This is a genomic window from Ramlibacter sp. WS9 (assembly GCF_003797765.1).
GTDB lineage: Bacteria > Pseudomonadota > Gammaproteobacteria > Burkholderiales > Burkholderiaceae_C > Ramlibacter.
Genome location: NZ_RKMB01000024.1, coordinates 54,489 through 98,440, shown reverse-complemented (window position 1 = coordinate 98,440; position 43,952 = coordinate 54,489). Strand labels below are relative to the sequence as shown.

Annotated in this window: 44 protein-coding genes and 2 tRNA genes (1 of these 46 only partly in view); 22 read left to right on the top strand and 24 right to left on the bottom strand. The window is 65.3% G+C overall.

The features are described from left to right. Together EEB15_RS26365 and EEB15_RS26360 are read left to right on the top strand one after the other, a co-directional pair. Positions 1-1,689: PhoH family protein (locus tag EEB15_RS26365; protein WP_233259630.1), on the top strand; the 1,689-nt coding region annotated here is incomplete at its 5' end. Positions 1,690-1,736: 47 nt separating this feature from the next. Next, the gene (locus tag EEB15_RS26360) at positions 1,737-2,828 is read left to right on the top strand and encodes a toxin-antitoxin system YwqK family antitoxin (RefSeq protein WP_233259629.1); all 1,092 of its coding nucleotides are present in this window, start codon (positions 1,737-1,739) and stop codon (positions 2,826-2,828) included. Positions 2,829-2,837: 9 nt separating this feature from the next. Here the strand turns inward: EEB15_RS26360 and dnaB are convergent, their stop codons facing one another. The 5 genes from dnaB to rpsF all read right to left on the bottom strand — a co-directional run bounded on the left by dnaB (position 2,838) and on the right by rpsF (position 6,971). Further along, positions 2,838-5,297 carry a replicative DNA helicase gene (gene dnaB, locus EEB15_RS26355; RefSeq protein WP_141512934.1) on the bottom strand — a complete coding sequence of 820 codons (2,460 nt, stop codon included), beginning with the start codon at positions 5,295-5,297 and terminating at the stop codon, positions 2,838-2,840. 198 nt (positions 5,298-5,495) lie between these two features. Beyond that, on the bottom strand, positions 5,496-5,948 hold the full coding sequence (rplI, locus tag EEB15_RS26350; RefSeq protein WP_141512933.1) for a 50S ribosomal protein L9: 453 nt from the start codon (positions 5,946-5,948) through the stop codon (positions 5,496-5,498). 12 nt (positions 5,949-5,960) lie between these two features. Continuing rightward, on the bottom strand, positions 5,961-6,242 hold the full coding sequence (gene rpsR, locus EEB15_RS26345) for a 30S ribosomal protein S18 (protein WP_141512932.1): 282 nt from the start codon (positions 6,240-6,242) through the stop codon (positions 5,961-5,963). 61 nt (positions 6,243-6,303) lie between these two features. Further along, the gene (priB, locus tag EEB15_RS26340) at positions 6,304-6,588 is read right to left on the bottom strand and encodes a primosomal replication protein N (RefSeq protein WP_141512931.1); all 285 of its coding nucleotides are present in this window, start codon (positions 6,586-6,588) and stop codon (positions 6,304-6,306) included. A gap of 17 nt (positions 6,589-6,605) precedes the next feature. After that, a complete protein-coding gene (gene rpsF / locus EEB15_RS26335) occupies positions 6,606-6,971 on the bottom strand; it encodes a 30S ribosomal protein S6 (RefSeq protein WP_141512930.1) in 366 nt (121 codons plus the stop codon). Positions 6,972-7,195: 224 nt separating this feature from the next. Between rpsF and EEB15_RS26330 the strand changes: the two genes are divergently transcribed. Further along, on the top strand, positions 7,196-7,609 hold the full coding sequence (locus EEB15_RS26330; RefSeq protein ID WP_141512929.1) for a hypothetical protein: 414 nt from the start codon (positions 7,196-7,198) through the stop codon (positions 7,607-7,609). 65 nt (positions 7,610-7,674) lie between these two features. Here EEB15_RS26330 and EEB15_RS26325 read toward each other — a convergent pair whose 3' ends face one another. The 4 genes from EEB15_RS26325 to EEB15_RS26310 all read right to left on the bottom strand — a co-directional run bounded on the left by EEB15_RS26325 (position 7,675) and on the right by EEB15_RS26310 (position 11,076). Continuing rightward, positions 7,675-9,810: a sodium:solute symporter family protein gene (locus EEB15_RS26325; RefSeq protein WP_141512928.1), complete on the bottom strand. Its 2,136-nt coding sequence runs from the start codon at positions 9,808-9,810 to the stop codon at positions 7,675-7,677. A gap of 2 nt (positions 9,811-9,812) precedes the next feature. Beyond that, complete coding sequence (locus EEB15_RS26320) at positions 9,813-10,070, bottom strand: DUF4212 domain-containing protein (protein WP_141512927.1); 258 nt, start codon at positions 10,068-10,070, stop codon at positions 9,813-9,815. Positions 10,071-10,174: 104 nt separating this feature from the next. Then, on the bottom strand, positions 10,175-10,753 hold the full coding sequence (locus EEB15_RS26315) for a tetratricopeptide repeat protein (RefSeq protein ID WP_233259627.1): 579 nt from the start codon (positions 10,751-10,753) through the stop codon (positions 10,175-10,177). Continuing rightward, positions 10,750-11,076 (bottom strand): hypothetical protein, encoded by a 327-nt coding sequence (locus EEB15_RS26310; RefSeq protein WP_141512926.1) that lies wholly within the window; start codon positions 11,074-11,076, stop codon positions 10,750-10,752. Before EEB15_RS26310 ends, EEB15_RS26315 begins: the two co-directional genes overlap by 4 nt. A 205-nt stretch (positions 11,077-11,281) precedes the next feature. Between EEB15_RS26310 and EEB15_RS26305 the strand changes: the two genes are divergently transcribed. Next, positions 11,282-11,803, top strand: coding sequence for a hypothetical protein (locus EEB15_RS26305; protein WP_141512925.1), 522 nt, complete (start codon positions 11,282-11,284; stop codon positions 11,801-11,803). A gap of 13 nt (positions 11,804-11,816) precedes the next feature. Here the strand turns inward: EEB15_RS26305 and EEB15_RS26300 are convergent, their stop codons facing one another. Beyond that, a complete protein-coding gene (locus EEB15_RS26300; protein ID WP_141512924.1) occupies positions 11,817-13,871 on the bottom strand; it encodes a VC_2705 family sodium/solute symporter in 2,055 nt (684 codons plus the stop codon). A 166-nt stretch (positions 13,872-14,037) separates the two neighbouring features. Beyond that, positions 14,038-16,449 carry a phosphoenolpyruvate synthase gene (gene ppsA, locus EEB15_RS26295; protein ID WP_141512923.1) on the bottom strand — a complete coding sequence of 804 codons (2,412 nt, stop codon included), beginning with the start codon at positions 16,447-16,449 and terminating at the stop codon, positions 14,038-14,040. 195 nt (positions 16,450-16,644) lie between these two features. On the opposite strand from ppsA, the gene EEB15_RS26290 reads away from it, so the two are divergent. The 12 genes from EEB15_RS26290 to hemP all read left to right on the top strand — a co-directional run bounded on the left by EEB15_RS26290 (position 16,645) and on the right by hemP (position 28,582). Then, entirely contained in the window at positions 16,645-17,466 is an 822-nt protein-coding gene (locus tag EEB15_RS26290; protein ID WP_141512922.1) for a pyruvate, water dikinase regulatory protein, read from the top strand. Between the two features lie 181 nt (positions 17,467-17,647). Beyond that, a complete protein-coding gene (gene ahpC / locus EEB15_RS26285) occupies positions 17,648-18,211 on the top strand; it encodes an alkyl hydroperoxide reductase subunit C (RefSeq protein ID WP_141512921.1) in 564 nt (187 codons plus the stop codon). Positions 18,212-18,333: 122 nt separating this feature from the next. Then, complete coding sequence (gene ahpF, locus EEB15_RS26280; protein WP_141512920.1) at positions 18,334-19,881, top strand: alkyl hydroperoxide reductase subunit F; 1,548 nt, start codon at positions 18,334-18,336, stop codon at positions 19,879-19,881. Positions 19,882-19,925: 44 nt separating this feature from the next. Further along, on the top strand, positions 19,926-20,402 hold the full coding sequence (gene bfr, locus EEB15_RS26275; protein ID WP_141512919.1) for a bacterioferritin: 477 nt from the start codon (positions 19,926-19,928) through the stop codon (positions 20,400-20,402). Positions 20,403-20,486: 84 nt separating this feature from the next. Further along, complete coding sequence (locus tag EEB15_RS26270) at positions 20,487-22,961, top strand: PAS domain-containing hybrid sensor histidine kinase/response regulator (protein ID WP_141512918.1); 2,475 nt, start codon at positions 20,487-20,489, stop codon at positions 22,959-22,961. Between the two features lie 216 nt (positions 22,962-23,177). After that, the gene (locus EEB15_RS26265) at positions 23,178-25,358 is read left to right on the top strand and encodes a TonB-dependent siderophore receptor (protein ID WP_141512943.1); all 2,181 of its coding nucleotides are present in this window, start codon (positions 23,178-23,180) and stop codon (positions 25,356-25,358) included. A 27-nt stretch (positions 25,359-25,385) separates the two neighbouring features. Then, on the top strand, positions 25,386-26,066 hold the full coding sequence (locus EEB15_RS26260; protein WP_141512917.1) for a Fe2+-dependent dioxygenase: 681 nt from the start codon (positions 25,386-25,388) through the stop codon (positions 26,064-26,066). 129 nt (positions 26,067-26,195) lie between these two features. Continuing rightward, a complete protein-coding gene (locus EEB15_RS26255; RefSeq protein WP_141512916.1) occupies positions 26,196-26,441 on the top strand; it encodes a bacterioferritin-associated ferredoxin in 246 nt (81 codons plus the stop codon). Positions 26,442-26,510: 69 nt separating this feature from the next. Then, on the top strand, positions 26,511-27,173 hold the full coding sequence (locus EEB15_RS26250; protein WP_141512915.1) for an energy transducer TonB: 663 nt from the start codon (positions 26,511-26,513) through the stop codon (positions 27,171-27,173). A gap of 8 nt (positions 27,174-27,181) precedes the next feature. Then, positions 27,182-27,895, top strand: a complete 714-nt coding sequence (locus EEB15_RS26245; RefSeq protein WP_141512914.1) for a MotA/TolQ/ExbB proton channel family protein — start codon at positions 27,182-27,184, stop codon at positions 27,893-27,895. A 91-nt stretch (positions 27,896-27,986) separates the two neighbouring features. Continuing rightward, positions 27,987-28,400, top strand: coding sequence for a biopolymer transporter ExbD (locus tag EEB15_RS26240; RefSeq protein WP_141512913.1), 414 nt, complete (start codon positions 27,987-27,989; stop codon positions 28,398-28,400). Continuing rightward, positions 28,397-28,582 (top strand): hemin uptake protein HemP, encoded by a 186-nt coding sequence (gene hemP / locus EEB15_RS26235; RefSeq protein WP_141512912.1) that lies wholly within the window; start codon positions 28,397-28,399, stop codon positions 28,580-28,582. Before EEB15_RS26240 ends, hemP begins: the two co-directional genes overlap by 4 nt. Positions 28,583-28,586: 4 nt before the next feature. Here hemP and EEB15_RS26230 read toward each other — a convergent pair whose 3' ends face one another. Beyond that, positions 28,587-28,994 carry a heme-binding protein gene (locus tag EEB15_RS26230; RefSeq protein ID WP_141512911.1) on the bottom strand — a complete coding sequence of 136 codons (408 nt, stop codon included), beginning with the start codon at positions 28,992-28,994 and terminating at the stop codon, positions 28,587-28,589. Positions 28,995-29,143: 149 nt separating this feature from the next. Here EEB15_RS26230 and EEB15_RS26225 point away from each other — a divergent pair, with 149 nt between their 5' ends. After that, entirely contained in the window at positions 29,144-29,842 is a 699-nt protein-coding gene (locus EEB15_RS26225; protein ID WP_141512910.1) for a Bax inhibitor-1/YccA family protein, read from the top strand. Positions 29,843-29,982: 140 nt separating this feature from the next. After that, complete coding sequence (locus tag EEB15_RS26220) at positions 29,983-30,831, top strand: SDR family oxidoreductase (protein ID WP_141512909.1); 849 nt, start codon at positions 29,983-29,985, stop codon at positions 30,829-30,831. Here EEB15_RS26220 and EEB15_RS26215 read toward each other — a convergent pair. After that, a complete protein-coding gene (locus tag EEB15_RS26215; protein ID WP_141512908.1) occupies positions 30,754-31,785 on the bottom strand; it encodes an AraC family transcriptional regulator in 1,032 nt (343 codons plus the stop codon). The two genes, EEB15_RS26220 and EEB15_RS26215, sit on opposite strands and share 78 nt — an antisense overlap. 2 nt (positions 31,786-31,787) lie before the next feature. Beyond that, the gene (rlmD, locus tag EEB15_RS26210) at positions 31,788-33,203 is read right to left on the bottom strand and encodes a 23S rRNA (uracil(1939)-C(5))-methyltransferase RlmD (protein ID WP_141512907.1); all 1,416 of its coding nucleotides are present in this window, start codon (positions 33,201-33,203) and stop codon (positions 31,788-31,790) included. 51 nt (positions 33,204-33,254) lie between these two features. Between rlmD and EEB15_RS26205 the strand changes: the two genes are divergently transcribed. After that, the gene (locus tag EEB15_RS26205) at positions 33,255-33,686 is read left to right on the top strand and encodes a VOC family protein (protein WP_141512906.1); all 432 of its coding nucleotides are present in this window, start codon (positions 33,255-33,257) and stop codon (positions 33,684-33,686) included. Between the two features lie 14 nt (positions 33,687-33,700). Here EEB15_RS26205 and EEB15_RS26200 read toward each other — a convergent pair whose 3' ends face one another. Genes EEB15_RS26200 through surE form a run of 5 tightly spaced genes read right to left on the bottom strand, consistent with a single transcriptional unit; the run spans position 33,701 to position 37,959 of the window. Then, positions 33,701-34,486: a 3'-5' exonuclease gene (locus EEB15_RS26200; protein ID WP_141512905.1), complete on the bottom strand. Its 786-nt coding sequence runs from the start codon at positions 34,484-34,486 to the stop codon at positions 33,701-33,703. 17 nt (positions 34,487-34,503) lie between these two features. Next, positions 34,504-35,514 (bottom strand): RNA polymerase sigma factor RpoS, encoded by a 1,011-nt coding sequence (gene rpoS, locus EEB15_RS26195; RefSeq protein ID WP_141512904.1) that lies wholly within the window; start codon positions 35,512-35,514, stop codon positions 34,504-34,506. 2 nt (positions 35,515-35,516) lie between these two features. Next, positions 35,517-36,407 (bottom strand): peptidoglycan DD-metalloendopeptidase family protein, encoded by an 891-nt coding sequence (locus EEB15_RS26190; protein ID WP_141512903.1) that lies wholly within the window; start codon positions 36,405-36,407, stop codon positions 35,517-35,519. 14 nt (positions 36,408-36,421) lie between these two features. Beyond that, positions 36,422-37,192 carry a protein-L-isoaspartate(D-aspartate) O-methyltransferase gene (locus EEB15_RS26185; protein WP_141512902.1) on the bottom strand — a complete coding sequence of 257 codons (771 nt, stop codon included), beginning with the start codon at positions 37,190-37,192 and terminating at the stop codon, positions 36,422-36,424. Beyond that, positions 37,192-37,959 (bottom strand): 5'/3'-nucleotidase SurE, encoded by a 768-nt coding sequence (surE, locus tag EEB15_RS26180; RefSeq protein ID WP_141512901.1) that lies wholly within the window; start codon positions 37,957-37,959, stop codon positions 37,192-37,194. The genes EEB15_RS26185 and surE overlap by 1 nt, the downstream gene beginning before the upstream one ends. Positions 37,960-38,066: 107 nt before the next feature. Between surE and EEB15_RS26175 the strand changes: the two genes are divergently transcribed. Then, a complete protein-coding gene (locus EEB15_RS26175) occupies positions 38,067-39,041 on the top strand; it encodes an NADPH:quinone oxidoreductase family protein (protein ID WP_141512900.1) in 975 nt (324 codons plus the stop codon). A 27-nt stretch (positions 39,042-39,068) separates the two neighbouring features. Then, positions 39,069-39,144 (top strand) — tRNA-His (locus EEB15_RS26170). Positions 39,145-39,224: 80 nt separating this feature from the next. On the opposite strand, the gene EEB15_RS26165 is transcribed toward EEB15_RS26170, so the two are convergent. From EEB15_RS26165 to EEB15_RS26145, 5 genes are all read right to left on the bottom strand, one after another. Beyond that, positions 39,225-41,156 carry a SurA N-terminal domain-containing protein gene (locus tag EEB15_RS26165; protein ID WP_141512899.1) on the bottom strand — a complete coding sequence of 644 codons (1,932 nt, stop codon included), beginning with the start codon at positions 41,154-41,156 and terminating at the stop codon, positions 39,225-39,227. 59 nt (positions 41,157-41,215) lie between these two features. Further along, a tRNA-Val gene (locus EEB15_RS26160) sits at positions 41,216-41,291 on the bottom strand. Between the two features lie 17 nt (positions 41,292-41,308). Continuing rightward, positions 41,309-41,581 (bottom strand): HU family DNA-binding protein, encoded by a 273-nt coding sequence (locus EEB15_RS26155; RefSeq protein WP_141512898.1) that lies wholly within the window; start codon positions 41,579-41,581, stop codon positions 41,309-41,311. Positions 41,582-41,897: 316 nt separating this feature from the next. After that, on the bottom strand, positions 41,898-42,983 hold the full coding sequence (locus tag EEB15_RS26150) for a tartrate dehydrogenase (protein WP_141512897.1): 1,086 nt from the start codon (positions 42,981-42,983) through the stop codon (positions 41,898-41,900). Further along, entirely contained in the window at positions 42,980-43,873 is an 894-nt protein-coding gene (locus EEB15_RS26145) for an alpha/beta fold hydrolase (RefSeq protein WP_141512896.1), read from the bottom strand. The genes EEB15_RS26150 and EEB15_RS26145 overlap by 4 nt, the downstream gene beginning before the upstream one ends. Before the next feature lie 75 nt (positions 43,874-43,948). Here EEB15_RS26145 and EEB15_RS26140 point away from each other — a divergent pair, with 75 nt between their 5' ends. Further along, positions 43,949-43,952 carry the beginning of a LysR family transcriptional regulator gene (locus tag EEB15_RS26140; RefSeq protein ID WP_370283912.1) on the top strand. The gene runs 956 nt beyond the window's last position, so only the first 4 of its 960 coding nucleotides appear in the window; the start codon lies at positions 43,949-43,951; its stop codon lies beyond the right edge, outside the window.

The window sequence follows — 43,952 nt, the reverse complement described above, 5'->3', positions numbered from 1 at the left end:
CTGCCCCCCGCCCCCACCAAGCGCGCCGCCCTGCTCCCGCCGGAAGCCTACGACGCTCCGGCCCGCTCCTCGCACAAGGCACCGCGAAAAACGGAGGCAAGCCTCGCTGAAAGCCCGCTGGCCGAGAAGCCCCAGGTCGCCCTGGACTTCGATCCCCGGGGTGGCGGCGAGGCGCATCCCGAAGCGCTGAAGGCGCCCGCGGACGAATATTTCGAGCATGCCGACCCGGTAGTGCCGGCGGCCCGCAAGCGCGTGACGCCGGAGCCTGTGCAGCGCCCTGCGCGCAAAGCGAAGTCGTCCGGCCCGTCCAAGCTGTTCGTGCTGGACACCAACGTGCTGATGCACGACCCGATGAGCCTGTTCCGCTTCGAAGAGCACGACATCTTCCTGCCGATGATCGTGCTGGAGGAACTGGACGGCCACAAGAAAGGGATGACGGAGGTTGCGCGCAATGCCCGCCAGGCCAGCCGCACGCTGGACGCTTTGGCCGGCCAAAACGGGGCGGACATTGCCCATGGCCTGAAGCTGGACACCACCGGCCATCGCGAAGCCGGCGGCTGCCTGTTCTTCCAGACCAAACCGCTCGAAAGCAGCCTGCCGCTGGGCCTGCCGCCCGGCAAGGCGGACAACCAGATCCTCGGTGTCGTTGCTGCCCTGCGCGAACAGCATGCACCGCGCGATGTGGTGCTGGTGTCCAAGGACATCAACATGCGCGTCAAGGCCCGCGCGCTGGGCCTGGCCACCGACGACTACCAGAACGACAAGACACTCGACGATCTCGAGCTGCTGTATTCGGGCGCGATGGCCCTGCCCCCGGACTTCTGGACCAAGCACGGCAAGACCATCGAGAGCTGGCAAAGCGGCCAGCACACCTACTACCGCATCACCGGCCCGGTCGTGCCCAGCCTGTTGATCAACCAGTTCGTCTATTTCGAGTCGCCCGGCGAGCCGAGCCTGTACGCCCGCGTCACCGAGATCCGCGCGAAGACGGCCGTGCTCAAGACGCTCAAGGACTATGGCCATTTGAAGAACTCGGTCTGGGGCGTGACCACGCGCAATCGCGAACAGAACTTCGCGATGAACCTGCTGATGGACCCGGAGATCGACTTCGTCACGCTCACCGGCACGGCCGGTACCGGCAAGACGCTCATGGCGCTCGCCTCGGGACTCACGCAGGTGCTGGACGACCGCCGCTACACCGAGATCATCATGACCCGCGCCACCGTGAGCGTGGGCGAGGACATCGGCTTCCTGCCCGGCACCGAAGAAGAAAAGATGGGCCCGTGGATGGGCGCGCTGGACGACAACCTCGAAGTGCTGGCCAAGACCGAGACCAGCGCCGGTGAATGGGGCCGCGCGGCCACCAACGAGTTGATCCGCAGCCGCATCAAGATCAAGAGCATGAATTTCATGCGCGGCCGCACGTTCCTGAACAAGTACGTCATCATCGACGAAGCGCAGAACCTGACGCCCAAGCAGATGAAGACCCTGATCACGCGCGCCGGCCCGGGCACCAAGATCATCTGTATGGGCAACCTCGCGCAGATCGACACGCCCTACCTCACCGAAGGCTCGTCGGGCCTGACGTTTGCCGTCGACAAGTTCAAGGGCTGGCCGCACAGCGGGCACATCACCTTGGCGCGTGGCGAGCGGTCGCGGTTGGCGGATTTCGCGAGCGAGGTTCTCTGAAGCACGCGGCCTGGCTGCTGCTGGCGGCCTGCGGGGCAGCCCAGGCCGTGTTCGATTGCGATATCGGCGGCCAGCACGTCAACCCTGCCAACGGCTCCACCACGGCCGGCAAGACGGGCCTCATGCGGTGCAAGGACCGCGACAGCGGTCTGCTCCAGCGCGAGCAGGAACTTCGCGCAGGCCAGTTCATGGGCCTGGTGCGCTTTTACGAGAACGGTCGTCTGCAGAAGGAACACAGCGTCAACACCCAGGGCAACATGCAGGGCCGCGCTCGCGAGTTCGGCCCGGATGGCAAAGTGCTTTTCGAAGGCGAGTACGAGAACGGCAGCCTGCGCGGCCTGGCGCGCCGCTTTCATCCCAATGGGCAGCTGCGCAGGGTGTCCTTTCACGCAGCCGATGGTGATCGCGAGCCCCAGGCCGCGGCCGAATTCACCACGCAGGGGCGGCTCGGCGACCTGCGCTGCGGCGCCAAGGCGCAGCTCGCGCCTGCGTTCGACGACGCGCGTTCCTGCGGCTTTGGTGGTGCGCCCTCAAGCGCGGAGCTGTTCCACGAACGCGGCCACATGCAGGCGCGGGGTACATGGCTGCAGGGGCAGCGCATCCGCTTCGACCGGCTGGACGAACAGGGTCAGATTCGCCAATCCGAAGAGGTGGACGGCCCACGCCGCATCGAACGCGAGTTCGGCGCCAACGGAGTCAAGCGTCGTGAGCGGGAGCGCGTCGTGACGGGCCGCGAGATACGCAGCGAGCGGCTGCAAGAGTTTTCCGAGCGCGGCAGCCTTGCGCGCGAACAGAAGTGGGCCGAAGGGCGGATGGTTTCGGACAACCAGTTCTATCTCAACGGGCAGCCGCGCCGGAGCACCGAGTGGAGCTGGAACGACCGCATTGCCACTATCTCCGAGAAGGAGTTCCACGACGACGGCGGCACGGCCACCACGAGTCGCTGGACCGAACAGCGGGGCCAGCGTACGCCGGTAGGCAGCCACCTGCGGTTCAATACGGCACGCCGCCAGGTCGGCGAACGCATCTACGACCAGAACGGCCGCCTTACGCGTGAGCGCGCGTGGGACGACGCTGGAAACCTGGTGCGTGACGACGAGGTGTTTGAGGACGGCTCACGCAAGGCTTTCAGCCGCTAGCCGCTCGCTCTAGAAATCGCTGCTGCCGCCCGAGGCCAGCGACTCGAACCGTGTCAGCTCCTTCATGAACGCGAGCTTCACCGTCCCGGTGGGGCCGTTACGCTGCTTGCTGATGATGATCTCGGCGACGCCGGGCTCCTTGGAGTCCTTGTTGTAGTAGTCGTCGCGGTAGATGAACATGATCACGTCGGCGTCCTGCTCGATGGCGCCGGATTCGCGCAGGTCGCTCATCATGGGCCGCTTGTCGGTGCGCGACTCCACGCCGCGCGACAGCTGAGACAGCGCGATCACGGGGCACTGCAATTCCTTCGCGAGCATCTTGAGGCCCCGCGAGATTTCGCCCACGGCCGTGGCGCGGTTCTCGTCGTTCATGCTGGCCGACGTGCTCATGAGCTGCAGGTAGTCGACCACGATCAGGCCGAGCTTGCCGCACTGGCGCGCGAGGCGGCGCGCGTTGGCGCGCAGCTCGCTCGTGGTGAGGCCGGGTGTCTCGTCGATGTGCAGTGAGATGTTGCGCAGCTTCTCGACGGCTTCGGTGAGGCGCGGCCATTCCGAATCCGTGAGCTTGCCGGTTCGCAGGTGCATCTGGTCGATGCGGCCGATCGAGCCGACGATACGCACCGCCAGCTGCGAGGCCCCCATTTCCATGGAGAACACCGCCACCGGCAGGCCTTCGTTCAGCGCAACGTGTTCGGCGATATTGATCGCCAGGGCGGTGTTGTGTGTGACGACATCATCGTCGGTGATGTAGAGGCGATCGGGGTGGCTGACCGAAATGCATTGGCAAGCGGCCTGCCGGCTTGGAACGATCGATTTGATGGTCAGCCGCTTCTGGCGAGTCCACGCCTCGGGAGCGCGGGCCTGCTTTTCAGAAAGCAGGAAGAGTTCGCGAGGCTGTGGGTGAGAGATGTGGCAGACATAAGCCGGCAGACCCGCGACGCGAATGCCGGCGACATTCGTGAAATGAGGTTGCTTGGGCGCGATGGAGCACCAGCCACCCAGCGAACGAACCAGTTCCGCGATATCGTTTGCCAACTGCCGGCTCGATGTCGACAAGCGGGCGCTGCCCCATCGCTCGATCCAGCCGTCGGTGTCCATCAGCCCACGCAAGAGATCGAGGCGGGCGCCCCTGGATGCTTCGAGGTACAGGCGTGGAATGAACTTGCGATCGCTGGGCAAGCCGGACAGACGCAAGGCTTCCAGTGCGGTGCGCAGTGGATTCGGCTGCATCCCGGCAAAGCCCGACGCGTGCCCCCGATCCTGCCGGACGATGCGGTAGTCATATCTCCCCGCATGGGTCACTTCCATCCCGTCGCCAGCACGGCTGCGCATCAGTTCAACAATTTCCGGCGAAGCAGTCGAGAAGCGCACGCTGCCGGTGCCCGTCAGATTCCCATCGCCAAGCAGGGCTCCCAATACCCAGGGATCAACCGGCAGCGGATCGACGTGGCCGAAGTCACCCGTGGCGCGGTCGATCCAGATGCGATCCTGGTAGCGCTTCCGGCCCAGCAATTCAATCAGCTTCGCTGTGTCCAGCACCCGGGGCGCATCCCAATGGCGGCAAGAGACCTTCCAAAGATGTTCCGCACAGCATTCGGCAGAACGGCCGTCGGAAAAGGTGATGCGGTAGACCTCGCGTGTGCCTTGCGGAAAGACGCCGGTAACGATGGAAGCGCGACCATCGGCCGAGGCGACCGCATCGCCCACTTCGAGGTCGCCCATGGCCTTCCAGCCTCCAAGAGTCCGCACCTTCGCATCGATCGGCTGGGCTTTGCCCATGGAGGGCCGCGCCGCCAGCACGATCATGTCGCCGGCCTGCATGCCTGAAGTCATGCGGTCCAGGTCGTAGAAGCCGCTCGGCACACCCGTGATGTCGTTCGGGTTGTCGGCCATCTCCTGGACCCGGTCCAGCAGTTGCACCACCAGCGAATCCATGCCCTGGAAGCCCTGCTTCATCCGCGAGCCTTCCTCGCCGATGTTGAAGATCTTCTGCTCGGCTTCGTCGAGGATCTTGTCGACGGCCTTGCCCTGCGTGTTGAAGGCCGCCGTGGCGATCTCGTCGCTGGCGCTCACCAGCTTGCGCAGGATGGATCGCTCGCGCACGATCTCCGCATAGCGGCGGATGTTGCTCGCGCTGGGCACGTATTGCGCGAGGGAGTTCAGGTACGCAAGGCCACCCACTTCCTCTGCCTTGCCGAGGCCCTGCAGTTGCTCATAGACCGTGATGACGTCAGCCGGCTTGGTGGCATTGATCAGGCCGCCGATGGAGGCGTAAATGAGGCGATGCTCGTAGCGGTAGAAGTCGCCGTCGGTGAGCAGGTCGCCCACCCGGTCCCAGGCGTTGTTGTCCAGGAGCAGGCCTCCCAGGACGCTGGATTCGGCTTCAACGGAATGAGGCGGAATGCGCAGCTGCGCGATCTGGTGGTCGCGGGAGAATTCGTCGTCGAGGGAGGTAAGTACTGCGGACATCGGCGGCTCGGAAGGATGGATGATGCTACGGCGGCGTCTTGTGGACGTCCAGCACAAAGGCTGGGCAAAACCGTCAGGAGAAGCTGTGGATTTCCTGGGCAACACTGTGGATAGCCGGTGGACCAGCCGGTATAACCACAGACCCAATGAAAAAGCCGCCCGCGGGCGGCTTTTTCTTGCGCAAAGCGCTGTGCTGTATTAAGCCGTTTCGCCGTACACGGTGACGTTGATGTCGACCACGACGTCCGTGTGCAGGGCCACGGAGACAGTGCTGTCGCCGACGGTCTTGATCGGGCCATTGGGCATGCGAACCTGGGCCTTGGCGACCTTGTAGCCTTGCTTGGCCAGTTCTTCGGCGACGTCGAAGTTGGTGACCGAGCCGAACAGGCGGCCGTCAACGCCGGCCTTCTGCGTCAGCTTGATGGTCGTGCCGGCGAGCTTCTCGCCTTGCGCTTGCATCTCGGCCAGCTTGGCAGCCGCTGCCTTCTCGAGTTCGACGCGCTTGGCTTCGAATTCGGCCTTGTTGGCTTCGGTGGCGCGGCGGGCGAGCTTTTGGGGAATCAGGAAGTTGCGGGCGTAGCCGTCTTTGACCTTGACGATCTCACCGAGAGCGCCGACGTTCAGGACTTTGTCGAGCAGGATAACTTGCATGTTCTTGGCCCCTTAGATGCGGTGCTGGTCCGTGTACGGGACCAGGGCCAGGAAGCGAGCGCGCTTGATGGCGGTGTTGAGTTGACGCTGGTAGATCGCGCGGGTGCCGGTCAGGCGGGCCGGGATGATCTTGCCGTTTTCGGCGATGAAGTCGCGCAGGGTGTCGACGTCCTTGTAGTCGATTTCCTCGACGCCGGCGACGGTGAAGCGGCAGAAGCGCTTGCGCTTGAACAGCAGCGACTGGGTGTTGCGCTTCGGACGCTTGTCCTTGTTGAATTTCTTGAACGTGGCCATGTGATCTCCTGATCAGTTGGGGACAGAGCTGAAGGTCTGTCCCGCAAAAAAATTGAACGAATTAAGCTTGAAATGACTGAATGTGGAACACGGGGTGCTTGCCGTTGCGGGGTGTCGCCAGGAATCCTGTGAACTGCCAGTTGCTGCCGATGGACTGCTTGCCGAGCGTCTCGGCCATGCTGCCAAAAGCCACCGCCCTGATCGCCACTTTCACCTGCCTGGGTTGCCCTGCTTCGGTGACTTCCGACTCGTGTTCGAGGCTGAAATCCAGGGCCGGCAACCCGGCGGGGGTGTATCGCATGGCTCCTGCCTGGGCGATACGGGCGCTCAAAACGAGCTGGTTCACTCTCCGGCGTCAGCCGCTTACGACTGGTACTCCGCCTGCTGGGTCTTGCGGGCTTCTTCGCGCTCGACGGTCTTCATCATCGAAGACGGGCCGGTATCGGCCTTCTTGCGCACCACGGTCAGGTGGCGCAGCACGGCGTCGTTGAAGCGGAAAGCGTGTTCCAGTTCGGCCATCACGGGCTGGTCGGCCTCGATGTTCACGCACAGGTAGTGGGCCTTGGCGAGCTTGTTGATCTGGTAGGCCAGCTGGCGGCGGCCCCAGTCTTCAACGCGGTGGATCTTGCCGCCGCCGGCGGTGATCATGCCCTTGTAGCGCTCCAGCATGGCCGGAACCTGTTCGCTCTGGTCCGGGTGGATCAGCAAGATGATTTCGTAATGACGCATAAGACTCCTTGAGGGTTGCGCCGCGCCTTCGCGGCTACGGCTAATAAGCAGCCACCCACAGCGTCAGATGTGGTGTGGCAAGGGAAAGCCCACGATTATAGCCAGAACTGGCTTGCGCGCCCTCCCACGAACCGGCCCGGCCGCATTCATGCGGTGGGTAGAGCCTTTCCGGTTACCGGGTTCCCGGTTTCCACAGCAAGCGGCACTTTTGCGATGATCTGCCGATGAAACCGATGTCGGATGACGGGCTCCCCTCGAGGCTGGCCGATGGCATAGGCCGGGCCGGGTTTCGCAAGTGGTACGAGCGCGAACTGCTCTCGTGCCATGCCTACATGCTGCTGTGCTTCCTCTCGGTGATTGGCCTGCTGAGCAGCATCGAGGCTTTTCGAGGCGCCTCAACCGAGGACCAGCTGACCAACGTGCTGTTCGTCGTGGTATGCGCCACCATCGGCCTGTGGGCGCTGCGCCGCTACCTGTACCTCCTGATGCGCGCCGAGGGGATCGCCAACCAGGCGAATTGCCCCGATTGCGGGACGTATGGGCGCTTCTCGGTGGTCGCGACCAACCACGGCGGCGCCGAAACGCAGGTTTGCTGCCGCAAGTGCACCCGCAAATGGGTGATCACCGATACCGAATGACGCTCTTCAGGACGTAAAAAGCCCCGGCGCCTGGAGGCCCCGGGGCTGATTCGAAACGCCGACTTCTAGTGCACCAGGCTCTTGGCCGTGCCCTTCAGGCTTGGGTAGCGCACGTGATCCACCAGTTCCTGGATGTGCTTGCTGGGTGCCGGCGTCAGCAAGCTGACGACGATGATCACCGCGATCCCCACCGGCACGCCGAACACGCCTGCCGAGATCGGCAGGATCCCGAACCAGAGGTCAACCGGCGACGTCACGCCAAAGATGCCGCGCAGCCAGGGCTGGTTCATCACCATGTAGTACACCGTGATGCCCAGGCCCGCCACCATGCCAAAGGAGGCACCCATCCGGTTGGCCCGCTTCCAGAAGATGCCCAGGACGAGCACCGGGAAGAACGCCGCGGCGCCAAACGAGAAGGCCGCGGACACCAGGAACAGGATGTCAGCCGGTTTCTGCGCCGCGACAAATGCCGCGCACAGGGCCACCACCAGCAGGAGCATCTTGGAAATGGTCACCCGACGGGCGGTGGACGCATTTGGGTCGATCATCTTGTAGTACAGGTCGTGGCTCAGCGCATTGGCGATCGTCAACAGGAGCCCGTCCGCCGTCGAAAGCGCAGCAGCCAGCCCGCCCGCCGCCACGAGGCCTGAGATCACGTACGGCAAGCCGCCGATCTCCGGGGTGGCCAGCACGATGATGTCGCCGCCGATGCTCATCTCGTTGAGCTGGAGGATGCCGTCCTTGTTGATGTCCGTGATGGACATCAGCGTCGGGTCGACCTTGTTCCAGGATGCGATCCACGCCGGTAGCTGGTCGATCGGCGTGCCGATCAGTACGTGGAACACCTCATACTTTGCCAGCACGGCCAACGCAGGCGCCGTGAAGTAAAGCAGGAAGATGAAGAACAGCGACCAGGTCACCGACTCCCGCGCCTCCTTCACGCTGGGCGTGGTGTAGTAGCGCATCAGGATGTGGGGCAGCGCCGCCGTACCCACCATCAGGCAGAAGATCAGGGCGAGGAAGTTGCGCCGCGAGGTGTCGTAGGTCTTCTGCGCCGCCGCATCACCCTTGGGATCGCCGGCAAACTGGTTGGCGTGGGGTGGCATCCCATTCAACGGTTTGGACTTGGTGTCCGCCGCCGCCTTCGCGCGCGTCCATGCAACCTTGGCTGCAGCCTCGTCCTTGGGCACTGCCGCAAGCTCCTTCTCGGCGGCGGAGACTTGCGACCCCATCGCATTGGCGGCCTTCAGGTCCTCCAGCTTCTTCGTGGCGGCAGCCTTGTCCGCAGCCAGCGCGGGGCCTGGGTTCTTCAGCTTCTCAGCCAGGTCGGCCGAGCGCTTCTTGAAGATCTCGCGGACTTCGAGCTCCTTGGGGTCGTTGGCGAGCAGCTTTTCCTTGGCCGTGACTTTTTCCAGCTGATAGCCGTAAACCGCCTGCGGCACCGGAACGCTGGTCTGCTTCACCGCCAGCCACACCACCGGGATCATGTAGGCCACGATCAGGATGATGTACTGCGCCACCTGCGTCCACGTCACCGCGCGCATGCCGCCAAGGAAGGAGCAAACCAGGATGCCGCCCAGCCCGAGGAAAATGCCTACCTCGAACTGCACGTTGACCATGCGCGCCGTGATCAGGCCAACGCCGTAGATCTGCGCCACGACATAGGTGAACGAACACAGGATGGCCGCAACGATCCCGATGAAACGCGGGACGTGGCCGCCGTAGCGCTCGCCCAGGAAGTCGGGCACGGTGAATTGGCCGAACTTGCGCATGTAGGGCGCCAGGAACAGCGCGACCAGGCAATAGCCGCCAGTCCACCCCATGATGAACGCCAGGCCGTCGTAGCCGCTCAGGTACAGGCCGCCGGCCATGCCGATGAAAGACGCCGCTGACATCCAGTCGGCGCCTGTCGCCATGCCGTTGTACATGGCAGGCACTCTTCGTCCCGCCACGTAGTACTCGGCGGCGTCCGTCGTGCGGCTCATGATGCCGATGCCGGCGTACAGGCCGACCGTGGCCAGAAGGAAGATCATCCCGATCCACTGCCGCGAAAGGCCCATCTGTTCAAAGATGGCGAGAAAGACAAGGAACACCAGGAATCCCCCGGTGTACCACTTGTAAACCTTGTTCAGGTTCTTCTTGAACGCGGCGGTGGCCGCGGCGCCGGACGTGCCGGCCTTGACGTCAAACATTCCAGCCATGATCAGTCCTCCTCTTCAACACCGTACTCGATGTCGAGCTTGCCCATGTACCTGGCGTAGAACCCGATGATCAGTATGTAGATCACCAGGGCGCCCTGGGCGCCCATCCAGAAACTGAATGGCCAGCCGAAGAAGTTGAAACTCAGTTCGCGTGCGTAGTAACTCACCACGAAGGTCACGACGAACCAGATTGCCAGGAGAATCGCCGTGATCCTCAAGGTCTTGCGCCAGTACTCCTGGTGCCTGTCGGTCAATTGCATCGCTCAGCTCCTCAAAAGCGCCCTTGCGGGCTTTTTCGCGACCACTGCGGGCGAACCCGCAACCTGCAACCAGGCCGCGCCCCAGGAATGCCAGCTCAATTGCCTCAGAGCACCGGCGCCGTCACCAGCCCGGTTTCCCGCTCCAATTGAGCTGCCACTTTCGGCTCGAACCCCTTGAGGTGGCGAATGATCTTCACCGCCTCATCGGGCTCCTGCCGGTCGATATGAACCCGGGCCAGCTGGTACCAGCCGTACGGGCTCATCGGTTGCAATCTGGTGTTTTGTTTCAAGGCGGCGACGGCTTCATCGAGGCGCTGCAGCCGGATCAGAACCAGGCCAAGGCCATACCACGCACGATCGAGCTCGGGCCGCAGCTGGGTGGCGCGGCGGAGTGCTTCGAGCGCACGCTCGTACTCCCCAAGCTCTTCGAGCACGAAGCCGAGATTGAACCAGTGGCGGCCTTCGCCTGGGTCCAGCCCCACAAGCTGCTCCAAGCTCTCCATCGCCGACCTGCGGTCGCCGTCCTGCGCCTGCATGTGCGCGAGGCTGGCCAGTGCGTACGGGTCCGCCGGGAACTCGACCATCATCGTGCGGAACACGCGCGCTGCAGCGGTGCGCTGGCCAACAACCAGGAGCGCCATCGCCCTCCACTTCGAACCCCGGTAACGCAGCGCGCGCATCATTTGCACAGTTCCACACCGATCCGCACGCAGATGCTGATCTTGGTGAAGGTGGCCGCGATCCAGACGAAGGAAAGCAGCAGGAAGGCGACGATCGGGACGTGGCGGTCGATCACGGCCCTGGGAGTGATGAGACGCGCTGTGGAGACGAAGGGCCGCGTCATGATCTGCAGCAACTGGTAGAACAGGTTCTGCTCGCGCCTGGCGCCCACCAGCAACCCCAGTACGCCCTGCCCGACCAAAGCCAGCAATGCAATCTCCGAAAGGAGCTTGATGACGCTCACGAAAGTTAGCAAACTGTCCCCCGCGTTGTCTGTGTCCTTCATGGTTCGAACCCGGGCTTACTCGACCCTTACAAAGCTCGCGAGCTTGGATGTAAACCCCCTCAGGGATTACCCGGCAAATCGCCAACGGCCGGGCAAGCCGGGTGTAGCCTCGCGTTGCAAGCTAAACGGATTGAGGTGAAACACCCACTAGCCTTGGCATCCACGAAAACTTACACTGAACTGACAAAAGCAAATGGGAGTGTGCGTGATCCAAAAGAACGTCGTCTATCACAAGTCGGCCAAGGGCATTGAAGCCATCGCCACCCGCCAGCACGGCCTCGGGCCCAAGCTGCGCTCCCTGCTGATCCTGGTCGACGGCAAGAAGACCTTCGACGATCTGGCGCAACTGTCGCAGATGCTGGGCGACACGAACGAGCTGCTGACCCAGCTGTCGGACCAGGGCTTCATCGAGCCCGGCGCGGCGGCCCCTGCTCATCACGTACCGGCTCGGGCTTCCGCGCCCGCCCCGCTCAGTCCGGCCTCCGGCCCTGGGGCGCTTGCGCCCGCCATGACACTGGCCGAAGCGCAGCGCTTCGCCAGCCGGCGTTTGACGGACTTGGTGGGGCCGAACGCCCAAGAGCTGTGCCTTCGGATCGAAGCCGCGCGTAACCTCCGTGATTTTCAGGTGGCGGTTTCGCGGGCCGAGGGGATGCTGCGGCAGGTCCACAGCGCCCACACAGCGGACGAGTTCGCCGCGGCAGTCCATTCCCACATGCCCGCGTCCTGAGCGCGCGAGCCACTCAGTCGGCGCGCAAGGTCATCAGGCTCACGACCAGCGCCACGGCGAAGCCAACCGCCACGCCGAAGACGCCAGCGGACACCGGCACGATATCGAACCACAGCTGGGGTCCGGGCGCCAGCTTGAACAGCGTGCGCACCGCCGCGGCGTTGGAGAGCATGTAGTACACGGTGACGCCCAGGCCGGCCAGCATGCCGGCAACGGCGCCTGCCCGGGTTGCGCCCTTCCAGAATATTCCCAGCACCATGGCCGGCACGAAGGCCGACGCCGCCAGCGAGAACGACGCCGACACCAGCGGCAGGATGTCGGCTGGCTTGAGCGATGCCACCATCGCCGCGACCAGCGCCACCGCCAGCAGCGCGAACTTGGACAGGATCACGCGCTGCTCGGGTGTCACGTGATGGCCGATCTCCTGCGCATAGACGTCCCGCACCATCGCGTTGCTGATCGTGAGCAGCAGGCCGTCGGCCGTCGACAAGGCGGCCGCGAGCCCGCCGGCGGCCACCAGGCCCGAGACGACATAGGGCATGCCGCCGATCTCGGGCGTGGCCAGCATGATGATGTCGGCTCCCAGCCTGATCTCGCCGAACTGCACGATCCCGTCGCCGTTGACGTCCCTCACGGAGATGAGCGACGGATCGACCTTGCCCCATTGCAGGATCCATGACGGAAGCGCGTCGAAAGGGCTGCCCACCAGCGTCTGCATGACCTCGAACTTGACGAGCATCGCGAGGGCCGGCACGCTCAGGTACAGCAAGGCGATGAAGAACAGCGCCCAGCCGACGGAGGAGCGCGCCTCCCTCACGCTAGGCGTGGTGTAAAAGCGGGTCAGCAGGTGCGGCAGGCCCGCCGTGCCCACCATCAGGCAGAACACCAGCGCCAGGAAGTTGCGCCGCGACACGTCGAAGGCTTCCTGCTGCGCAGGCGTGCCTTCGGGATCGCCCGCGAAAGGCTGCGCGTGGGGAGGCAACCCGCCCAGAGGCCGTGAGCGTTCGAGGCTCTCGTGCATCGCGCGTGTCCACAATTCGCGTGCACCGGCCTCATCTCGCGGCAGCGCCGCCAGCTCGCGGTTGGCGGCCACTATGAGGGCCGAATCGGCGTTCTGCGTCTTCAGCTGGCGAATCCGCTGCTGCGCCGCGGCACGTTCGCGCCGGACGGATTCTTCGATGTTGTTCAGGCGGGCTTCGTATTCGGCGGCGCGCCGCTTGTACTCGGCCTGCACCTGCTTTTCCGCCGGCGATTCGATCAACTCCTTCTCGATCTCGGTGATTTTCTGCAACTGCGTGCCGTACACCAGCGGTGCCAACGGGTTGCCCAGCTGCTTGAACGCCAGCCATGACACCGGGATCAGGAACGCGAGCAGCAGGATGATGTACTGCGCGACCTGCGTCCAGGTAATGGCGCGCATGCCGCCCAGGAACGAGCAGAGCAGCACGCCGCCCAGCCCTAGCAGGATGCCGAGCTCGAACTGCACGCCGGTCAGGCGCGAGGCGATCAGGCCGATGCCGTAGATCTGCGCCACCACATAGGTGAAGGAACACAGCATCGCCGAGAACGCCGCGATCAGCCGGGGCCAGCGGCCGCCGTAGCGGTGCGCGAAGTAGTCCGGCACGGTGTAAAGCCCGAGCTGGCGCAGGTAGGGTGCCACCAGCAGCGCCACCAGGCAGAAACCGCCGGTCCACCCCAGCACGTAGGCCAGCCCGCCGGGCTGGCTGCCCGAGCCCGAGAACCCCTGCAGGTAGAGGCCACCCGCCAGGCTGATGAATGAGGCGGCGCTCATCCAGTCCGCCGCCGTGGCCATGCCGTTGTAGAACGGTGGGATGCGCCGCCCGGCGACGTAGTACTCCTCGGCGTCCGTGGTGCGGCCATAGATGCCGATCGCCGCGTAGATCATCACCGTCGAGAACAGGAAGATCGGGCCGAGCCATTGGCGCGACAGGCCGCTGCGCTCGGCCCAGGCCATGACGGCCAGCGCGGCGCACAGGCCCAGCACATAGTACGTCAGGATGCGCGCGAGCCGCCGCTTGTACGCGGCATAGTCACGGTCTTCGGCCATGCGGTTGTTGTCTCAAAGAGCCCCTCGGTGCGCGCATCATCGCACCGGGGGTGCCCGGCGGCCCACAGGGTATCTGCTGAACCGGCCCGTCAGCCCTTAGCCGTCGACGGGCCGCCCCTAGACGGCTGCGCCCCCTGAGGGGGCAGGGCGCAGCCCGTGGGGGCTCCTACTTAGCCAGCTGCTGCCAGGTGGCGATCACGCTGTCCGGGTTGAGCGAGATCGAGGTGATGCCTTCGTCGGCCAGCCACTGGGCGAAGTCAGGGTGGTCGCTGGGGCCCTGGCCGCAGATGCCGACGTACTTGCCCTGGTCCTTGCACGCCTTGATCGCGCGGCTCAGCAGGGCCTTCACGGCCGGATCGCGCTCGTCGAAATCGGCCGCCAGCAGTTCGAGGCCCGAGTCGCGATCCAGGCCCAGCGTCAGCTGGGTCAGGTCGTTCGAGCCGATGGAGAAGCCGTCGAAGAACTTCAGGAACTCGTCGGCCAGGATGGCGTTGCTGGGCACCTCACACATCATGATGATGCGCAGTTCCTTGCCGGGCGCGCCCTCCCCGCGCTTGAGTCCCTGGGCCGCGAGCAGTTGCGTCACGCGGTCGGCCTGGCCGAGCGTGCGCACAAAAGGCACCATCACCTCGACGTTGGTCAGGCCCATGTCGTCACGCACGCGCTTCAGCGCTTCGCACTCCATCGCGAACGCTTCGCGGAAGTCTTCGCTGATGTAGCGCGCCGCGCCGCGGAAACCCAGCATCGGGTTTTCTTCTTCGGGCTCGTAGCGCGAACCGCCGATCAGCTTGCGGTACTCGTTCGACTTGAAGTCCGACAGGCGCACGATCACGGGCTTGGGCCAGAAGGCTGCCGCGATCGTGGCGATGCCTTCCGCCACCTTGTCGACATAGAAGGCGCGCGGCGAGGCATGCCCGCGCGCAACGGACTCCACCGCCTTCTTCAGGTCGGCATCGACGTTCGGATAGTCGAGGATGGCCTTGGGATGGACGCCGATGTTGTTGTTGATGATGAATTCCAGCCGGGCCAGGCCCACGCCGTCATTGGGAAGCTGCGCGAAGTCGAAGGCCAGCTGCGGGTTGCCCACGTTCATGGTCATCTTGACCTTGATCTGGGGCATGACGCCGCGCTTGACTTCACTGACCTCGGTTTCCAGCAGGCCGTCGTAGATGAAGCCGGTGTCGCCCTCGGCGCAGCTCACCGTGACCAGGGTGCCTTCCTTGAGCAGGTCGGTCGCGTCGCCGCAGCCGACCACCGCCGGGATGCCCAGCTCGCGCGCGATGATGGCGGCGTGACACGTACGGCCGCCGCGGTTGGTGACGATCGCGGCGGCGCGCTTCATCACCGGCTCCCAGTTCGGGTCGGTCATATCGGTCACCAGCACGTCGCCGGCCTGCACCTTGTCCATCTCGCTGATGCTGTGCACCAGACGCACCGGGCCGGTGCCGATCTTCTGGCCGATGGCGCGGCCTTCGGCCAGCACGGTGCCCTTGCCCTTCAGCTTGTAGCGCAGTTCGGCTTTGCCCTGCTGCTGGCTCTTCACGGTTTCGGGGCGCGCCTGCAGGATGTAGAGCAGGCCGTCGTTGCCGTCCTTGCCCCACTCGATGTCCATCGGCCGGCCGTAGTGCTTCTCGATCACCAGCGCGTACTGCGCGAGCAGTTCGACGTCGGCATCGGTCAGCGAGTAGCGGTTGCGCTGCTCCAGGGGCACGTCGGTGGTCTTGACCAGCTTGCCCGAGGCGGCTTTTTCTTCGGCGCTCGCGAACACCATCTGGACCAGCTTGGAGCCGAGATTGCGGCGGATCACGGCGCGCTTGCCGGCTTCGAGCATCGGCTTGTGCACGTAGAACTCGTCGGGGTTCACCGCGCCCTGCACCACCGTTTCACCCAGGCCATAGCTGGAGGTGATGAACACCACGTCCTCGAAGCCCGATTCGGTGTCGATCGTGAACATGACCCCGGCCGCGCCCAGGTCGCTGCGGACCATGCGCTGCACACCGGCCGAAAGCGCAACGTCGGCGTGCGCAAAGCCCTTGTGCACGCGGTAGCTGATGGCGCGGTCGTTGTAGAGGGAGGCAAACACCTCCTTCATCTTGTGCAGCACCGTGTCGATGCCGACGACGTTGAGGAAGGTTTCCTGCTGCCCGGCGAAGGAAGCGTCCGGCAGGTCTTCGGCGGTGGCCGACGAACGCACGGCGAAGCTGGCCTTGTCGTTGCCCGCGCACAGCGTGACAAACGCCTCGCGGATTGCCTGTTCCAGGTTGGCCGGAAACGGCTGCGCCTCGACCCAGCCGCGAATCTCGGCGCCCGCTGCGGCGAGTGCACGCACGTCTTCCGTGTCGAGCTCGGTCAGCTTGGCGTTGATGCGAGCGGCCAGCCCGTCGTGGGCCAGGAACTCGCGGAATGCGTGGGCGGTGGTCGCGAAACCCGTGGGCACGCGCACGCCTTGCGGCCCATGCGGAAGACTGGAGATCATTTCGCCGAGCGAGGCGTTCTTACCGCCTACCGCCTCGACATCGGTCATTCTCAGGTTTTCAAACGGTACGACCAGGGCGGTCGCGCTGAAAAGTGCAGACATGGGAAAACTCCAGAAGTTGAAACCGGGTCTGCGCTCCTGAGGAGCGGCACGGCATGCGGGGCCAGAAGGCTTTGTGCTTGTTGGAATGGGCCGGGGCGGTGCATGCGGTGAGGGAATTGGATAATTGGCGTGATTGTAGGCGGGGCCGGCCGGTATGGGCCTTGCAGCAATCTGAAAGCACTACAGGACGCCCGCATGCACACCCGCACAGTTTTCTTCATCTCCGACGGCACCGGCATCACCGCCGAGACCTTCGGCAACGCCATCCTCGCCCAGTTCGAGTTCAAGCCGCGCCACGTGCGCATGCCGTTCATCGACAGTGTCGACAAGGCCCACCAAGTGGTACGGCAGGTCAACCACACGGCCGAGATCGAGGGCCGCAAGCCCATCATCTTCACCACACTGGTCAATGTGGAAATCCTTCGCGTGATCGAAGAAGGCTGCAAAGGCATGTTCCTGGACATGTTCGGCACCTTCGTGCGGCCGCTGGAGATCGAGCTGGGCATGAAGTCTTCGCACCGCATCGGCCGGTTTTCGGACGTGAGCAAGAGCAAGGAATACCACGACCGGATCGAAGCCATCAACTTCAGCCTGGCGCACGACGACGGGCAATCGAACCGGGATTTGGAGCAGGCCGACGTGATCCTGGTGGGCGTGAGCCGCAGCGGCAAGACGCCGACGTCGCTTTACCTGGCCATGCAATACGGTCTGAAGGCAGCGAACTATCCGCTGATTCCGGAAGATTTCGATCGCCAGCAGTTGCCCACCGCGCTGGTGGCGCACCACAAGAAGATCTTCGGGCTGTCGATCCAGCCTGAGCGCCTGGCCGAGATCCGCAATGAGCGGCGCCCCAATTCCAAATACGCGGCGCTGGACAACTGCCGCATGGAAGTGGCGGAAGCCGAGGCGATGATGCGGCGGGCCGGCATTCGCTGGCTCAGCACGACGACCAAGTCGATCGAAGAGATCGCCACGACGATCCTGCAGGAAATCCGGCCCGAGCGGCTGGAGTACTGAAACCTTCACCCTCGTTCACGCCAAACGCCCTGCGACACGCCGTCGGTGGGTCGCTGCAATGCCGATCAATAGCCATACCCAATGACTTGAATAACGTCAATTCATTGGATCAATCGCACTGGCACAGGCAAACTCCCTCTGTCCAACGACACTTTTCAACAATTCAAGAGGAAAACTACTCATGTCCCTGATCAACACTCAGATCCAGCCGTTCAAGACCCAAGCCTTCCACAACGGCAAGTTCATTACCGTGAGCGACGAAAAGCTCAAGGGCAAATGGTCTGTGCTGATCTTCATGCCGGCTGCTTTCACCTTCAACTGCCCCACCGAAGTCGAAGACGCGGCGGACAACTACGCCGAGTTCCAGAAAATGGGCGCCGAGGTCTACATCGTCACCACCGACACGCACTTCTCGCACAAGGTCTGGCATGAAACCTCACCGGCCGTCGGCAAGGCCAGATTTCCCCTGGTGGGCGACCCGACCCACGTGCTGACCAACGCCTTTGGCGTGCACATTCCGGAGGAAGGCCTGGCCCTGCGCGGCACCTTCATCATCAACCCGGAAGGCTTGATCAAGACGGCCGAGATCCACTCCAACGAGATCGCCCGCGACGTGAAGGAAACGCTGCGCAAGCTGAAGGCTGCCCAGTACACCGCCGCCCACCCTGGTGAAGTCTGCCCCGCGAAGTGGAACGAAGGCGCCAAGACCATCGCTCCCTCGCTGGACCTGGTCGGCAAGATCTAACCCACCCCCGAAGCAGCTCACTGCGTGAGCTGCCTCCCCCTCAAGGGGGCGACACCAGCGGCCCGGCGAAGCCGGTTCCGCGGTGTCTCCCGAATTGGAACCGTGCACCCGGAGGAACCGCCATGCTCGACACCAACCTCAAAGCCCAGCTGAGCGCCTACCTGGAACGCATCTCGCAGCCGGTGGAGATTGTCGCTTCACTGGACGACAGCGCCGCCTCGGCCGAGATGTCCGCCCTGCTCAAGGACATCGCCGAAGCCTCACCATTGATGAAAGTCAGCGAGACGCGCGGCGGCCCGCACCGTACGCCTTCGTTCTCGATCAACCGCCCCGGTGAAAACCACGGCCCGCGCTTTGCCGGCCTGCCGATGGGCCATGAATTCACATCCCTCGTGCTGGCCCTGCTGCAGATCGGTGGCTACCCGCCCAAGGTGGATGAAGCAGTTCTCGAGCAGATCCGTTCGCTGGATGGCGAATTCGAGTTCGAGGTCTACGTTTCGCTGACCTGCCACAACTGTCCCGACGTCGTGCAAGCCCTGAACCTGATGGCGATCCAGAACCCGCGCATCAAGACCACCATGGTTGAAGGCGGCATCTTCCAGGACGAGATCCAGGAACGCCAGATCATGGGCGTGCCCACCGTGTTCCTGAACGGCGCCATGTTCGGCAACGGACGGATGAGCCTGGAGGAGATCCTGGCCAAGATCGACACCGGCGGCACTGAGCGCGAAGCCAAGAAGATTTCCGCCAAGGACCCGTTCGACGTGCTCATCGTCGGCGGAGGGCCGGCCGGCGCGGCAGCAGCCGTGTACGCGGCCCGCAAGGGCATCCGCACCGGCGTGGCCTCGGAGCGGTTCGGCGGACAGGTGCTGGACACGCTGGGTATCGAGAACTTCGTGTCAGTCAAGGAAACTGAAGGCCCCAAGTTCGCCCTGGCGCTGGAGGAACACGTTCGCACCTACGACGTGGACATCATGAATCTGCAGCGTGCGAAGTCATTGGCGCCGGTTGACGGGCTGATCGAAGTGCAGCTGGAAAGCGGCGCTTCGCTGAAGTCGCGCAGCGTGATCGTGACCACTGGCGCGCGCTGGCGCAACATCAACGTGCCGGGCGAAAAGGAATACCGGAACAAGGGCGTCGCTTATTGCCCGCACTGTGACGGGCCGCTTTTCAAGGGCAAGCGGGTGGCGGTGATCGGCGGCGGCAACTCCGGCGTTGAAGCAGCGATCGATCTCGCCGGCATCGTGGCGCACGTGACGCTGGTGGAGTTCGACACCAAGCTGCGCGCCGACGCGGTGCTGCAGCGCAAGCTGGCCAGCCTGCCGAACGTGACGACGCTGCTCAACGCCCAAACCACTGAGGTCACCGGCGACGGCCAGCGGGTGAACGGCCTAGCCTACAAGGACCGCGCCACGGGCGAGTCCGCGAACGTGGAACTGGAGGGCGTGTTCGTGCAGATCGGCCTGGTGCCCAACACCGAGTGGCTCAAGGGCACGGTCGAGCTGTCCAGGCACGGCGAGATCATCGTCGATGCCAAAGGGCAGACCTCGCTTCCGGGCGTGTTCGCGGCCGGCGACGTCACCACGGTGCCGTTCAAGCAGATCATCATCGCCGCGGGCGACGGCGCGAAGGCGGCGCTGGGAGCTTTTGACCACCTGATGCGCAACTGATTTGGTGGACAATCCCGCGAGAACAACTCGCGGGAGCTTCCCCCATGCAAGGCGATCCTCAAGTCATCCAGCACCTGCAAGCGCAGCTACGCAACGAACTGACAGCGGTCAACCAGTATTTCCTGCACTACCGCATCCTCAAGCACTGGGGCTTCGACAAGCTGGCGAAGAAGGAATACGAAGAGTCGATCGGCGAGATGAAGCACGCCGATCGATTGATGGAGCGCATCCTCATGCTCGACGGCTTGCCCAACCTGCAGGACCTGGGCAAACTCCTCGTCGGCGAGGACGTGCCCGAGATTCTCGACTGCGACCTGCAAAGCGAGCGCGGCGCGCAAGCCGCCGTCAAGCTGGGCATCGCCCACTGCGAGAGCGTTCGCGATTACGTTTCGCGCGAAATCCTCGAGGACATCCTCAAGGACACCGAGGAACACATCGACTTCCTGGAAACGCAGCTCGACGTGTTGGCGAAAGTGGGCCTTCAGAACTACCTGCAGTCGCAACTGGATCGCGCCAGTTAGGCCTTTCTACCCTCTTAGGTAATTCGCCTAATGCCCGTCTCCGCGGGCCGTGGTGTCATGGCGCTTCCCTTGCAAGGAGCGTGAATGGACCAGGCGCCGGACGTGGCTGCGATGGAGCGGGAGCTCGCCCAGGCCCGCGAAGCGCTGGCCGCGCTGCGGCAGTCGCAGGCGTTGCTGCTGTCCACGCTGGACGCCGCCGGTGACGGCATCCTGACGCTCCAGTATTCGGACGACGCGTTCTTCTACAACATCCGGTTCGTCGAGCTCTGGGGCATCCCCGAGGACAAGCTCAGCGACATGGACACGCAGGCGCTGCTCGACTTCCAGCTGACGAAGGTGAAAGACCCGCAGGCCTGGCTGGATCATGTGCAGCATCGCCGCGCCAACCCGGAAGACGAAGACCATTGCGTGGTCGAACTGAAGGACGGCCGCGCGCTGGAGCGCCACGTGCTGCCGCAGCGCATCGGCGGTCGCTGCGTGGGCAGCGTGATCATCTTTCGCGACATCACCGAGCCCCGGCGCCAGCAGGAGGAACTGCGGCGCGCGCGAGACATCGCCGAGGAAGCCACGCGGATGAAGTCGGACTTCCTGGCCAACATGAGCCACGAGATCCGCACGCCCATGAACGCCATCATCGGCCTGTCGCACCTGGCGCTCAAGACCGGTCTCACGCCGCGGCAGCGCGACTACATCGAGAAAGTGCAGGCTTCGGGGCAGCACCTGCTGGGCATCATCAACGACATCCTGGACTTCTCCAAGGTCGAGGCCGGCAAGCTGGACCTGGAGCACGAGGACTTCGAGCTGGAAAAGCTGCTGGACCACACCGCCAGCCTGGTGAGCGAGAAATGCCATGCCAAAGGGCTGGAGGTCGTCATCGACGTGGCGCCCGACGTGCCGCCGCGGCTGGTGGGCGACTCGCTGCGGCTCGGGCAAATCCTGCTGAACTACGCGAACAACGCCGTCAAGTTCACGCACAAGGGCGAGGTCCTGATCTCCGTGCGCGCGAGTGAACGCACGGGCCACGGCGTCATGCTGCACTTCCGCGTGTGCGACACCGGCATCGGCCTCACCGCGGAGCAGCAAGCCCGCCTGTTCCAGAGCTTCACGCAGGGCGACGCTTCCACCACGCGCAAATTCGGCGGCACCGGCCTGGGCCTGGCGATCTGCAAGCGCCTGGCCGGCTTGATGCACGGCGAGGTGGGCGTCGAAAGCGAATACGGCAAAGGCAGCACGTTCTGGTTCTCCGCAAGGCTGGGCATCGGCCGCGCGAACGAGCGCGGGCAGCTTCCCGCCGTCGACCTGCGCGGCCGCCGTGCGCTGGTGGTGGACGACAACGAGCATGCCCGGGCCGCCATCGCGGCGATGCTGCACGCGATGACGTTCACCACCGCGGAATGCGGTGACGGCGCGCAGGCGGTCGAGGCGGTGCGGCGAGCGGCGGAAGAAGGCCATCCCTACGACATCGTCTACATGGACTGGCGCATGCCCGGCATGGACGGTGTGGAGGCGGCGCGGCGCATTCGCGCGCTGGGCCTCGCGTCTGCGCCCCTGCTGCTGATGGTGACGGCCTACGGCCGTGAGGAGACGCAGAAGGAGGCGGCGCACAGCGGCTTCGCCAGCGTGCTGGTCAAGCCGGTCAGCCCTTCGCTGCTGTTCGACGCAACCGTGAATGCCTTGGGCGCGGCCCGGCAGCCGACGCCCCGGCCCAAGATCAGCGCGGACGATGCCGCGGCCGGAATGGAGGCGGTGCGTGACGCGCGCGTGCTGCTGGTCGAGGACAACGACCTCAACCAGCAGGTGGCGCGCGAGCTGCTGCGGGACGCCGGCCTGCAGGTCGATGTGGCCGAGAACGGAGAGATCGCGCTGCAGATGCTCAGCCATGCCGCCTACGACCTGGTCTTCATGGACATGCAGATGCCGGTGATGGATGGCCTCGAAGCCACGCGCGCCCTGCGGCGGATCGAACGCTTCGCGGCCCTGCCCGTGGTGGCGATGACCGCCAACGCCATGGAACACGACCGGCAGAACTGCCTGGAGTCGGGCATGAACGACTTCCTGGTCAAGCCCATCGACCCACAGGAGCTGCTGTCTGTCGTGACGCGATGGATACCCGCACGCGCCGTAGCACCTCCACCAGCGGCCCGGCAGCCCGGCTTCGACCTGCCGGTGGGCATCGCCGGGCTGGACACGGCGCAGGGCCTGGCCAACATGGCCGGCAAGGAGGGCCTGTACATGGCGATCCTGCGGCGCTACGTCGACGGGCAGCGCACGGTGGGCCAGCAGATCCGGCGCGCGCTGGGCCGGGGCGACCGCGCGACCGCGCATCGCCTCGCGCACACGCTCAAGGGCGTGTCGGCCAACGTGGGCGCGACCCGCATCCAGGAACAGGCGCTTGCCCTGGAACGCGCGATCCGAGACGGCGAGCCGCTGGAGAATCTACAGATGCGGCTGGTCGAACTGGAATTGCCGCTGGACGGCCTGCTGTACTCGCTCGACGGGCAGTTGGGCCGCTCCGACGGGCCGCCTCCGGGCTATCGCGACGTCGCCATGATGTCCTGATTTCTTCAATGCAAATGCGATTGATTCGCATTTGATATAGAATCCCGGCTGAACCTTTCCGGCCAGCCAAACTCCGGCGCCCTTCAGCGCGCCCCCAGCCAGCCTCTTCGTCAACCCATGGCCCGCTTTCATGCGGGCCTACGTTTGGAGGCCATCTTGGCGCACCCCCTTGTCCGTTCCCGTTCCGAACCCGCCCTCTTGCCGCTGGGCGCCCTCATGCTGGCCGCGTCGGTCGGCAGTTGGGCCCAGACTGCGCCTGAGGGCAAGACCCTCGCGCCCATCACCGTCAAGGAGAGGGCCGAAGCGCCCGAAGGCAAGGAAGCCCTGCGCGCCACGACCACCACCATCGGCAAGGGCAAGCAGGAACTGCGCGACATCCCGCAGTCGATCACCGTCGTCACCGAAAAGCTGATCGACGACCGCAACCTCGACACCGTGAAGGACGTGCTGCGCCAGACCTCGGGCGTGACCTTCCAGGCGGCCGAGGGCGGCGAGGAGGACATCCGCCTGCGCGGCTTCTCGCTGGCCGGCACGGGCGACATCTTCCTGGACGGCATGCGCGACCCGGCCTTCTACGACCGCGACACCTTCAACAACGACCGCATCGAAGTGTTGCGCGGCTCGGCCTCCATGCTGTTCGGCCGCGGCTCCACCGGCGGCGCCGTCAACCAGGTGAGCAAGGTGCCGCGCCTGATCACCGAGCATGAAGTCACCACGACGGTGGGCAGCCACAGCTACGGCCGCGTCACCGGCGACTTCAACTTCAAGACGGGCGAGAACGCGGCGCTGCGCCTGAATGCGATGAAGACACGCGCCGACAACAACGGCGCCGGCAGCAGCATCGACAAGCAAGGCCTGGCCGGCACCTTCCGCTGGGGCATAGGCACGGGCGACGAGTTCATGGCCAGCCTGTACTGGCTGGACAACAACAACGGCATGAACTACGGCCTGCCCTGGATCAAGCCGCGCGCCACCGACACTTCGGCCGGCAACACGATCATCGGCAGCCTGGACCCGACCGCGTATTTCGGCATGGCCAGCGACTACAACGCCGGCACGGCCAAGGTCGCCACCTTCAGCCACCTGCACCGCTTCGGCGACGGCAGTGAACTGAAAACCCAGGTGCGCAAAGGCGCCTTCACGCGTGACCAGCGGGCCGGTACGGTGCGCTTCGCCAGCGCCGCCACGACCGACCTATCCAACTTCGGCCCCAATACCGTCTTCACGCGCGGCACACAGCTGAAAATCCAGGACGTGGACACCCTGCACGCGCAGAGCGACCTGAGCGCCAAGTTCAACGCATTGGGCTACAGGCACGAGTTGCAGACCGGGGTGGACTTCGCCCGCGAAGAGAAGACCGTGTACGGCGCGCGCACGGCCGCGCAAGGCGGCGTCACTCTCGTAAAGCCCACCACGCTGGCGGGCACGCCCGACGACGGCGCCTCCATCAACGAAGGCCTGCGCGTGCTGCGGCCCACAAGCGACTTCACGGCCAAGTCCTGGGGCGTGTACGCCCAGGACCTGGTGCAGATCGCGCCGGCCTGGAAGCTGCTGGCCGGCCTGCGCTACGACAGCCTGGACGGCAGCTTCAACAACTACGCCATCCCCGCCGCCGCACCCGGCCCCGTAACCACCACCAGCTTCGGCCAGAAGATTTCCGAGTGGAGCAAGCGTATCGGCGTGCTGTACCAGCCCGACGCGCTGCATTCGTACCACTTCTCCTACGGCACTTCGTTCAACACCTCGGGCGACACGTACTCGTACAACGCGCTGTCAGCCAATACGCCGCCGGAGCAGAGCCAGAACATCGAACTCGGCGCCAAGCTCGACTCGGCCGACAAGAACTGGTCCACCCGCTTCGCCATCTTCCATTCCACCAAGAAGAACGAGCGCAATACCGACCCCGACACCGCCGCTACGCGCCTGCTGCTTTCGGGCAAGCGGCACTCGGCCGGTTTCGAGGCGGACATCAGCGGCCGGCTGACGCCGAAGTGGGAGGTCTACGGCTCCTACACCTGGATGCCGGTGGCCAAGGTCGACGTGGCCGCCTCCACCGCCACCACCGTGGGCAACCGCGTGGGCGATCGCCCGGGCCTGTCGCCCAAGCACAGCGGCACCGTGTGGACCACCTACCAGGTGACGCCGCAGTGGCGCGTGGGCGGCGGCCTGAACTTCCGCGGCGCCCAGTCCCCGGCCGACGTCACGGCGCCCGCCTGGGAGGCACCCGCCTTCGTCACGGCCGACCTGATGGCCGAGTACACGATCAACCAGCAGTTCGCCGTCAAGGCCAACCTGAGCAACCTGACGGACAAGCTCTACGCCGAGTCGCTGTACCGGGGCCACTACATCCCCGGGGCCGGCCGCATGCTGCAAGTCGCGCTGTCCGCCAAGTTCTAGACTTCCCTTCCAAGCAAAGCCGCCGCCATGCTTCTCATTCTTCCGAACCTGCTGGACAACAGCGAACTCTCGCAGGCCCGCGCCCTGCTGGCCACGGCCCCCTGGGCCGACGGCCGCATTGGCGCCGGCTCGCAGGCCGTGCAGGCCAAGAACAATGAGCAGCTGCCGCCCGCCTGCGAGGAGGCGCGCGCCATCGGCGCGCTCGTCTTGCGCGCGCTGGACCGGTCCCCGCAATTCCTTGCTGCGGCCCTGCCGCGCAAGGTCTTTCCGCCGCGCATCAACCGCTATGGCGGCGGCACCAACTACTACGGCAAACACGTCGATGGCGCCATCCGTTTCGCCGAGGGCGGCCTGCGCGTGCGAACGGACATTTCCTGCACTGTGTTCCTGTCCGACCCGGACGACTACGACGGCGGCGAACTGACCGTCTACGAATCCGGCAGCGCGCGCCAGATCAAGCTGCCGGCCGGGCACGCGGTGCTGTACTCAGCGAGCCACGTCCACGAAGTCACGCCGGTCACACGCGGCGCGCGCCTGGCAGCCTTCTTCTGGATCGAGAGCATGGTGCGCGACGACGCCCAGCGGCGCCTCCTGCACGAATTCGACATGGCCCTCACCTCGCTGCGCGAAACCGCGGGCGAGAGCGAGGCCACGGTCACCTTGGTGGGCACGTACCACAACCTGCTGCGCATGTGGGCTGACGCCTGAACGCCTGTTGCTGAGCTGGAATCCCACCCCGAATATCCCCAGGATTCGTCAAGTGATTGCAAATGAGACCGATTCGCATTTACACTTCGATTGTCCCTTCATCAACCGCCAGCCAACCCGCTCCCTGCCATGATCGTCTGTGTCTGCCGCCGAGTTTCCGACCGCGAAATCGCCCGCCATGCGCGTGCCGGCATGAGCTTCGACGACATCCAGTTCGAGCTGGGCGTGGCCACCCAGTGCGGGCAGTGCGAAGACTGCGCCCGCGATGTGGTGGACCAGTGCAGCCGAACCTCCCCGGTCGCTGCCATCCAGCTCGCCTCCCGCATCCAGGAGAGCGCAGCATGGAATTCGTCCCAACCCTTGGCGCAAGCCTGATCCTCGTCGTGGCTTCCTCCTGGTGGGTGTTGCGTGGTTGACTCTTCCACTTCGGTTCCGCACCCTGCCGTGCCCCGCCTCTCCCGCAACTACGTCATTGCCGGCAGCGTCGTGCTGTTTCATGCAGCAGCTCTGTGGGCGCTGCAATCCGGGTTGGTGCGGCGCACGGTGGAGCTGGTCGTGCCCGTCGAGATGCTGAGCGAGCTGATCTCGCCTCCGGCTCCGCAGGTCCAGTCGCCTCCGGCGCCGCAACCGCCGGCACCGGTCAAGCAGCCCACCCCCCAGAAATTGCAGCGCGCGACCGCGCCGGCACCGCAGCCCGTCGCCATTGCCGAAACAGCGCCCGCTCCGGCACCCGATGCCCCCACCGGCGTCGTCTCGCCGCAGCCCCCCGCTCCGCCGATGGCAGTCGCTGCTGCCGGGCCGCCTGCACCGCCCGCCCCGCCGAAGATCGAACTGCCGTCCAGCAGCGCGGACTACCTGCAGAACCCCAAGCCGGTCTACCCCCCGCTGTCCAAACGCCTCGGTGAGCAGGGCAAGGTCATGGTGCGCGTGCTCATCGCCGCCGACGGCACCGTCCAGTCCGCCACGCTGGCGCAATCCAGCGGCTACACCCGGCTCGACGAGTCGGCGCTGGCTGCGGTGCTGAAGTGGCGCTTCGTCCCCGGCAAGCGCGGCGGCGTCGCCGAAGCGATGTGGCACCAGATTCCCGTCAATTTCGTCCTGGAGTAAGCAAGAACATGAACAACTCATTCGGCCTCGTCAACCTCTGGAACCAAGGCGATTTCATCACCCGCGCCGTGGCCGTCCTGCTACTGGGGATGTCCCTGGCTTCCTGGATGGTCATCATCGTCAAGGCTCTCGACCTGCGCAAATACGCCGTGCAGTCGCGCCGTATCGAAAGCTTCTGGCACGCGGCCGATTTCGCCGACGGCCTGAGCAAGCTGGGCACCGATCCTGCCAACCCGATCCGCGCGCTCGCGCTCGAAGGCCGCGAAGCGGCGGCGCACCACAACGCCCAACCGCAGTTGCATGACTCGCTGGGCGCCAGCGAATGGCTCACGCGCTCGCTGCGCAACTCGATCGATGAATCGACTTCGCGCCTGCAAGCCGGCCTGGCCGTGCTGGCCTCGGTCGGGTCCACCGCCCCCTTCGTCGGCCTGTTCGGCACCGTATGGGGCATCTATCACGCGCTGATCGCGATCAGCGCGGCGGGCCAGGCCACGATCGACAAGGTGGCGGGGCCCATCGGTGAATCGCTGGTCATGACGGCACTGGGCCTGGCGGTGGCGATCCCGGCCGTGCTGGGCTACAACGCCCTGGTGCGCGGCAACAAGTCCGTGCTGCACAAGCTGAACCGCTTCGCCTACGACCTCCACTCGTACTTCGTCACCGGCGCGCGCGTGTCTGCCCGCGGCCAAGCCAACGTTGTGGCGATGAAGAAAGGCGCCTAAAGCATGTTGACCCCTACGTTTGCGGCTGCGCCGCTGCACTGCCCCTCGAGGGGGCCCAGGTCTCCTTCGGGCGGCCGGGCGGAGATCTGATATGGCCTTCGGAACCCAAGACGATACCGACGACGTGATGAACGAGATCAACATGACGCCGCTGGTGGACGTCATGCTGGTGCTGCTGATCATCTTCATCATCACCGTGCCGGTCATGAAGCACGCGGTCAACATCGACCTGCCGCGCGCCAGCAACCAGGCGCAGGACGCCAAACCCGAGACCGTGCGGCTGTCGGTGGACGCCGACGGCCAGTACTTCTGGAACGACAGCCGGATAGTCGACGCCGACCTGGAGCGCATGCTCAAGGTGGAAGCCGCGCGCCAGCCCCAGCCTGAACTGCACATCCGCGGCGACCGCGCAGTGCGCTATGAACGCGTGGCACAGGCGATGGCCGCTGCCCAGCAATCGGGTCTGCGCAAGATCGGCTTCATCACCGAGCCCAAGCCGCAATGAACCCGGACCGGCCCCGCGTGGCGCCGCCGCCGGCATTCGTGCCGCGTGAGCCGGCTCGCCCGCAACCGGTGCTCGAAAGCAGCGATTTGCTGCGGGGGGCGCGCCTGGTGGAAATTCGCCACAACGGCGAGGTCTACCGCCTGCAGGCCACGCGCCTGGGCAAGCTGATCCTTACGAAGTAACTGGCTAGAGGCCGATGGCCGCGATGCCTGCGCGCGCCACCTGCGCGTCTTCGGTCGATTTCACGCCGCTCACGCCCACCGCGCCCAGGCATTGGCCGTCCTTGAGGATGGGCACGCCGCCTTCGAGCAGGCCTTTCAGGTCAGGCGCGCTCAGGAACGAAACGCGGCCGCCGTTGATCATGTCTTCATAGACCTTGCTTTCGCGCCGTCCCAGCGCGGCCGTATTGGCCTTGGCGGGTGCGATGTGGGCCGAGATCGGCGCGGCACCGTCAAGCCGCTGAAGCCAGAGCAGGTGCCCGCCATCGTCGACGATGGCGATGCTGACCGCCCAGTTGTTCTTCAGGGCTTCGGCTTCGGCTGCCGCAGCGATGGCCTTGATGTCGGCTGCTTCGAGGAGAGATTTTGTTTTCATGGCGTTTTACAGGGGATGGCGGAAAAACCGGAAACGCCAAGCATAGCTGCTGCGTGATTGGGCAGAATCGCGTATGAGTGGTTTTGAAACCTTGAACCAACCTAGAATGCGCCCATCTAACTGCCAGAACGGCAAAAGGAGAGTTGGCTATGAATGAGCGGGTCCAAACGATTGACTATGGCTACGCAGAGTCGGCGCAGCAGCGCAACCGCGTACTGCGCAACACCTACTGGCTCCTGGCCCTGAGCCTGATTCCCACGGTGCTGGGCGCCTGGCTGGGCGTTGCGACCGGCATGGTGCGCGGCCTGTCCGGTGGCCTCGGCCTGGTCGTTTTCCTCGGCGGCGCCTTCGCCTTCATGTACGCCATCGAGAAGACCAAGAATTCCGCGGCCGGCGTGCCGGTCTTGCTGGCATTCACCTTCTTCATGGGCCTGATGCTGTCGCGGCTGATCGCGATGGTCCTGGGCTTCAAGAACGGCCCGGAACTGATCATGACGGCCTTCGGCGGCACGGCGGGCGTGTTCTTCGTCATGGCCAGCCTGTCCAGCGTGATCAAGCGCGACCTGTCCGGCATGGGCAAGTGGCTGTTCGTGGGCGCTTTGGCGATCCTGGTCGGCGGCATCATCAACGTCTTCGTCGGCTCGACCGTCGGCATGATGGTGATCAGCGTGATGGCCATCGGCATCTTCAGCGCCTACATGCTGTATGACCTGAAGCAGATCATCGACGGCGGCGAAACCAACTACATCAGCGCAACGCTGGCGCTGTACCTGGACGTGTTCAACGTGTTCCAGAGCCTGTTGGCCCTGTTGGCCCTGTTGGGCCTCGCGGGCGGCGAACGCGACTGAACCGCTGCGTTCGGTGGACGAAACAAGGGGCCCTTCGGGCCCTTTTTTCATTGCGGATGGCGCCCGCGACCCCTCGGTTGACGCCTTCGGCCCCTGGCAGGTGATCCGCATCTGCCTAAGCTGCCAGACAGGAGGTGCACATGAAACACGACAACGCATTGCAGGGCCGCACGGTCCTGGTCACAGGCGGTTCCCGCGGCATCGGACTGGCCGTTGCCCGGGCCGCGCTGGCGCGCGGGGCGCGGGTGGTCCTGGCCGCCCGCGGCCCGACCCAGCTGGCCAGTGCCCGGGACGGCCTGGCTGACATCGGCGGCGAGGTGCTGCTGCAGCAACTCGACGTGACCGACGACGCCAGCGTGCAAACCGGCGTCGAACAGATCCTCGCAAGGACCGGCAGCATCGACGATCTGATCCACTGCGCCGGCGGCGCGAGCCAGGGACTGGTGCGCGAGCAGTCCGGCGCGGCACTGCGCGCGGAGTGGGAGCTCAATTACGTGGGCATGGTGCGCATGGTGCAGGCGGTGCTGCCGCACATGCAGCGCCGGGGAAGAGGCAGCATCGTCACCGTCGGCTCGGTGATCGGCTTCGTCGGCTACCCCAGCATGGCGAACTACTGCGCCGCCAAGGCGGCGGTGGCGCGCTTCACCGAGGCGTTCGAGTTCGAGGCCCGCAGCAATGGGGTGCACGTCATGCAATTCGTGCCTGGGCACACCCGCACGGCGGCCATCGAGTCGCTGCGGCTGGAAGGCCCTCCGGTGGCGGACCCGGGGGAGGTGGGCCACTTCCTCATCGATGCGTTGTGCCGGCGCAAGCGCTTCACCGTCCATGGCGCCGGCAACCGCGCCATGCTCCTGCTGGCGCGCGTGTGGCCCTGGTACGCCCGCTACATCCTGCGCTTCATGGCCTCGCGCTCACTGCCGGCGGGCACCTTCGGCACGCCACGCCGCTGGCGATTGCCCCGTCCAGCGCCGGAACGCGCGGAAGAATGAGCGCGTATCGGCAAACCCCAGGAGGTAGCACACCTCGGCGAGCGGCACGCCGGCACCCACCTGCTGCAGCGCAACCCGCCGGCGCACATCCTCGGCCAGCGCCCTGAGCGTCAGCCCTTCCTCGGCCAGGCGGCGTTGCAGGGTGCGCGCGCTGATGCACATGCGACCGGCAAGGGCTTCGATGCCGGGCACACCCTGGCTGAGGCTTCCCAGGAGCGCCTGCTCCAGTTCGCGCCGCAAGGTGAGCACCGGCGCGGGGGTGCGGCCAGCGAGCCAGCGGTCGAAGAACGCGGCCATCGCGACGTCGGCCTGCGGCATCGGATGCTCGAGCACGCAGGCATCCAGCCGGCAGGCATCCTCGGCGGCGCCGAACCCGGGCTCGCATCCGAACATGCGGGCGTATTGCGCGCGCGGCGCCCGGGGCATGTGGCGAAACGCCAGCGAACGCGGCACCACCGGCACGCCCAACAGGCGCGACGCCAGGCCTGTCACGTTGTAGGCGTACATCTCGCTCACCATCGCGTGCGCCGGATGCTCCGGCCCGAGCAGGCGCCAGCTGACGCGCATGCCATCTGGCTCGGGCGTCAGCACCATCTGTTCGCTTTGGGTCAGGAAGCCCAGATAGCGCGCCACCCGCGCCAGCGCCTCGGCATAGGAGGCGCTTGTCACCGCGGCAAAGCCCACCGCCCCGATGTCGGCGGGCTGGGCCGTCTCCAGGTAGTGGATGCCGAACCACGGGTCGTCGAGTGCCTGCGCCGCCGCGGCGATGAGGTTGTAGTAGCAGCGCGTGGGCAACCGCTCGTCCGGATCCTCCAGCGACCCGGCGCCCGGTCCCATCGCCCGCAGCAAGGCGGCGCGCTCGGCGCCGCGGGCACAGGCATGCGCCATCAACCGCTGGGCGCCCAGCGCCAGGCCGGTGGGTTCCGGTCGTGCGCGCGCGCTGTGCGGCCCCATGCTCAAGCGCGTTCGAAGACCGCGATGCTCTCCACGTGCGCCGTGTGCGGGAACATGTTGACCACGCCCGCAGCCGTGCAGCGGTACCCGGCCTGGTGCACCAGCAGCCCCGCGTCGCGTGCCAACGTCGCCGGGTTGCAGCTGACGTAGACGATGCGGTGGGGCGCACTCCAGGGGCCGCGCAGTTCCGGCTGCATGTGCAGGTCAGCCAGCGCCTTGGCCAGTGCGAACGCGCCCTCGCGCGGGGGATCGACCAGCCAGCGCTGCGCCTGCCCGTCCTGCACGAGTTGCTGGGGCGTGATCTCAAACAGGTTGCGCGCCGCGAAGGTCGCCGGCGCCAGCGGCCGTCCGATCCTTTCCGCCTGGTTGCGCCGGTAGTTCTCGCGTGAGCGCGCCACCAATGGCTCGCTCCCCTCGATGCCCAGCACCTCCCGCGCGCGCGTCGCCAGAGGCAACGTGAAATTGCCGAGGCCACAGAACCAGTCGATGACCCGGTCGTCCTGCTGCACGTCCAGCAGCCGCAGCGCACGCGACACCAGCACGCGGTTGATGTGCGGATTCACCTGGGTGAAGTCGGTCGGCTTGAAGGGCATCGTGATGCCGAACTCCGGCAACGCGTACGCCAGCTCCGGCCCGCCTTCGTCGAGCAATTTGATGGTATCTGGGCCCTTGGGTTGCAGCCACCACTGCACGCCGGGGTGCGCAAGGGCGAACGCACGCAGCTTGGCCAGGTCACCTTCGCTCAGCGGCTCAAGATGCCGCAAGACCAACGCAATGACCTCGTCGCCGCAGGCCAGCTCGATCTGCGGACAGGTCTCGATGGCGTCCATGGACCCGATAAGCGCGCGCAGCGGCAGCAGCAGTGCGCTCACATGCGATGGAACGACGTGGCATTCGCGCATGTCGGCGACGTAGCGGCTCTTGCGCTCGTGGAAGCCCACCAGCACCGACTCTTTCTTCCGCACATGCCGCACCGAAAAGCGTGCCCGCCAGCGGTAGCCCCAGTCCGGGCCCTCGATGGGCCGCAGTATCATCTCCGCCTTGACCTTGCCCAGGTGCCACAGGTTGTCTTCCAGCACTCGCTGCTTGACGGCGACTTGCGCGGCGGGGTGCAGGTGCTGCATCTTGCAGCCGCCGCACGCGCCTTCGTGCAGGCCGAAGTGCGGGCAACGCGGACGCACGCGCTGGGACGATTCGCGGTGGATGGCCGTGAGGGTGCCTTGCTCCCAGTTGTTCTTCTTGCGGTTGACGTTGGCCGATACCAGTTCGCCGGGCAATGCCCCGTCGATGAACACGACCTTGCCGTCCGGCCGGCGCGCCACGCCCTGCGCCTCGATGTCGAGCGCGTCCACCAGCAGCCAACCGTCGGGCAGCGGCGGCCGACTTTCCGTTTCGTTTTTGTCGATCTCGTCTGTCATTGCCCGATTGTCTCAGGTGCATACTTCCTGGCAGAAAGCCAAAGGACGCGCATGGAAATCCGGGCATGCATCGACGTGGACGACCTCGAACGCGGCATCGCGTTCTATGTGCAAGGCCTCGGCCTGCGCCAAGGCCGACGGCTCGGCGACGACTGGGTGGAGTTGCTGGGCGCAGGCAGCGCCATCGACCTTCTGTTCAACCCAGCGGGGACGCCGCCGCTGGGCGAAGGCCATCCGCAACGCCGCAGCTATGCCCGCCACTGGACGCCGGTGCACCTGGATTTCGTCGTCACCGGCATCGATGCGGCCGCGGAGAAACTGGTTGGCCTGGGCGCCACACTGGAGCAACCGATCCTGCAACGGCGGTGGGGCCGCATGGCCAACATGGCCGACCCGTTCGGCCATGGCTTCGACCTGCTGGAGTTCGAAGGGCGCGGCTACGACGAGCTGTTGTCGCCCCGCCCGCCGGGCGCGGCTGACTAGCGCCTGATAAAGCCCTAGACCCAGGCTGCGAGGTATTCCTGCCAGTGCGCCTCGGCCGGCGCGAGATTGCCAAGCGTCGCCTTGACCAACTCGATCTCCTGTTCGTATTCCGCTTCCGTGAGCCCGCCGCGCATCTTCTGGAAGCGGCAATACAGCAGGTAGGTGTTCATCACGTCGGTTTCGCAATAGCGGCGAATCTCTTCCAGCTTCCCATCGAGAAAGGCTGGATAGACCTGCGAGCCGTCCATGCCCAGCTTGCCAGGAAAGCCGCACAGCTTGGCCATCGCATCTAGCGGCGCGTTGTTCTTGGGCTGGTACATGGCGAGGAGGTCCATCAGGTCCAGGTGCCGCATGTGGTACCGGCTGATGTAGTTGTTCCACTTGAACTCGCGATCGTCGTCGCCGAGATCCCAGTACTTGTCGGCCACCACGCCGTGGCGCAAGCCGCGGTAGTGCAGCACCGGCAGGTCGAAGCCGCCGCCGTTCCAGCTCACCAGCTGCGGCACGTGCTTTTCGAGTGTGTTGAAAAAGGTCTGGATGACCTTGCCTTCGCTCGCGTTGTCGCGATCGACGAAGGAGTGAATGCGAATGCCGTCGGCGTTCCTGAACACGCAGCTGATGACCAGGATGCGCTGCAGGTGCAGCGGCATGAAGTCGCTCTGCCCCTTCTCCTTGCGCTCCTCGCACCAGGCGGCAAAGACCTGCTCGTCGCTGGTGCCGGGCGCGCTGCCGCGCAATGCGCGCAGCCCCGCGATGTCGGGAATGGATTCGATGTCGAAAACGAGTACGGGCCAGGCCATGCTCGGGACTGTAGCAGCTAGAACAAGGCTTCTTTGCTGATGCCGTTGCGCACCATGTGGCGTTTGAGTTTGAGCAAGGCCTCGTTCTGGATCTGCCGGACGCGTTCACGCGTGAGGCCCAGGCGGTCGCTGAGCACTTCCAGAGTTTCCGGCTCGCGATCGTGCAGGCCGAAGCGGCCCTCCAGCACTTCCTTTTCGCGGTTCGACAGGGCGTCGATCCAGTTGTTCAGGAGTTTCTCGACCTCGTGGCTCTGGGTCACCCCGGTCGGGTCGACGGCCAGCTCGTCGGCCATCGAGTCGCCCAGCGTATGTTCGTCGTCGGAACGGTCCATCGCGGCGTCGAGCGATCGTGGCGCCTCGGCCATCGCCAGCAGTTCGGCCACTTCCTGCACTTCGCGCCCGAGCAACGCGGCCACATCCTCGACCCGCACGCCCTCGCCTTCGAAGCCGTTGCGCGCTGCGGCAAAGGCCGGATCGTTTTCCAGCGTGCGCCGCGCGCGCAGCACCTGCTGCAGTTCGCGCACGACGTGCACGGGCAGGCGTATCACGCGGCCCTGGTTCATCACGGCGCGCTCGACCGACTGGCGTATCCACCAGGTCGCATAGGTCGAAAAACGAAATCCGCGCTCGGGCTCGAACTTGTCGATCGCGTGCATCAGGCCGAGGTTGCCTTCTTCGATCAGGTCCGACAGCGGCACGCCGCGCCCGAGGTAGCCCTTGGCGATGCTCACCACCAGTCGCAGGTTGTGCTCGATCATCGACTGGCGCGCAGCGAAATCGCCGGCCCGGGCGCGCGTGGCGGCGTCGAATTCCTCGGCGGGGGTGAACAGTTCGGTACGGCGCACTTCGCGCAGGTAGAGCGTCAGCGTGTCGCTCGACTCCCCGGCGATCTCGGCGGGGATGTCGCGGGGGTTGGGCTCGCTGGCGGCTTCATCGCCCTCATCGCCCTGCCCTCTTGCGCCTGGCACAGCCCCATTCTCAGACGCACCCGGAACGGCAGAATTGCTGTGTCCGTTGCGCTTTTTCATCGCTACCTCGGGGGCAGGTACTTGGCGGGGTCGACAGGCTTGCCCTGCCGCCGGATCTCGAAGTGCAGCTTCACCCGGTCGGCGTCGCTGCTGCCCATCTCGGCGATCTTCTGCCCTTTGCGCACCGTCTGGTCTTCCTTGACCATCAGCGACTGGTTGTGCGCATAGGCCGAGAGATACGTGTTGTTGTGCTTGAGGATGATCAGGTTGCCGTAGCCGCGCAAGCCTGCACCCGCGTACACGACGCGTCCATCGGCCGACGCGAGCACCGGGTCTCCGGGCTTGCCCGCGATGTCCAGGCCCTTGTTCCTTTGCTCATCGAAACCCGCGACGACCGAAGCACCGGCCGGCGTCGGCCAGGCCCACGGCAGGTCGTCTTCCCCTGCGGGCACTGGCGTCGGCGCAGGCCCGGGCGACGTGACCGCCGGCGGCACACTCGCCACCAGCCCGGTGGTGGGCGTGCCACGCGGCGCGCTCGCGGCGGGCGTCGGTGCGCCCGGCACCGCGGGAGCAGTGGTCACGGGCCGCACGGCCGCGACGTCCGCGGCAGGCGGTATCACGCGCAGCACTTGCCCCACTTCAATGATGTTCGGGTTCTCGATGCTGTTCCAGCGCGCGATGTCGCGCCAGTTCTGCCCGCTGTCCAACGAAATGCGGATCAGCGTATCGCCGGGACGCACGGTGTAGTAGCCGGGCTTGCCCGCGTTCTCGGCGCCGGGCAAAGTCGTGCGCGGCGGTTCGGCGACGGGGGCTGGGGCCACGACAGGCGCGCGCGCGGCGCTGCGATCCTCCACCGGCGCCGGGGCGCGAAGCGAGGTAGATGCGCACCCGGCAAGCAGCCCTGCTGCCAGTGCCAGCGCCCACGTCCACCCCTGATTGCGCAACTCGAGCATCTTTTCTTTTCCTATCAAGCGATGCCCGATTTTAGGGGGACAAAGTGAACCGCCTCAAGCACAGTTTGTTTCATTTCGCGCGCCGTCTTTTCCATCACCACCAGGGCCTGCTGCCCATTGGGCATGACCGTCGGCGCGACGATGCGCCCACCCACTGCGAGTTGCTCCGTCCAGGCAGCGGGCACGGCCAAACCGCCGGCCGCCGAGATGATGCCGGCATACGGTGCACCCTTGGGGTACCCGACCATGCCGTCGCCGAGCATCAGGTGCACGTTGGGCAGGCGAAACGGGCGCAAGTTCTCGCGAGCCTTGTCGTGCAACCCGCGCAAGCGCTCGATGCTGTAGACCTCGGTAGCGACGAGGCTGAGCACCGCGGCCTGGTAGCCGCAGCCGGTTCCGATTTCGAGCACGCGGCCCAACTTGCCGGCCGCATCGTTCCTGCCGCCGAGTAGGAGCTCGATCATTCGCGCCACCACGTTTGGCTTCGAGATGGTTTGGCCCAGCCCGATCGGTAAGCTGGTGTCCTCATACGCCTGGTTCATCAGCGCCGTATCGACGAAGCGATGCCGCTCGATGCGCCCCATTGCATGAAGCACGCGCGCGTCGCTCACGCCCTGCGCTGCGAGCTTTTCCACCATGCGCGCGCGCACCGCACGCGAATCCGGCGAAACACCTTCGGGGGTGCGCGGCGATGCGTTGACAGCGGGCGTCGCGGCCTTCCGGGCGGGCGCGGGCCGGGTGGACGACGAATCGAGCCGTGCCGGAAAGCCTGGGCGCTGAGGCATCAACGCTCCTGCCCGCCCGATGCCGCGAGCCGTGTCTTCCATCCTGCGAGCGCCTCGTGGTCGGTCAAGTCGACCTTCAACGGTGTGATCGACACGTGGCCCTGTGCGGTGGCATGAAAGTCCGTTCCTTCCGCGTCGTCCTTGGCCGGGCCGGCGCCGCCGATCCAGTACAGCATGTCGCCATGCGGGCTGGGCTGCGCGATCACTTTTTCCGCGGCATGGCGACGGCCCAGGCGGCAGATCTTGAACGGCTTGAGCTCCTCATACGGCATGTTCGGAATGTTGACGTTGAGCAGCCACGGCGCGCTGCCTTGCGCATGCTGCGCGATCACCTGCTGCACCAGGTCGCGCGCCTTGCGCGCCGAGTCGCCGATATGAGCCCAGCCTTTCTGCGTCTGCGAGAAGGCGATGGCGGGGATGCCGAACAGGTAGCCCTCCATCGCCGCGCCGACGGTGCCGGAGTAGATCGTGTCGTCACCCATGTTCGCGCCGTTGTTGATGCCGCTCACGACGAGGTCGGGCCGGTATTCGAGCAGGCCCGTCAGCGCCACATGCACGCAATCCGCCGGCGTGCCGTTGACGTAGCGAAAACCGTTGCCGGCCAGGTGCACGGAGAGCGGCGAATGCAGCGTGAGCGCGTTCGACTTCGCGCTGTTGTTGTGCTCGGGCGCGACGACTTCGACATCGCCCAGGTCCTTGATCGCCTCGTACAGCGCGACGAGACCCGGCGCCTGGTAGCCGTCGTCGTTGGAAAGGAGGATTTTCATTGGGGGTAAAGGATTGAAAAGATTGTAGGTGCGATGGGTCGCCGCAGAGACATTCATGCGGAAATCGTGGGCCTATCATCAATGCGTCCTTTATCCGGAGAATCGGCATGCATGCCTGGATTTGCGAGAACCCCACCGGCGTCGATGCGCTGCAATGGAAAGAACTGCCCACGCCCGCGCCCAAAGCGGGTGAGGTGCTGATCGAGATCAAGGCCGCGAGCCTGAACTTCCCCGATCTGCTGATCGTTCAGAACAAGTACCAGATGAAGCCCGAGCTGCCGTTCGTGCCCGGCTCCGAATACGCAGGCGTGATCGCAGCTGTGGGCGAAGGCGTAACGCATCTCAAGGTCGGGCAGAGCGTCGCGTGCCTGTCGGGCACGGGCGGCTTCGGCACGCACACCATCGCCCCGGCCGCGCTGTGCATGCCGCTGCCGCCCGGCTTTCCCCACGTGGACGCCGCGGCGTTCATCATGATCTACGCCACGTCGCACCATGCGTTGGTGGACCGCGCACAACTGAAGGCCGGTGAAACCGTGCTAGTCCTCGGCGCCGCGGGCGGTGTCGGCACTTCGGCAATCCAGGTCGCCAAGGCGATGGGCGCGCGCGTCATCGCGGCCGCTTCCACCGACGAGAAGTGCGAGCTGTGCAAATCGATCGGCGCCGACGCGACCATCAACTACACGAAGCAGGACTTGCGCGAGGCCATCAAGGCCGCGACCGCAGGCAAAGGCCCGGACGTGATCTACGACCCGGTGGGCGGCGACTATGCCGAGCCGGCGTTCCGCTCCATCGGGTGGCGCGGTCGCTACCTGGTCGTGGGCTTCGCGGCTGGGCCGATTCCTTCGCTGCCGCTCAACCTGCCGCTCCTCAAGGGCGCCTCGATCGTCGGCGTGTTCTGGGGCGGCTTCGCCAAGGCGGAGCCGAAGGCCAACGCCGCCATGATGGGCGAGCTCGCCCGCTGGTACGCCGAGGGCAAGATCAAGCCCGTGATCGACCGCACGATGCCGATGGCCGAGCTCAAATCAGCCTATGCGCACATGGGTTCGCGCGGCGTCAAAGGCAAGCTCGTCATGGTGAATTAGCGTCCGGCTATAATCTCGCTCTCTACGGTGGCTGTAGCTCAGTTGGTAGAGTCCAGGATTGTGATTCCTGTTGTCGTGGGTTCGAGCCCCATCAGCCACCCCAAGCATCCATAGAAAAAGCCCGCCGGCCTTGCAGCCGCGGGCTTTTTTACTGGGATCGCGGCTTGTTGGCCGCGATTGCTGTTACTGCGTCTGCGCGGGCTCACCCAGCCCTGCCGCGGGCTTCGGCGCAAGAATTTGCACCTTGAGCCGCTCCTTCAGCAGGTTGTAGTACGCGATGTTCTCGGCCGAGCCCCAGGCCTGCGCGTACTGCGCGCGATCCTGCTTGGCCACGTCGTCGGCCGGCGTCTCACGCGCAAGCACCTTGTTCACCTTGACCACGGCGTAGCCTTCGCCACCCAACTCGACACCGGTGAACGCCGGCAGCGCGGCCGGGTCGGCGCGCAGTGCGGCTTCGACTACAGCGCCGGGCTGCTTCTGCGTTTCCTGGCGCGAGACGGTGATGGCCGCCGGCAAGGTGGCAGCGCCCGCGTTCGCTTTCCAGGCGGCCAGCTTTTCCATGCCTTCCTTCTTGGCCATCTCGGCCGCGCGAGCGGCAACGACGCGCTCGCGAACACGGTCCTTCACTTCGGCAAACGGCAAGGTGCGCGCCGGCGTGTACTGCACGATGCGGCCCGACACCAACGTGCTCGGGGCGACTTCCACCGCCTCGGTGTTCTGCTTCTTTTCAATGGTGCCTTGCGCAAACAGTGCATTGAGGAACTTGGGATTTGCCAGGGCTGCGGGCGCGCCGGGTTGCGGCGTGCGTCGCACGTTGGTTGCCGTACGGATCTCGAGCTTCAACTTGTCGGCCGCGGGCTTGAGGCTGTCGGGCTGCTGGTAGACCGTGTCGGTAAACGCCTCCGCCGTCTCGGCGAACTTGCGCTGCGCCTGCTGCTTCTTCAGTTCCGCTTCGAGTTCTGGCCGCATCTCTTCGAAAGTCTTCTGCTTGGGCGACTTGATGTCGGCGAGCTTGATGATGTGGAAGCCGAACTCGGTTTCGACGAGCCCGCTGATGTCACCCTTTTTCAGCGCGAACGCGGCTTCCTCGAATGCCTTGGTCATCGCACCGCGCGCGAAGAAGTCGAGGTCCCCACCATTGGCCGCGGAGCCCGGATCCTGCGAGTTCTTCTTCGCGACATCGGCGAAGCTGTCGGGCGCCTTCTTGACGGCAGCGAGCAATTCGGTGGCCTTGGCCTGCGCCTTCTCGCGTTCGGCCGCGGGCGCACCCTTGGGCACGGCCACGAGGATGTGGCTTGCGCGGCGCTCTTCCTGGCCACCCAGGCGCGAGGCGTTCTGGTCGTAATAGGTCTTCAGGTCCTGTTCGTTGACCGTCACCGTCTTCTTCACGGTCTCCAGGTCGAGCACCAGGTATTCGATGCTGGCCTGCTCCGGCGCCTGGAACATTGCCGCATTGGTCTTGTAGAAAGCCTCCAGGTCGGCGTCCGACGGATTGACGCGCGCAACGTAGTCCGCGGATGCGAACCGCACCACCTGCACCTCACGCTTTTCGAAGTACGCGTTGAGCGAGATGGCCGCTTGCGCTGGCGTGGCAAAGCTCGTGCCGCCGACGCCGGCCAGCACCTGGCGCGCTGCGATGTCGGCGCGCACGCTGGCCTCGAACATCTCCGGCGTCATGCCCTGTGCGCCGACCAATTGGCGGTAACGCGCCATGTCCAGCTTGCCGTCGGGGCCGCGCAGCGAGGCGATCATCTCGTTGCTTTGCAGTTCACGGGCCAGGCGCTGGTCACTGGTGGAGAGCTTGGATTTGTCCGCGGCAGCGGCCAATACGCGGTCGCGCACCAGGCGCTCGAGCGTCGCGTAGCGCGCGGCCGGCGAATCCAGCAGCTTCGCGTCGAGGTTGGGCATCTGCTGGCGCAGGCGATCGACCTCCTGCTTGTGGGCGGCGTCCCACTCACCCTGCTTGATGTCCTGGCTGCCGATCTTGGCGACGGCCTCGCCTTTTTCGCCCATGCTGTTGTAGCCGTTGATGCCCACCAGCACGAACGACGGGAAGATCAGCAGAAACAGGATCAACTGCATGATCTTGGTGTGCTTGCGGACGAATTCGAACATGGTCGAGACTCACATTGCTAGAAAAAACAAAAGGCGAACAACAGTTCGCCTTCGCTTGGTGGTGGGTGCTGACGGGATCGAACCGCCGACCTACGCCTTGTAAGGGCGCCGCTCTACCAGCTGAGCTAAGCACCCCACCGTATTAGGGCCGTTCAGTTCAGCGCATCCTTCAGCGCCTTGCCTGGACGGAACTTGGGAACCTTGGCAGCCTTGATTTTAATCGCTGCGCCGGTACGGGGATTGCGGCCCGCGCGGGCGGCCCGTTTACCGACCGCGAAAGTACCGAAACCCACCAGAGACACCGACCCGCCTTTTTTCAGCGTGGTCTTGACGGCACCGATCATCGATTCCAGCGCACGGGTGGCGGCGGCCTTCGAGATATCGGCATGCTTTGCGATGTGCTCAATCAGTTCGGTCTTGTTCACGGGGGCCCCTCGTTGAGAGATAGTTGATCAGGAATGTCTCGTCAAAAATTATTGACTCCCGTTCCTGCGGCCACGTCGCGTGGCATGAGGCGAGGATGCGGGAGACTTCTTTCGCGGCTCCAAAGCCACCGGCCAATTAAAGCCACGGACCCAGACCGTGTCAATACGACGGATGCCTTTACAACAGCGCGGAGGCGGATTCTAGACGCTTTTGACGAGATTCCATGCGGGCTGCAGCCCGATTTTCGTGCGGCACTGCGCAAATTTTTGGTGAGCAAAACCCGCTCACCGACCTGCGCGTCCTCCGCGCAATCCGTTACACGGCAGCAGCGATTGCGCGGCCCACGTCGGTGGTGCTCGCCGTTCCGCCAAGGTCGCCCGTACGCGGTGCACCACTTCCGGGCTGCAGCACTTTCTCGATGGCCGCGAGCACCGCATCATGCGCGTCCTTGTGGCCAAGGAACTCCAGCATCATCGCGCCGCACCAGATCTGCCCGATCGGGTTGGCGATGTTCTTGCCGTAGATGTCGGGGGCCGAACCGTGCACGGGTTCGAACAGCGAGGGGTACTTGCGGTCGGGGTTCATGTTCGCGCTCGGCGCGATGCCGATCGTGCCGGTGCATGCGGGGCCGAGATCGGACAGGATGTCGCCGAACAGGTTGCTGGCCACGACCACATCGAAGAAGTCGGGGCGTTGCACGAAGTGCGCGGTGAGGATGTCGATGTGGAACTTGTCCACCTTCACGTCCGGATAGGCCTTGGCCATCTCGGCCACGCGCTCGTCCCAGTAAGGCATCGTGATGGCGATGCCGTTGGACTTGGTCGCCGACGTCAGGTGCTTCTTCGGCCGCGACCGTGCCAGCTCGAACGCGAACTTCAGGACACGATCGACGCCCACGCGCGACATCACCGTCTCCTGCATCACGATCTCGCGTTCGGTGCCGGGGTACATGCGCCCGCCGATGCTCGAGTATTCGCCTTCGGTGTTCTCACGCACGATGTACATGTCGATCTCGCCCGGCGCGCGGGCGCTGCCGTCGCGCCGCACCACGGGCGCGATGATGCCGGGCATCAGGCGCGCCGGCCGCAAGTTGACGTACTGATCGAACTCGCGGCGAAACAGCAGCAGCGATCCCCACAGCGACACGTGGTCGGCGATCTTCTCGGGCCAACCGACGGCACCGAAATAGATGGCGTCGTGGCCACCGATCTGGTCCTTCCAGTCGTCGGGCAACATCTTGCCGTGCTTCTCGCAGTAGTCCCAGCTTGAGAAATCGAAGTGGTCGAAGGTCAGGTCGATGCCGAACTTCGTCGCCACCGCCTCCATGACGCGGATGCCCTCGGGCATGACTTCCTTGCCGATGCCGTCGCCGGCGATGACTGCGATGCGCTTCTTGCTCATGATGGTGTTGACTCCTGAAAAAATGAAAGGGCTTCTTGCAGCAGAAGGGACGCCGCCTCTTCCGCGATGTAGTGGCCGCAAGGCAGGCTGCGGCCGGTGACTTTCGGCGCGCGCTCGCGCCACAACGCGAGCACGTCGAAGCAGCGGCCCACGGCGCCGTGCTCGCCCCAGAGGACGCGCAGCGGCTGGTTCAATGTCTTTTCGCCGGCGGTAATGTCCGCACGGTCATGTTCCAAATCGATGCCGGCGCTGGCGCGGTAGTCGCCGCAGATGGATTGCGCCGTGCCTGGGATCCGAATGCAGCGCTCGTATTCGGCGAGCGCTTGCGGCGCGAATGCCTGCAGCCCGGCGTGGCGGGCGCCCATCACGCTGCGCAGGTAGCGCACCGGGTCGGACTCGATCAGGGCTTCAGGCAACGGAGGCGGCTGGATGAGGAAGAACCAGTGCCAGTAGGTCTGGGCGAAAGCGAGCGACGTGTGCTCGTACATCGCCACCGTCGGCGCAATGTCCAGCAGCATCAGGCGCGCGACCGCGCCAGGGTGATCGGCGGCAAGCCGGTGCGCCACACGCGCGCCGCGGTCGTGCGCGAGCACACCGAACTGCGCGAAGCCGCGCGACTGCATCACGGCGAGCGCGTCCAGCGCCATCTCACGCTTCGAGTACGCGCCGCTGCCCTCCCCGGCATCGGGCCGGTCCGAATCGCCATAGCCGCGCAGGTCCATCGTCACCACGGTGAATCGCTCCGCCAGCGCGGGAGCGACGAGGTGCCACATGGCGTGGGTTTGCGGGTGGCCGTGGAGCAGCAGCAGCGGCTCGCCGCGGCCCGCCTGCCGCGCATGCAGCCGCACACCGTCGCGCACCACCTCGAATGTCTCGAAACTCTCCAGCATCGGCAGATTCTGGCTGGCGCCCGGCGCCGCCGCAAGCAATAATCCGGCAATCGATCATTTCCAATCGGGAAACTATTGA

Bases quoted from the DNA above. Each gene is read 5' to 3' on its own strand.
- dnaB (WP_141512934.1), bottom strand. From the start codon at position 5,297: ATGTCCGCAGTACTTACCTCCCTCGACGACGAATTCTCCCGCGACCAC.
- rplI (WP_141512933.1), bottom strand. From the start codon at position 5,948: ATGCAAGTTATCCTGCTCGACAAAGTCCTGAACGTCGGCGCTCTCGGT.
- rpsR (WP_141512932.1), bottom strand. From the start codon at position 6,242: ATGGCCACGTTCAAGAAATTCAACAAGGACAAGCGTCCGAAGCGCAAC.
- rpsF (WP_141512930.1), bottom strand. From the start codon at position 6,971: ATGCGTCATTACGAAATCATCTTGCTGATCCACCCGGACCAGAGCGAA.
- EEB15_RS26330 (WP_141512929.1), top strand. From the start codon at position 7,196: ATGAAACCGATGTCGGATGACGGGCTCCCCTCGAGGCTGGCCGATGGC.
- EEB15_RS26325 (WP_141512928.1), bottom strand. From the start codon at position 9,810: ATGGCTGGAATGTTTGACGTCAAGGCCGGCACGTCCGGCGCCGCGGCC.
- EEB15_RS26320 (WP_141512927.1), bottom strand. From the start codon at position 10,070: ATGCAATTGACCGACAGGCACCAGGAGTACTGGCGCAAGACCTTGAGG.
- EEB15_RS26315 (WP_233259627.1), bottom strand. From the start codon at position 10,753: ATGATGCGCGCGCTGCGTTACCGGGGTTCGAAGTGGAGGGCGATGGCG.
- EEB15_RS26310 (WP_141512926.1), bottom strand. From the start codon at position 11,076: ATGAAGGACACAGACAACGCGGGGGACAGTTTGCTAACTTTCGTGAGC.
- EEB15_RS26300 (WP_141512924.1), bottom strand. From the start codon at position 13,871: ATGGCCGAAGACCGTGACTATGCCGCGTACAAGCGGCGGCTCGCGCGC.
- ppsA (WP_141512923.1), bottom strand. From the start codon at position 16,449: ATGTCTGCACTTTTCAGCGCGACCGCCCTGGTCGTACCGTTTGAAAAC.
- EEB15_RS26290 (WP_141512922.1), top strand. From the start codon at position 16,645: ATGCACACCCGCACAGTTTTCTTCATCTCCGACGGCACCGGCATCACC.
- ahpC (WP_141512921.1), top strand. From the start codon at position 17,648: ATGTCCCTGATCAACACTCAGATCCAGCCGTTCAAGACCCAAGCCTTC.
- ahpF (WP_141512920.1), top strand. From the start codon at position 18,334: ATGCTCGACACCAACCTCAAAGCCCAGCTGAGCGCCTACCTGGAACGC.
- bfr (WP_141512919.1), top strand. From the start codon at position 19,926: ATGCAAGGCGATCCTCAAGTCATCCAGCACCTGCAAGCGCAGCTACGC.
- EEB15_RS26270 (WP_141512918.1), top strand. From the start codon at position 20,487: ATGGACCAGGCGCCGGACGTGGCTGCGATGGAGCGGGAGCTCGCCCAG.
- EEB15_RS26265 (WP_141512943.1), top strand. From the start codon at position 23,178: ATGCTGGCCGCGTCGGTCGGCAGTTGGGCCCAGACTGCGCCTGAGGGC.
- EEB15_RS26260 (WP_141512917.1), top strand. From the start codon at position 25,386: ATGCTTCTCATTCTTCCGAACCTGCTGGACAACAGCGAACTCTCGCAG.
- EEB15_RS26255 (WP_141512916.1), top strand. From the start codon at position 26,196: ATGATCGTCTGTGTCTGCCGCCGAGTTTCCGACCGCGAAATCGCCCGC.
- EEB15_RS26245 (WP_141512914.1), top strand. From the start codon at position 27,182: ATGAACAACTCATTCGGCCTCGTCAACCTCTGGAACCAAGGCGATTTC.
- EEB15_RS26240 (WP_141512913.1), top strand. From the start codon at position 27,987: ATGGCCTTCGGAACCCAAGACGATACCGACGACGTGATGAACGAGATC.
- hemP (WP_141512912.1), top strand. From the start codon at position 28,397: ATGAACCCGGACCGGCCCCGCGTGGCGCCGCCGCCGGCATTCGTGCCG.
- EEB15_RS26230 (WP_141512911.1), bottom strand. From the start codon at position 28,994: ATGAAAACAAAATCTCTCCTCGAAGCAGCCGACATCAAGGCCATCGCT.
- EEB15_RS26225 (WP_141512910.1), top strand. From the start codon at position 29,144: ATGAATGAGCGGGTCCAAACGATTGACTATGGCTACGCAGAGTCGGCG.
- EEB15_RS26220 (WP_141512909.1), top strand. From the start codon at position 29,983: ATGAAACACGACAACGCATTGCAGGGCCGCACGGTCCTGGTCACAGGC.
- EEB15_RS26215 (WP_141512908.1), bottom strand. From the start codon at position 31,785: ATGGGGCCGCACAGCGCGCGCGCACGACCGGAACCCACCGGCCTGGCG.
- rlmD (WP_141512907.1), bottom strand. From the start codon at position 33,203: ATGACAGACGAGATCGACAAAAACGAAACGGAAAGTCGGCCGCCGCTG.
- EEB15_RS26205 (WP_141512906.1), top strand. From the start codon at position 33,255: ATGGAAATCCGGGCATGCATCGACGTGGACGACCTCGAACGCGGCATC.
- EEB15_RS26200 (WP_141512905.1), bottom strand. From the start codon at position 34,486: ATGGCCTGGCCCGTACTCGTTTTCGACATCGAATCCATTCCCGACATC.
- rpoS (WP_141512904.1), bottom strand. From the start codon at position 35,514: ATGAAAAAGCGCAACGGACACAGCAATTCTGCCGTTCCGGGTGCGTCT.
- EEB15_RS26190 (WP_141512903.1), bottom strand. From the start codon at position 36,407: ATGCTCGAGTTGCGCAATCAGGGGTGGACGTGGGCGCTGGCACTGGCA.
- EEB15_RS26185 (WP_141512902.1), bottom strand. From the start codon at position 37,192: ATGCCTCAGCGCCCAGGCTTTCCGGCACGGCTCGATTCGTCGTCCACC.
- surE (WP_141512901.1), bottom strand. From the start codon at position 37,959: ATGAAAATCCTCCTTTCCAACGACGACGGCTACCAGGCGCCGGGTCTC.
- EEB15_RS26175 (WP_141512900.1), top strand. From the start codon at position 38,067: ATGCATGCCTGGATTTGCGAGAACCCCACCGGCGTCGATGCGCTGCAA.
- EEB15_RS26165 (WP_141512899.1), bottom strand. From the start codon at position 41,156: ATGTTCGAATTCGTCCGCAAGCACACCAAGATCATGCAGTTGATCCTG.
- EEB15_RS26150 (WP_141512897.1), bottom strand. From the start codon at position 42,983: ATGAGCAAGAAGCGCATCGCAGTCATCGCCGGCGACGGCATCGGCAAG.
- EEB15_RS26145 (WP_141512896.1), bottom strand. From the start codon at position 43,873: ATGCTGGAGAGTTTCGAGACATTCGAGGTGGTGCGCGACGGTGTGCGG.